The sequence below is a fragment of the Mangrovimonas spongiae genome, assembly GCF_003944795.1.
Classification (GTDB): domain Bacteria; phylum Bacteroidota; class Bacteroidia; order Flavobacteriales; family Flavobacteriaceae; genus Mangrovimonas; species Mangrovimonas spongiae.
The window spans coordinates 230,687-288,357 of record NZ_RWBG01000001.1 but is presented as its reverse complement, the minus strand read 5'-3'; the positions used below and the strand labels follow the sequence as shown (position 1 = coordinate 288,357).

54 protein-coding genes and 1 tRNA gene (2 of these 55 running past the window's edge) are annotated in these 57,671 nt (G+C 33.1%); 47 read left to right on the top strand and 8 right to left on the bottom strand.

Translation table 11 applies throughout. The features are described 5' to 3' along the window. The 3 genes in view from rnr to EJA19_RS01360 are tightly spaced (at most 44 nt apart) and all read left to right on the top strand, a layout consistent with a single transcriptional unit that may run on beyond the window. Positions 1–853: the final stretch of a ribonuclease R gene (gene rnr, locus EJA19_RS01370; RefSeq protein WP_125466548.1), read on the top strand. The gene continues 1,340 nt to the left of window position 1, outside the view; 853 of the gene's 2,193 nt are visible here — the last part of the coding sequence; its start codon lies off the left edge, out of view; the stop codon is at positions 851–853. Between the two features lie 31 nt (positions 854–884). Beyond that, complete coding sequence (locus EJA19_RS01365; protein ID WP_125466547.1) at positions 885–1,559, top strand: head GIN domain-containing protein; 675 nt, start codon at positions 885–887, stop codon at positions 1,557–1,559. Between the two features lie 44 nt (positions 1,560–1,603). Beyond that, positions 1,604–2,299 (top strand): LysE family translocator, encoded by a 696-nt coding sequence (locus tag EJA19_RS01360; RefSeq protein ID WP_125466546.1) that lies wholly within the window; start codon positions 1,604–1,606, stop codon positions 2,297–2,299. Positions 2,300–2,316: 17 nt separating this feature from the next. Here the strand turns inward: EJA19_RS01360 and EJA19_RS01355 are convergent. Both EJA19_RS01355 and folB read right to left on the bottom strand, forming a co-directional pair. Next, positions 2,317–2,387, bottom strand: a tRNA-Cys gene (locus EJA19_RS01355). A 50-nt stretch (positions 2,388–2,437) separates the two neighbouring features. After that, positions 2,438–2,800, bottom strand: a complete 363-nt coding sequence (folB, locus tag EJA19_RS01350) for a dihydroneopterin aldolase (RefSeq protein ID WP_125466545.1) — start codon at positions 2,798–2,800, stop codon at positions 2,438–2,440. A gap of 86 nt (positions 2,801–2,886) precedes the next feature. On the opposite strand from folB, the gene EJA19_RS01345 reads away from it, so the two are divergent. From EJA19_RS01345 to EJA19_RS01330, 4 genes are all read left to right on the top strand, one after another. Further along, a complete protein-coding gene (locus EJA19_RS01345) occupies positions 2,887–4,878 on the top strand; it encodes a glutamine--tRNA ligase/YqeY domain fusion protein (RefSeq protein ID WP_125466544.1) in 1,992 nt (663 codons plus the stop codon). 124 nt (positions 4,879–5,002) lie between these two features. After that, positions 5,003–5,485 carry a DUF1761 domain-containing protein gene (locus tag EJA19_RS01340; protein ID WP_125466543.1) on the top strand — a complete coding sequence of 161 codons (483 nt, stop codon included), beginning with the start codon at positions 5,003–5,005 and terminating at the stop codon, positions 5,483–5,485. 60 nt (positions 5,486–5,545) lie between these two features. Further along, entirely contained in the window at positions 5,546–6,703 is a 1,158-nt protein-coding gene (locus tag EJA19_RS01335) for a GNAT family N-acetyltransferase (protein WP_125466542.1), read from the top strand. A gap of 76 nt (positions 6,704–6,779) precedes the next feature. Further along, entirely contained in the window at positions 6,780–6,983 is a 204-nt protein-coding gene (locus tag EJA19_RS01330) for a hypothetical protein (RefSeq protein WP_125466541.1), read from the top strand. Here the strand turns inward: EJA19_RS01330 and EJA19_RS01325 are convergent. Continuing rightward, on the bottom strand, positions 6,980–7,378 hold the full coding sequence (locus EJA19_RS01325) for a hypothetical protein (RefSeq protein WP_125466540.1): 399 nt from the start codon (positions 7,376–7,378) through the stop codon (positions 6,980–6,982). The two genes, EJA19_RS01330 and EJA19_RS01325, sit on opposite strands and share 4 nt — an antisense overlap. 3 nt (positions 7,379–7,381) lie before the next feature. Then, the gene (locus tag EJA19_RS01320; RefSeq protein ID WP_125466539.1) at positions 7,382–8,314 is read right to left on the bottom strand and encodes an SPFH domain-containing protein; all 933 of its coding nucleotides are present in this window, start codon (positions 8,312–8,314) and stop codon (positions 7,382–7,384) included. A gap of 69 nt (positions 8,315–8,383) precedes the next feature. On the opposite strand from EJA19_RS01320, the gene EJA19_RS01315 reads away from it, so the two are divergent. Beyond that, entirely contained in the window at positions 8,384–9,073 is a 690-nt protein-coding gene (locus EJA19_RS01315; RefSeq protein WP_125466538.1) for an outer membrane beta-barrel protein, read from the top strand. A gap of 52 nt (positions 9,074–9,125) precedes the next feature. Here the strand turns inward: EJA19_RS01315 and gltX are convergent, their stop codons facing one another. After that, the gene (gltX, locus tag EJA19_RS01310) at positions 9,126–10,637 is read right to left on the bottom strand and encodes a glutamate--tRNA ligase (RefSeq protein WP_125466537.1); all 1,512 of its coding nucleotides are present in this window, start codon (positions 10,635–10,637) and stop codon (positions 9,126–9,128) included. Between the two features lie 103 nt (positions 10,638–10,740). Here gltX and EJA19_RS01305 point away from each other — a divergent pair, with 103 nt between their 5' ends. From EJA19_RS01305 to EJA19_RS01275, 7 genes are all read left to right on the top strand, one after another. Continuing rightward, positions 10,741–14,112 (top strand): DUF4175 family protein, encoded by a 3,372-nt coding sequence (locus EJA19_RS01305; RefSeq protein WP_125466536.1) that lies wholly within the window; start codon positions 10,741–10,743, stop codon positions 14,110–14,112. After that, positions 14,105–14,524, top strand: coding sequence for an rRNA maturation RNase YbeY (gene ybeY / locus EJA19_RS01300; RefSeq protein ID WP_125466535.1), 420 nt, complete (start codon positions 14,105–14,107; stop codon positions 14,522–14,524). Before EJA19_RS01305 ends, ybeY begins: the two co-directional genes overlap by 8 nt. Positions 14,525–14,592: 68 nt before the next feature. Beyond that, positions 14,593–16,464, top strand: coding sequence for a tRNA uridine-5-carboxymethylaminomethyl(34) synthesis enzyme MnmG (gene mnmG, locus EJA19_RS01295; RefSeq protein ID WP_125467119.1), 1,872 nt, complete (start codon positions 14,593–14,595; stop codon positions 16,462–16,464). An 80-nt stretch (positions 16,465–16,544) separates the two neighbouring features. Then, positions 16,545–17,396 (top strand): class I SAM-dependent methyltransferase, encoded by an 852-nt coding sequence (locus tag EJA19_RS01290; RefSeq protein ID WP_125466534.1) that lies wholly within the window; start codon positions 16,545–16,547, stop codon positions 17,394–17,396. 216 nt (positions 17,397–17,612) lie between these two features. Further along, complete coding sequence (locus EJA19_RS01285; RefSeq protein ID WP_125466533.1) at positions 17,613–18,122, top strand: OmpH family outer membrane protein; 510 nt, start codon at positions 17,613–17,615, stop codon at positions 18,120–18,122. A 255-nt stretch (positions 18,123–18,377) separates the two neighbouring features. Continuing rightward, positions 18,378–20,753, top strand: a complete 2,376-nt coding sequence (locus EJA19_RS01280) for a TonB-dependent receptor (protein ID WP_125466532.1) — start codon at positions 18,378–18,380, stop codon at positions 20,751–20,753. 6 nt (positions 20,754–20,759) lie between these two features. Continuing rightward, positions 20,760–21,602 carry a DUF4249 domain-containing protein gene (locus EJA19_RS01275; RefSeq protein ID WP_125466531.1) on the top strand — a complete coding sequence of 281 codons (843 nt, stop codon included), beginning with the start codon at positions 20,760–20,762 and terminating at the stop codon, positions 21,600–21,602. A gap of 15 nt (positions 21,603–21,617) precedes the next feature. Here the strand turns inward: EJA19_RS01275 and EJA19_RS01270 are convergent, their stop codons facing one another. Continuing rightward, complete coding sequence (locus tag EJA19_RS01270; protein ID WP_125466530.1) at positions 21,618–22,772, bottom strand: DNA polymerase III subunit; 1,155 nt, start codon at positions 22,770–22,772, stop codon at positions 21,618–21,620. A gap of 122 nt (positions 22,773–22,894) precedes the next feature. Here EJA19_RS01270 and EJA19_RS01265 point away from each other — a divergent pair, with 122 nt between their 5' ends. The 3 genes from EJA19_RS01265 to EJA19_RS01255 are packed head-to-tail and all read left to right on the top strand — an operon-like array spanning position 22,895 to position 26,708. Continuing rightward, complete coding sequence (locus tag EJA19_RS01265; protein WP_125466529.1) at positions 22,895–24,082, top strand: phosphoglycerate kinase; 1,188 nt, start codon at positions 22,895–22,897, stop codon at positions 24,080–24,082. Between the two features lie 59 nt (positions 24,083–24,141). Then, entirely contained in the window at positions 24,142–25,710 is a 1,569-nt protein-coding gene (locus EJA19_RS01260; RefSeq protein WP_125466528.1) for a LysM peptidoglycan-binding domain-containing protein, read from the top strand. A gap of 17 nt (positions 25,711–25,727) precedes the next feature. Continuing rightward, entirely contained in the window at positions 25,728–26,708 is a 981-nt protein-coding gene (locus EJA19_RS01255) for a DUF4837 family protein (protein ID WP_125466527.1), read from the top strand. Positions 26,709–26,780: 72 nt separating this feature from the next. Here EJA19_RS01255 and tatA read toward each other — a convergent pair whose 3' ends face one another. Next, entirely contained in the window at positions 26,781–26,960 is a 180-nt protein-coding gene (tatA, locus tag EJA19_RS01250) for a twin-arginine translocase TatA/TatE family subunit (protein ID WP_125466526.1), read from the bottom strand. 117 nt (positions 26,961–27,077) lie between these two features. Between tatA and EJA19_RS01245 the strand changes: the two genes are divergently transcribed. The 29 genes from EJA19_RS01245 to EJA19_RS01105 all read left to right on the top strand — a co-directional run bounded on the left by EJA19_RS01245 (position 27,078) and on the right by EJA19_RS01105 (position 56,804). Next, complete coding sequence (locus tag EJA19_RS01245) at positions 27,078–27,944, top strand: M23 family metallopeptidase (RefSeq protein ID WP_125466525.1); 867 nt, start codon at positions 27,078–27,080, stop codon at positions 27,942–27,944. Further along, on the top strand, positions 27,945–29,447 hold the full coding sequence (locus EJA19_RS01240) for a GH3 auxin-responsive promoter family protein (RefSeq protein ID WP_125466524.1): 1,503 nt from the start codon (positions 27,945–27,947) through the stop codon (positions 29,445–29,447). A 26-nt stretch (positions 29,448–29,473) separates the two neighbouring features. Continuing rightward, positions 29,474–31,162 carry a DUF6909 family protein gene (locus tag EJA19_RS01235; RefSeq protein WP_125466523.1) on the top strand — a complete coding sequence of 563 codons (1,689 nt, stop codon included), beginning with the start codon at positions 29,474–29,476 and terminating at the stop codon, positions 31,160–31,162. Positions 31,163–31,166: 4 nt separating this feature from the next. After that, positions 31,167–32,222 carry a YveK family protein gene (locus EJA19_RS01230; protein WP_125466522.1) on the top strand — a complete coding sequence of 352 codons (1,056 nt, stop codon included), beginning with the start codon at positions 31,167–31,169 and terminating at the stop codon, positions 32,220–32,222. Continuing rightward, entirely contained in the window at positions 32,215–33,231 is a 1,017-nt protein-coding gene (rfbB, locus tag EJA19_RS01225; RefSeq protein WP_125466521.1) for a dTDP-glucose 4,6-dehydratase, read from the top strand. The genes EJA19_RS01230 and rfbB overlap by 8 nt, the downstream gene beginning before the upstream one ends. After that, positions 33,228–34,085: a glucose-1-phosphate thymidylyltransferase RfbA gene (gene rfbA / locus EJA19_RS01220; protein WP_125466520.1), complete on the top strand. Its 858-nt coding sequence runs from the start codon at positions 33,228–33,230 to the stop codon at positions 34,083–34,085. Before rfbB ends, rfbA begins: the two co-directional genes overlap by 4 nt. Positions 34,086–34,087: 2 nt before the next feature. After that, positions 34,088–34,633 carry a dTDP-4-dehydrorhamnose 3,5-epimerase gene (rfbC, locus tag EJA19_RS01215; RefSeq protein ID WP_125466519.1) on the top strand — a complete coding sequence of 182 codons (546 nt, stop codon included), beginning with the start codon at positions 34,088–34,090 and terminating at the stop codon, positions 34,631–34,633. Then, positions 34,630–35,481 carry a dTDP-4-dehydrorhamnose reductase gene (gene rfbD / locus EJA19_RS01210; RefSeq protein ID WP_125466518.1) on the top strand — a complete coding sequence of 284 codons (852 nt, stop codon included), beginning with the start codon at positions 34,630–34,632 and terminating at the stop codon, positions 35,479–35,481. Before rfbC ends, rfbD begins: the two co-directional genes overlap by 4 nt. Positions 35,482–35,634: 153 nt before the next feature. After that, on the top strand, positions 35,635–36,492 hold the full coding sequence (locus EJA19_RS01205) for a sulfotransferase (protein ID WP_125466517.1): 858 nt from the start codon (positions 35,635–35,637) through the stop codon (positions 36,490–36,492). Further along, on the top strand, positions 36,492–37,802 hold the full coding sequence (locus EJA19_RS01200; protein ID WP_125466516.1) for a nucleotide sugar dehydrogenase: 1,311 nt from the start codon (positions 36,492–36,494) through the stop codon (positions 37,800–37,802). Before EJA19_RS01205 ends, EJA19_RS01200 begins: the two co-directional genes overlap by 1 nt. After that, positions 37,786–38,967, top strand: a complete 1,182-nt coding sequence (locus EJA19_RS01195) for a glycosyltransferase family 4 protein (RefSeq protein ID WP_125466515.1) — start codon at positions 37,786–37,788, stop codon at positions 38,965–38,967. Before EJA19_RS01200 ends, EJA19_RS01195 begins: the two co-directional genes overlap by 17 nt. 7 nt (positions 38,968–38,974) lie before the next feature. Continuing rightward, positions 38,975–39,769 carry a 3'(2'),5'-bisphosphate nucleotidase CysQ gene (gene cysQ / locus EJA19_RS01190; RefSeq protein ID WP_125466514.1) on the top strand — a complete coding sequence of 265 codons (795 nt, stop codon included), beginning with the start codon at positions 38,975–38,977 and terminating at the stop codon, positions 39,767–39,769. 1 nt (position 39,770) lies between these two features. Then, entirely contained in the window at positions 39,771–40,205 is a 435-nt protein-coding gene (locus tag EJA19_RS01185; protein WP_125466513.1) for a DUF2061 domain-containing protein, read from the top strand. Then, complete coding sequence (gene cysC, locus EJA19_RS01180; protein WP_125466512.1) at positions 40,202–40,804, top strand: adenylyl-sulfate kinase; 603 nt, start codon at positions 40,202–40,204, stop codon at positions 40,802–40,804. The genes EJA19_RS01185 and cysC overlap by 4 nt, the downstream gene beginning before the upstream one ends. Next, positions 40,797–41,702: a sulfate adenylyltransferase subunit CysD gene (cysD, locus tag EJA19_RS01175; RefSeq protein WP_125466511.1), complete on the top strand. Its 906-nt coding sequence runs from the start codon at positions 40,797–40,799 to the stop codon at positions 41,700–41,702. The genes cysC and cysD overlap by 8 nt, the downstream gene beginning before the upstream one ends. Before the next feature lie 78 nt (positions 41,703–41,780). Beyond that, complete coding sequence (locus EJA19_RS01170; RefSeq protein WP_125466510.1) at positions 41,781–42,128, top strand: four helix bundle protein; 348 nt, start codon at positions 41,781–41,783, stop codon at positions 42,126–42,128. A 192-nt stretch (positions 42,129–42,320) separates the two neighbouring features. Beyond that, positions 42,321–43,577: a sulfate adenylyltransferase subunit CysN gene (gene cysN, locus EJA19_RS01165; protein ID WP_240640206.1), complete on the top strand. Its 1,257-nt coding sequence runs from the start codon at positions 42,321–42,323 to the stop codon at positions 43,575–43,577. Between the two features lie 24 nt (positions 43,578–43,601). Next, positions 43,602–44,114: a hypothetical protein gene (locus tag EJA19_RS01160; protein ID WP_125466508.1), complete on the top strand. Its 513-nt coding sequence runs from the start codon at positions 43,602–43,604 to the stop codon at positions 44,112–44,114. Positions 44,115–44,118: 4 nt separating this feature from the next. Beyond that, positions 44,119–45,423 carry an oligosaccharide flippase family protein gene (locus tag EJA19_RS01155; protein ID WP_125466507.1) on the top strand — a complete coding sequence of 435 codons (1,305 nt, stop codon included), beginning with the start codon at positions 44,119–44,121 and terminating at the stop codon, positions 45,421–45,423. After that, on the top strand, positions 45,423–46,328 hold the full coding sequence (locus tag EJA19_RS01150) for a sulfotransferase family protein (protein WP_125466506.1): 906 nt from the start codon (positions 45,423–45,425) through the stop codon (positions 46,326–46,328). Before EJA19_RS01155 ends, EJA19_RS01150 begins: the two co-directional genes overlap by 1 nt. Next, the gene (locus tag EJA19_RS01145; protein ID WP_125466505.1) at positions 46,316–47,563 is read left to right on the top strand and encodes an O-antigen ligase family protein; all 1,248 of its coding nucleotides are present in this window, start codon (positions 46,316–46,318) and stop codon (positions 47,561–47,563) included. The genes EJA19_RS01150 and EJA19_RS01145 overlap by 13 nt, the downstream gene beginning before the upstream one ends. A 2-nt stretch (positions 47,564–47,565) precedes the next feature. Beyond that, positions 47,566–48,612 (top strand): glycosyltransferase family 4 protein, encoded by a 1,047-nt coding sequence (locus EJA19_RS01140; RefSeq protein WP_125466504.1) that lies wholly within the window; start codon positions 47,566–47,568, stop codon positions 48,610–48,612. A gap of 88 nt (positions 48,613–48,700) precedes the next feature. After that, positions 48,701–49,117, top strand: a complete 417-nt coding sequence (locus EJA19_RS01135; protein ID WP_240640185.1) for an acyltransferase — start codon at positions 48,701–48,703, stop codon at positions 49,115–49,117. A gap of 3 nt (positions 49,118–49,120) precedes the next feature. Then, positions 49,121–50,965 carry an asparagine synthase (glutamine-hydrolyzing) gene (asnB, locus tag EJA19_RS01130; RefSeq protein ID WP_125466502.1) on the top strand — a complete coding sequence of 615 codons (1,845 nt, stop codon included), beginning with the start codon at positions 49,121–49,123 and terminating at the stop codon, positions 50,963–50,965. Continuing rightward, positions 50,966–51,859, top strand: a complete 894-nt coding sequence (locus tag EJA19_RS01125) for a heparin lyase I family protein (protein ID WP_125466501.1) — start codon at positions 50,966–50,968, stop codon at positions 51,857–51,859. Between the two features lie 32 nt (positions 51,860–51,891). Then, complete coding sequence (locus EJA19_RS01120; protein ID WP_125466500.1) at positions 51,892–53,085, top strand: O-antigen ligase family protein; 1,194 nt, start codon at positions 51,892–51,894, stop codon at positions 53,083–53,085. A gap of 58 nt (positions 53,086–53,143) precedes the next feature. Next, a complete protein-coding gene (locus EJA19_RS01115; RefSeq protein WP_125466499.1) occupies positions 53,144–54,454 on the top strand; it encodes a UDP-glucose dehydrogenase family protein in 1,311 nt (436 codons plus the stop codon). Then, a complete protein-coding gene (locus EJA19_RS01110; protein ID WP_125466498.1) occupies positions 54,454–55,440 on the top strand; it encodes a UDP-glucuronic acid decarboxylase family protein in 987 nt (328 codons plus the stop codon). Before EJA19_RS01115 ends, EJA19_RS01110 begins: the two co-directional genes overlap by 1 nt. Positions 55,441–55,445: 5 nt before the next feature. Then, complete coding sequence (locus tag EJA19_RS01105; protein ID WP_125466497.1) at positions 55,446–56,804, top strand: undecaprenyl-phosphate glucose phosphotransferase; 1,359 nt, start codon at positions 55,446–55,448, stop codon at positions 56,802–56,804. Here EJA19_RS01105 and EJA19_RS01100 read toward each other — a convergent pair. After that, on the bottom strand, positions 56,801–57,671 hold the 3' portion of the coding sequence (locus tag EJA19_RS01100) for a glycosyltransferase family 4 protein (protein WP_125466496.1). 293 nt of this gene lie beyond the right edge of the window; only the last 871 of its 1,164 coding nucleotides appear in the window; its start codon lies beyond the right edge, outside the window; the stop codon is at positions 56,801–56,803. The two genes, EJA19_RS01105 and EJA19_RS01100, sit on opposite strands and share 4 nt — an antisense overlap.

The window sequence follows — 57,671 nt, the reverse complement described above, 5'->3', positions numbered from 1 at the left end:
AGATGAAGACAACAATCCAATAGGTGTATTCTTTAAAACAAGTAAAGATGCCAATAAATTAATTGAAGAATTTATGCTTTTGGCTAATAAAAAAGTAGCCGAATTTGTTGGGAAACAAAAACCTGAAAAAACCTTTATATATCGCGTTCATGACGAACCAGACGACAGTAAATTAGCCGCCTTACAAAATGTGGTTGGTCGTTTTGGGTATAAACTTAATTTTAAAGATAGAAAAAGTGTCACCTCATCGTTAAACAATTTATTAAAAGATGTCGTGGGAAAAAAGGAGCAAAACCTTGTCGATACGCTAACTATACGTAGTATGAGTAAAGCCGAATACACTACACATAATATTGGTCATTACGGTTTAGCATTTGGTTATTATAGTCATTTTACATCGCCTATCCGTCGTTATCCAGACGTTATGGCACATCGCTTATTACAACATTACTTAGATGGTGGAAAATCTGCCAACGAAGCCATTTACGAAGAAAAATGTCAACATTCTAGTAATATGGAATATTTAGCTACAAAAGCCGAGAGAGATTCCATTAAGTACATGCAAATTAGGTTTATGCAAGATCATGAAAATGAAGAATTTGTAGGCGTAATTTCTGGTGTAACCGATTGGGGGATTTACGTAGAAATTATCGATAATAAATGTGAAGGTATGGTACGAATACGTGACATAAAAGATGATTATTACGAGTTCGACGAGTCACAATTTGCTATCATTGGTCGCGAAACAAAACATATGTATCAATTAGGAGATGAGGTTGTTGTAAAGGTAAAAGATACCGATTTGGTTAAAAAACATTTAGATTTTTATCTTTTAGGAAAGCATAAGGAATAGTTTTTGTTAAGAAAGAAGGAAAAGAAAAACAATGAAAAAATTACTATTTATTTTAGCTGTAACCGTATCGTTAGTTGCAAATTCTCAAAATACCATAACCAAATCAGTAGGCGAATTTACTAAGCTAAAAGCTTTCGATTTAATAGATGTAGAACTTATTAAAAGCGATGTAAATAAAGTTGAAATCTCTGGTAAAAATAAAGAAGATGTTACTATTATTAATAAAAATGATGTTTTAAAAATCCGTATGGATTTAAGCGAAACCTTTAATGGGCATAATACTTATGTAAAAGTGTATTTTACCAATTTAGAAATTATCGATGCTAACGAAGGTGCTTTTATAAGTTCAGAAGATGTGTTTAAACAAATAGACCTTACACTAAAAACTCAAGAAGGTGCACAAATTAAATTACAAACAAACGTTACCATTTTAGATATTAAAGCCATTACTGGTGGCGAAATAAAAACTTTTGGTACAGCTAAAAAACAACTTATAGACTTAAGTACAGGTGGTATTTATAATGGAAAAGAATTAGAGTCTCAAGATACCGAAGTAACCATAAAAGCTGGAGGTGAAGCTAGGGTTAAAGCTCAAGAAAACCTCGATATTAAAATACGAGCTGGTGGCGAAGTTATTGTTTACGGAAAGCCAAAAAATGTAAATGAAAGCAAAGCTTTAGGTGGAAGTATAGAATACCGAAATTAAACCCACTATTTTTTCTACCTTTGTAAGACAATTACTAAGGTTTTATGATAAATGATATTTTAGCGGCCATTCCATTTGGTATTATATTAGCTTTTACCATAGGACCTGTATTTTTTGTACTTCTAGAAACTAGTGCAACCAAAGGATTTAAAAGTGCTTTAATTTTCGATTTAGGTGTTATTTTTGCCGATATTTTATTCATTTTAGTCGCTTTTTACAGTGCTAACAGTTTACTTCAAAAAATAAAAGACGATCCTAATTTTCTCATATTTGGTGGGGTGTTACTTGTAGCCTATGGCATTATTTCTTTTACCAAAACATCAAAATCTTTTCGTTCTATTGTAAAAGAATATCACCGTGTTCAAATCAAGAAAAACTACGGTATGTTGTTTGTAAAAGGTTTTCTTTTAAACTTTATAAACATTGGTGTTTTAGCAGGATGGCTTGGGTTTATAGTTATTGCTAATTCTATAACAACAAGTAAAAATGGTGTTGAAGTTTTTATAGTTACCATGCTAGTAACCTACCTTTTAGTAGATTTATTTAAAATAGCAGTAGCAAAACGTATTAGGCGAAAATTAACACCGCGACGCATTTTTAAAACCAAGAAAATTATAGCTTTAGTTATTTTAGGATTTGGCGTATTACTTCTAGTTCAAGGATTTTTTCCAAACGAAAAAAAGCTACTAAAAGAAAAAATAGAACAAATAAATCCTATAAAAGAAAAGCTTCCAGAATAAACCAGAAGCTTTTGTTGAGGCGTCGAGCGGATTCGAACCGCTGTACAAGGTTTTGCAGACCTCTGCCTAGCCACTCGGCCACGACGCCATTATTAGACCGCAAATGTAACAAAAAATCCCTTGTTATACCACCAAGTCTTAGTTTTTTCGCTTTTTTGTCATTTTTATAGTGACCATTTCAACATCACCACCAATAGGAGGGTTTAATTTACTAACAGCAATACTTACTTTTTTTATCTTTTTATCTTCTTTTAAAATTCTAGTAATAATACGTTTAGCAACCGTTTCTAATAAATGCGATGGTTGTTGCATTTCTTCACGTACAATACGATTTAAAAATACATAATCTACCGTATCATGTAAAAGATCTGTTTTAGCCGATTTTTGTAAATCGGCTTTAATTTTTAAATCTACACGGTAATCACTTCCTATTTTAGTTTCTTCTTTAAGACAACCATGATGGGCAAAAACCCTAATATTTTCAACTTTTATAATTCCCAAAATACTATTTTTTTACAAAGATATATTATTCACTTATTTTAGAGTTATTTCCTTTAAATTTGTAGCCTATTTTTTAGATAAGAATTATGAGTGAAAAGTCACTAAATTTTATAGAACATATTATTGAAGAGGATTTAGCCAATGGCTTAGAAAAAGATAAACTCCGTTTTCGTTTTCCGCCAGAACCTAACGGTTATCTTCATATTGGGCATACTAAAGCTATAGGAATTAGTTTTGGACTAGGATTAAAATATAACGCGCCTGTTAATTTAAGGTTCGATGATACAAACCCTGCAAAAGAAGAACAAGAATATGTCGATGCTATTAAGCGCGATATAGCATGGTTAGGTTATACATGGGCAGATGAATTGTATTCGTCCGATTATTTTCAGCAATTATACGATTGGGCAGTGTTATTAATAAAAGAAGATAAAGCTTATGTCGATTCGCAATCTAGCGAAGCCATGGCCGAACAAAAAGGCACACCAACGCAACCAGGTATTGATGGTCCTTACAGAAATCGTTCAGTTGAAGAAAATTTGGATTTATTCAACAGAATGAAAAACGGAGAGTTTGAGGAAGGCGAACACGTTTTACGAGCTAAAATAGACATGAAGCATACCAATATGTTGATGCGCGATCCTATTATGTATCGTATTCTTAAAAAAGCACATCATAGAACCGGAAACGATTGGTGTATTTATCCTATGTACGATTGGACACATGGTGAAAGCGATTATATCGAGCAAATTTCACATTCCTTATGCTCTTTGGAATTTAAGCCGCATAGAGAACTTTATAACTGGTTTAAGGAGCAAGTATACGATTATTCTAAAAACACGTATCCTATGCTACCTAAACAGCGTGAGTTTGCACGTTTGAATCTTAGTTATACCATTATGAGTAAGCGTAAACTACTTAAATTAGTAGAAGATGGTATTGTAAATGGTTGGGACGATCCTAGAATGCCTACTATTTCAGGATTGAGACGTCGTGGTTACACACCAGAATCTATAAGAACATTTATTGACAAAGTAGGCGTTGCCAAACGTGAAAATGTGATTGATGTGTCATTGTTGGAATTTTGTGTTCGTGATCACCTTAATAAAACAGCACCTCGTGTGATGGCAGTTTTAGATCCAATTAAGGTGGTTATTACCAATTATCCAGAAGACAAAGAAGAATGGTTGGAAGCAGAAAACAATCCAGAAGATGCTAGTGCTGGTTCTAGAGAAGTACCATTTTCCAGAGAAATTTATATTGAAAAAGCCGATTTTAAAGAAGAAGCGAGTAATAAGTTTTTCAGATTAAAACTTGGTGGAGAAGTACGCCTTAAAAATGCATATATAATTAAGGCAGAAAGTGTTGTAAAAAATGATACAGGCGAGATAAAAGAAATTCATTGTACGTATTCTGAAGATACCTCTAAAAAAGTAAAAGGAACATTGCATTGGGTGTCTATAAAACATGCGGTAAAAGCCGAAGTTAGAGAATACGATAGGTTGTTTATGGATGAAGCTCCAGACAGTCATCAAGACAAGGACTTTATGGATTTTTTAAACCCAAATTCTTTAAATATTGTTGAAGCTTTTGTTGAACCAAGTTTACAAGAGGCTAAAATAGGAGAACGATTTCAATTTCAGCGTTTAGGGTATTTTAATGTTGATAATGATTCTACTTCAGAAAAATTAGTATTTAATAAAACAGTTGGTTTACGTGATACTTGGGCAAAACAAAAACCACAATCTAAACAACAAAATCAATCTAAACCACAACAGCAACGTCCTGCTATTGAAGATATCAAGAAAATAGGGAAGAAGCTAGACCGTTTACCAGACGATAAATTTGCTGCAGCCAAAGAAAACATTAAACAATTAGCAAATAAGGTGTCTTACAACGATTTACAACCCTTGTTTAACACATCGGTAAAAAAGGCTGGAACACGTATTGCAACTGCTATTGCATTAGGTATTTTATTAGAAAAAGGCTTGGAAAAAAATGAGGAGATTATAGAATTTATTACAAAAGCCAAAGCCGATAAAAACCAAAAGTTAGTTGACGAGGTTTCTAATTTGTAAAAGCATATTTTAAAAGATATAAATCCCAAGTTTTATGCTTGGGATTTTTTATTTCATTTACTTTAAAAAGCTTTTGTATTCCAATAATCATTATATTTAGTTTACTAACTAATTATATCATATTATGGAAATTAACTTTTTAGCACTTTTAGCAGCAGCGGCTTCGGCACTTATTGTTGGGGCCATTTGGTACAACCCAAAAGTTTTTGGCAACGCTTGGGCTCGAGCAGCAGAAATGACCGAGGACAAAATGAAAGGAGGCAATATGGCTAAGATTTTTATCCTAGCATTTATTTTTGCTTTTTTGTTGGCTTTTGCTTTACAATTTATAACCATTCATCAAACAGGAGCTTTGGGTATGGTTGGTGGCGATCCTAGTATGGCAGAACCCTCTTTTCAAGCCTTTATGGACGATTATGGAAATGCTTTTAGAACCTTTAAACACGGTGCTTTACACGGTACAATAGCTGGTATTTTTATTGCGTTACCAATTTTAGGAACTAATGCCTTATTTGAAAGAAAAGGCGCTAAATACATTTTAATAAATGCTGGATATTGGATTGTAACCTTAGCTATTATGGGTGGCATTGTTTGTGGATGGCAATAATTTTGTAATGAATAACTAAAATAAAAGACTGATTAAACTTAATCAGTCTTTTTTTGTGATTTGATACACTATAAGATTTACACAACATATCAACAATTACCAAATTCGTGGGATACTTTGGTGTCGCACGATATCTTTTTGCATTCCCAATATTTAAAAGCTATTGAAAGTGTTTCACCTAGTAATATTTCAATGTATTATGTAGGGATTTTTAAAGATGATGGTTTGGTGGCGGTTGCCGTTTTACAACGCGTGCAGTTGTATGTAAAAGATATGTTTAGAAACAATAACGACTCTTGTTTTAGAGAACGTTTTAAAAGCTTGGTATCACTTATTTTAAAAGGAAATATTCTTGTTTTAGGTAATTTAACACATACTGGACAACATGGTTATTTTATATCTAATGCCATTTCTATTTCTGCGTTTTCAGAAACACTTTTTAAAGTGTTCGATGATCTTAAGCAACATATTAAAACACACGATAAAAAACGTATAAGATTATTTCTACTAAAAGATTTCTTTAATACCGATGTTCTTCATCAAGAACGGGATAACTTCTCTAAAAAAGGCTTTTATAACGTAAAAGTACAACCCAATATGTTGTTTCAAGTTCCAGAATCTTGGCGTAGCTTTGATGATTATTTAAAAGCGTTAAACAAAAAATACCGTCGTCGTTATAAACGTGCCAGAAAAAAGTACAATGGCATTGTTTGTAAAGAATTGGATTTACAAACCATAAAAAAGGATTCTAAAAGACTTTATCAGCTTTATAAAACGGTATCGGATAATGCCAAATTCAACACCTTTGTCTTACCAGAAAACCATTTTTTTATATATAAACAAGAACTTCACAATAACTTTAAGGTTTTTGGCTACTATTTAAATGAGGAGTTAGTTGGGTTTTATACGCTTATTTTGAATAATAATAACGATTTAGAAACCTATTTTTTAGGTTATGATGAACGCTACCAATACAACATGCAACTGTATTTAAACATGTTGTACGATATGATTGCTTTTGGAGTAAATAACGGTTTTAAAACCATTGTATATGCTAGAACAGCAATGGCAATAAAAAGTTCGGTAGGAGCAAAAGATTATCCTATGACGATGTATATGAAACATACCAATGGTATTATAAATGCCTTGTTCAAACAAATTTTTAAATTAATGAACCCTAAAAAGGATTGGGAGGAACGTCATCCGTTTTCTAAATAAAAGTTTAACAGCCTTTTAAGCTTTAATAATTTAAATACTCTGGTGTTTTTTGTATTTTATGTTAAAGGCTATATTTATGAAAACCACACAAGATTTATTACAGGATATTTCAACCTTAACAAGGGATATTGAAACTAATTATCCAGAATTGTATAAATATTTAGATGAAAACCCTATTACTATTCCTAATATGGAACATCCTAATATTGATAATAAAGCGTTAGAAGATTATTTAAGTAGTTTAAAGGCATTAGTTAAAAAGTATAAAGAAGAACATTAGTTTAGCAACAATTCAATCTTTAAATTTTCTATTTCACGTTTTATATTACTAAAAACATCACTTTCAAAAGATTGTTTGTGTATGGTAAGTTCTTTTGAAGCTGTTTTTAAAATAATATCGCCAGCAAATTCAGAAATATTATTGATGTTTTTAATGTTAATTGACTTTCCGAAGAGAAAATCTTCTTTTATCACATCTTTTGTAATAATTAAATGATGTGTTTGTGTATCCAAAAAAGAGGATACTAGATAGAACAACCCTATGATTAAAAAAATATAATCGGTCCATCTAGTATCGTCCATAAAAACGCCTATCGACCCAACAATAATCCAAAGAATACCAAGTGATAGATTAAAGTAGAAGCGTTTTTTACTTTTTTTGAAAGGAAAGGTCATATGTTATTCCTCATCGCTCTTTTTGTTTCTAGCTTCTTTCATTGCTTCGCCAATTTGGTTACTAGCTGTAAAACTCGCCACCATATTGTTAAGCATATCACTACCAGCTTGTGGCGAATTAGGTAATAAAATTAGGTTACTGTTAGTTTCTTCACCAATAGATTGCAGCGTATCGTAATGTTGCGTAACCACAATTAAAGCAGAAGCTTCTTGCGAGTTGATACCAACACGATTTAATACTTCAACCGATTCTTCTAAACCACGTGCAATTTCACGACGTTGATCGGCAATACCTTGTCCTTGTAAACGTTTGCTTTCGGCTTCGGCTTTAGCTTTTTCAACAATTAAAATACGTTGTGCATCTCCTTCAAACTGTGCGGCTATTTTTTCACGTTCAGAGGCATTAATACGGTTCATGGCAGCTTTTACTTGAGCATCTGGATCGATATCGGTAACAAGGGTTTTTATGATGTCAAAACCATAATCCAACATGGCATCATTAAGCTCGGCTTTTACAGCTAAGGCAATATCATCTTTTTTAACAAATACATCGTCTAATTTCATTTTTGGAACCTCGGCACGAACCACATCAAAGACATAACTGGTAATTTGGTCATGAGGATAATCTAACTTATAAAAGGCATCATACACTTTTTCGGTGAGAACACGATACTGTACAGAAACTTTTAAGCGTACAAATACATCATCTAGTGTTTTTGTTTCAATAATAACGTCCAACTGCTGGATTTTTAAACTTAATCGTCCTGCAACACGATCAATTAATGGAATTTTCATTTGAAGACCAGAATGGCGAATACTTTGAAAACGCCCAAAACGTTCTATAATGGCTGCAGACTGTTGTTTAACAATAAAAAAGGAAGAGATTAAAATAAGTAATCCGAAGAAAATAATAGGAATAAAAATAAATTGGCCCATAAGTGATGGTTTTAAGGTTTTAACTAATGTTTACTAATTTAAGCTATATTTGTTTCAATCACATATACAATGAAACAAAACAAGCATTTTATTTTATTAGTAGCCTTTTGCATAGGATTTGTTACAATATTACATGCACAACATAGGCGATATGCCATTAAAAATGGCTTTGGAATTTACGGCGGAATAACACAATACGATATTTTAACCGATAATTTTGAAACCAAACCTGGAAATGGTTGGATGGTTGGTGCATCGGCTACTGTCGATCTTCCACATAAATGGTACAACATAAGTTATACTATACAATTAGCCGAAAATGAAGTAGGTATTGCCACACGACCAGTTGCGTTACCTAGCCAATCTCAGTTTTTAGATTATAAAATATTTACAGCCCAAATAGCTTTATTAATGCATGTAAAACTTATTAAAAGTTTTTTAACCATTGATATTGGCCCAATGCTACAATACAATGGTGAATTAAAATTGCAAGACGATCAATACGAGAATTTTATTGTTGCTAATTATGATAATTTATTAGCTAAAGATATTTCGGATGTGAATAAATTTAATATTGATGGAACTGTTGGAGTATCTGCAGGATTTAGTCATTTTAGAGTAAAGGCACAGTATATTTATGGCTTTACCAATATGTTAGGAAAGTTAGATAAAGATGATAATTTAGATCTAACAGGAAATGATAAAAAGATTAAAGGCAACCAATCTATATTTGCTTTTACAGCTATGATAACCTTTTAAAGCTATTATTAAGCATAAAAAAAGCGCGTTGAAAAACGCGCTTTTTTATTTTTTATAAAGTATTAATAATATTTTCTAATCGGTTAACGGTTTCGTTTTTACCAATTAAAAACATAATCTCGAAAACATCTGGTCCTTGTAAAGCACCAACTAGCGCTAATCGTAGAGGCATCATAACTTTACCAAAACCAATGTTGTTATTAGTTATCCAGCCTTTAATAACAGTTTGCATATTTTCAACCGTAAAATCATCAATCGATTCAACAACAAGAATAAGATCTTTTATAAGTTCTGGCGTACCTTCTTTCCATGCTTTTTTAACCGCTTTTTCATCTAATTCGGTTGGTGTTTCAAAGAAAAAGTGTCCTAAATTCCAAAAGTCGTAAACAAAAGTAGCACGTTCTTTAATTAAACTAATAACAAGCTCTATGTAGGCCTCATCAATATCTTTTAGTTTATCGTTATAGGCAATTTTAAATTGTTGTGCTAAAACGGTGTTAGATTGCTCTTGCATGTAATGGTGGTTAAACCATTTTGTTTTATCTGGATCGAATCGTGCACCAGCTTTATTGACTTTAGACAAGTCGAAAGCCTCTATTAACTCTTTTAAAGAGAAAATTTCTTGTTCTGTTCCTGGGTTCCAACCTAAAAAGGCTAAAAAGTTTACCACAGCTTCTGGAAAATAACCATCTTCACGATATCCTCTAGAAATGTCGCCTGTCTTTTCATCTTTCCATGCTAATGGAAATACAGGAAAACCTAATTTATCGCCATCGCGTTTGCTTAATTTTCCTTTACCAGTAGGTTTTAAAATTAGTGGTAAATGCGCAAATTGTGGTGCTTCCCAGCCAAAAGCTTCGTATAATTGGTAATGTAAAGCTAAAGACGGTAGCCATTCTTCGCCACGAATAACATGTGTAATTTTCATTAAATGATCATCAACAATATTTGCTAAATGATAGGTTGGCATACCATCGGCCTTAAATAATACTTTATCATCAAGCGTATTGGTATCTATTTTAATATCGCCACGAATAATATCTTTTAAATGAAGCGTTTCGTCTTGCGGACTTTTAAAACGAATCACATAGTCTTCGCCAGCATCTAATTTAGCTTGAACGTCTTCAGCTGATAAGGCTAAGGAGTTTTGTAGTTTTAATCTGTTGTGCCAGTTGTAAATAAAGGTTTTCCCCTTGGCTTCATGATCTTTTCTATGTGCGTCAAGTTCTTCAGCAGTATCAAACGCATAATAGGCTTTTCCTTCGGCAACGAGTTTATCGGCATATTCTTTATACAAATGCTTTCGCTCGCTTTGGCGATAAGGACCAAATTGTTCATTTTTTCCTGGACCTTCATCAAAGGGAATACCACACCATTTTAACGATTCTACAATGTAGTTTTCGGCGCCTTCTACATACCGGTTTTGATCGGTATCTTCTATTCGAAGCACGAAAGTTCCGTTATGTTTTTTAGCAAACAAATAGTTAAAAAGGGCAGTTCTAACACCACCTATATGTAGAGGTCCGGTTGGACTTGGTGCAAATCGCACACGAACGTTTTCCATGGTTTTTTAAATTTAATGCAAAGATACAATTAACACATTATTATAAAGACTTTGAAAAATAAAATTGTAGTTTAGTATGTTTACAGTATAATTAGGGATGCAAGTGAGTAATTTTGACAAAATACAAGCTAAATTAGAACAGTTTATTAAGCGGTTTTACTATAACGAATTGCTTAAAGGAGCTATTTTATTTTTTACTATTGGGTTTTTATATTTTTTATTTACGCTGTTTATAGAATATGTATTATGGTTAAACCCAACAGCAAGAACTATATTGTTTTGGGTATTTGTTGGTGTTGAATTAGCGCTATTTTTTAAGTTTATTTTACTTCCTATTGCTAAATTATTAAAGCTACAAAAAGGCATTGGCGCCATTGAAGCCTCCAACATAATAGGAAAACATTTTCCTGAAGTTAACGACAAGTTGCTTAATGTACTTCAGCTTAAACAAAGTACACAACAGTCGGAATTATTGTTGGCGAGTATCGAGCAAAAATCCGAAGCATTAACACCAATTCCTTTTAAATTAGCTATCGATTTTAGGAAAAACAGGAAATATTTAAAATATGCAGCTATTCCTGTTGTAATACTTTTAATTAGCTATTTTTCTGGAAAAATTAATTGGTTTAACGATAGTTATAAGCGTGTTGTAAACTATAAAACAGCTTACGAACCACCAGCACCGTTTCAGTTTTTTGTTATTAATGAGTCTCTAAATGTTATTGAAGGAAATGATTATACATTACGAGTTAAAACGGCAGGCGAGGTTATTCCAGAAAATGTGCAAATTTCTTTTAATAACGATGAAAGTTATTTTTTAAATAATAAGACACAAGGCAATTTTGAATTTACTATAAGCAAGCCATTAAACGATGTTTCTTTTAGTTTTCATTCTGGAAATGTTTATTCTAAAGCGTACACCTTACATGTTATAAAAGCTCCCGTAATTACCGATTTTGAAATGATGCTAGACTATCCATCGTATATTGGTAAACCCAACGAATCTATTAAGAGTACAGGAAATGCTACAATTCCTAGTGGTACCAAAATAACATGGAAACTTAATACTCAAGCTACAGAAGAGGTGTTTATGCTTGCTACCGATACTACAAGCTTTACGGCTAATAACAACTCGTTTAGTACTACAAAGCACATATTTAACAATTTAAATTATAGCATTACAACAAGTAACAGTAATCTAAAGGATTACGAAAACTTAAGTTTTTCTATTGATGTTATTAAAGATCAATATCCTGAAATTTCAGTTAAATCCGCCATAGATAGTTTAGACCAACAAACCTTGTATTTTTATGGTCAAGTAAGTGACGATTATGGTTTAGGAAACTTACAAATGATTTATTATTCAACGAATAATCCTACTGAAAAACAGGTTAAAGAGCTTCCTATTTCTAAAGGAAATGTTGCCGAATTCACACAAATTTTCCCTAATAACCTTAATTTAAATGAAGGTGAAAGCTATGAGGTGTATTTTCAAGTGTTTGATAATGACGTGTTTAATAAAGGTAAACGTTCTAAAAGTCAAGTGTTTACCTATAGAAAATTAACATTAAAAGAAGTAGAAAACCAACAACTCAATCAACAAAGCGAAACGATTAAACAATTAGATAAATCGCTAGAAAAATTTAATGAAAATGATAAGGAACTTGAAAAAATCTCCAAAACACAAAAGGAAAAATCGAAATTAAATTTTAATGATAAACGCCAACTTCAAAACTTTTTAAAGCGTCAAGAACAACAAGAAGAAATGATGAAAAACTTCAATAAGAAGTTACAAGATAACCTTGAGGAATTTCAGAACGAAGAACAAAAAGATGACTATAAAGAAGATTTAAAACAACGTCTTGAAGAAAATGAGAAGCAATTAGAACAAAACGAAGATTTGCTTAAAGAGCTGGAAAAACTTCAAGAGAAGATTAATAAAGAAGAACTATCAGAAAAGTTAGAACAATTAGCCAAACAAAATAAAAATCAAAAACGGAGTTTAGAACAACTTTTAGAACTCACAAAAAAGTATTACATCACAAAAAAAATGGAAAAACTTCAAAAGGAGTTAGACCAATTGGCTGATGAGCAATTAGAACTTTCTAATGAAGACAAAACAGAAAATTCTAAAGCAAAACAAGATAGTTTAAATAAGGCATTTAAAGACTTTCAAAAACAAATGAAGGATTTAAAAAAGGATAATGAAAGCTTAATAGATCCTATGAAAATGCCAAATACCGATAACACAGAGCAAGAAGTAAATGAGAATCAAAAACAAGCTTCAGAGCAATTAAATGAACAGCAGAAGAATACAGAACAAGGAAAGAAAGAAAAAGCTAAACAAAACGCTCAAAATGCCTCACAGCAACAAAAGCAAGCTGGTCAGAAAATGAAAAAAATGAGCCAGCAAATGCAACAATCTATGGCCATGATGTCTGGCGGAGGTGCACAAATGCAAGAAGATATGGACATGCTTCGTCAAATATTAGACAATTTAATTGTGTTTTCTTTTGACCAAGAGCATTTAATGAATCAGTTTAAACGTATTGATGTCAATAATAATAAGTATGCTAATTATTTAAAAAGCCAGCATAGCTTAAAAGAACACTTTTCGCATATAGATGATAGTTTATTTGCGTTGTCTTTAAGGCAACCCAAAATATCCGAACTGGTTAACAAAGAAATTTCCGATGCGTTTTTTAATATGGATAAAGCCCTCGATGTGTTTTCTGAAAATAGAATATTTCAAGGCGTTTCTTACCAACAATATACCATCACAGCTGCTAATAACTTAGCCGACTTTTTAAGTAATATTATGAACTCTATGCAAATGCAAATGAGTGGTCAAGGCCAAGGTAGCCAGAGTACCGATATGCAATTGCCAGATATTATCATGAGTCAAGAAGAGCTTAACAAGCAGATGCAAGAAGGTATGAAAAAAAGTGAGCAAGGTAAACCAAAACAAGAGGGCGAAGGAAAAGAACAGCAGGGTGAATCAGGGAAGCCAAAAAAGGGAGAAGGGCAGTCGAGCGACAATAAAGGAGAAGGCAGTGCTAGTGAAGATTCTTATGGAGAGGTCTTTAAAATTTATCAACAACAACAACAACTTCGTAAAGCCTTAGAAGAGAAGCTTGGTAAAAATGGAAATAACGGTCAAGCAAAAGAGCTGTTACAACAAATGGAAGATGTAGAATTAGATTTATTAAATAAAGGGTTTACCAATCAAACGCTACAAAAAATGATGCAATTAAAACACCAGTTATTAAAATTAGAAAACGCAACATTTAAACAAGGACAAGACAACAAAAGAGAATCTCATTCTAATATTCAAAACTTTAATAACAACTCCAGAAATAGTATTCCAGATATTAAAGAATATTTTAATACCAACGAAATTCTAAATAGACAAGCCTTACCTTTGCAGCCACAATACAATAAAAAAGTTAAAGAATATTTTAAAACTAATGATTAGCTTTAATTACGAAACAGACTTTCAATTGTCTAATGAACCTCTTTATCAAAACTGGATTTCAAATGTTATTGATTTAGAAAACTGCAAAGAAGGTGATATAAATTACATCTTCTGTGATGATGAATATTTGCATAAAATTAATGTAGAATTCTTAAATCATGATACCTTAACAGATATTATTAGCTTTGATTATTCGGTAGGAAAACAGCTACATGGAGATATTTATATTTCTATAGAGCGTGTTACTGAAAACGCCCAAGATTTTGATGTTGAGTTAAGCAACGAATTGTCTCGAGTCATGATACACGGTATTCTTCATTATTGTGGATATAAGGATAAAACAGAAAACCAAAAGACACTCATGCGTTCTAAAGAAGAGCACTATATGAAGCTATTACTTGATTCTCAATAAATCAACGTATATTTGCAGCCCAAAAATTTTAGTATAACCCTAATTGTTCCACGTGAAACACTATGAGTTTGTTTAGAGATACATATGATGTTATTGTTGTAGGTGCTGGTCATGCAGGTAGCGAAGCTGCTGCCGCATCTGCCAATATGGGAGCCAAAACGTTATTGGTAACAATGAATTTGCAAAATATTGCTCAAATGTCTTGCAACCCTGCTATGGGAGGTATTGCCAAAGGGCAAATTGTTCGTGAAATTGATGCCCTTGGTGGTTATAGTGGTATTGTAAGTGATCGTACCGCTATTCAATTTAAAATGCTTAACAAATCTAAAGGGCCGGCTATGTGGAGTCCGCGAGTGCAAAGTGACCGTATGCGATTTGCAGAAGAGTGGCGAAATATGTTAGAGCAAACACCTAACTTAGATTTTTATCAGGAAATGGTATCTGGTCTTTTAATTGAAGGCGATAAGGTTGTTGGGGTAAAAACATCTTTAGGATTAGAAATTAAATCAAAAACAGTTGTTCTTACAAATGGAACTTTCTTAAATGGTTTAATTCATATAGGTGATAAAAATTTTGGCGGCGGTAGAGCAGGAGAAAGAGCCGCAACTGGAATTACAGAGCAACTTGTCGATCTAGGTTTCGATTCTGGTAGAATGAAAACAGGGACGCCGCCAAGAGTTGATGGCCGTTCATTAGATTATTCTAAAATGATAGAACAGCCAGGAGATGATAATCCAGAAAAATTTTCTTATTTAAATATTACAAAACCATTAACCGAACAGCGATCTTGCTTTATGACTTATACGAGTCCAGAAGTTCACGATTTACTTCGTGATGGATTTGATAGATCGCCAATGTTTAATGGTAGAATTAAAAGTACCGGACCGCGTTATTGTCCTTCTATCGAGGATAAAATTAATCGCTTTGCCGATAAAGATAGACATCAATTATTTGTGGAGCCCGAAGGATGGAATACAGTAGAAGTTTATGTTAATGGGTTTTCTACATCGCTTCCAGAAGATGTGCAATTTAAAGCACTAAGTTCTGTTGCTGGTTTTGAAAACGTCAAGTTTTTCCGTCCTGGTTATGCGATAGAATACGATTATTTTCCGCCAACACAGCTTAAGCACACTTTAGAAACTAAGCTAGTAAATGGACTTTATTTTGCAGGACAGATTAATGGAACGACAGGATATGAAGAAGCCGGTTCGCAAGGATTAATGGCAGGTATAAATGCAGCTTTAAAAGTACAAGAAAAGGATGCTTTTACTTTAAGTAGAAGTGAAGCTTATATTGGTGTTTTAATAGACGATCTAATTACTAAAGGGACAGAAGAGCCTTATCGAATGTTTACTTCTCGTGCAGAATATAGAACATTGTTACGTCAAGATAATGCCGATTTTAGATTAACACCAAAGTCATTTAAAATAGGTTTAGCTAAAGAAAGTCGCATGAAACGTATGGAGGAGAAGAAAGAGCAATCGGATGCATTTGTGTCTTTTTTTAGAGAAACAAGTGTTAAGCCAGAAGAGGCAAATCCTGTTTTAGAGGCTAAAAAATCATCTCTAATGAAACAGTCTGACAAGATGTTTAAACTTTTTTCTAGACCAAAAATCACTATAGATGATATGCGTCAATTTAATGCGGTTGAAGACTATATCCAAACGCATAATTTAGATAATGAAGTTATCGAGCAAGCCGAAATTCAAGTAAAATATTCCGGGTATATTGAGAAAGAAAAAAATAACGCCGATAAGTTAAATAGGCTAGAAGGGATTAAAATCCCACCTAATTTTGATTACTCAAAACTTAAATCTATGAGTATGGAAGCGCGAGAAAAACTCAACAAAATTCAACCCGTTACTATCTCTCAAGCATCTCGAATTAGTGGCGTGTCTCCAAGTGATATTTCCGTGCTTTTAGTTTATATGGGAAGATAAATTTACAAGCGTTCCACGTGGAACGCTTCAAATTATAATATAAAAATTTATCATTCCTAACTTGTTTCCAGAATCTAAATATGAATAACAAATCAACTTATTTAACCGTAAAAGACCATTCAGTTTCTGGTGAAGAATTTCAGTTATTCTATAATTCGGAATACGATATGCTAGAAACATATCCACAACCAAAATCTGAAAAACTTTCCGAGTATTATAAAAGTGATAATTATATTTCGCACACAGATGCTAAACGGAATTTGTTTGAAAAAGTATATCATCTGGTCCGTTCTATTTCTTTAAAACGAAAATTAAAACTTATTAATTCATTTTCGAATTCAGAAAAAAATCTCTTAGATATTGGTTGCGGTACGGGAGATTTTTTACAAACGGCTATACAACATAAATGGAATGCTTTTGGTGTAGAACCAAATGTTCAAGCAAGAACAATTGCAAACGCCAAAACAAACAATCAAGTTTTCGATGTTGATAAATTACAAACGTTCAAAAATGAACGTTTTGATGTTATTACACTTTGGCATGTTTTAGAGCACTTGCCAAATTTACATTTCGAAATTAAAACCTTAAGCCGGTTATTAAAACCCGATGGTAGAATAGTAATTGCGGTTCCAAACTTTAAAAGTTACGATGCTAAGTATTATAAAAACTTTTGGGCAGCTTATGATGTACCAAGACACCTTTGGCATTTTTCCCAAACATCAATTTCAACATTATTTTCAAAAGAAAATATGTCTATCGAAAAAATATATCCCATGACATTTGATGCTTTTTATGTGAGCTTATTATCCGAACAATATAAAACTGGAAGTAAGAATCCACTAAAAGCTTTTTGGGTAGGATGGCAGTCAAATTTTAAAGCGAAACGATCTGGAGAGTACTCATCGTTAATTTATGTCCTAAAAAAGGGTTAAAACGTATTTTAAGGGTTTTTAAGGCGTTTTAGGGCGTTTGTGTTAAGATTTGTGTTAGCGTTTTTTTTGGAGCCCTATTTAAGCCTTTATTTAACCTTTTTTTAATAAATAATAATTATAATTATTTTTTGAAGTATAATTTTTACTAATACTTTGTTTTTTAAGTTTTTCACTCGCCAACTTTATTACATTTGCAGAAAATAAATACATAAAAAAATGAAATACACTTTAGCTTTATCTGTTTTGTTGTTTACATCTTGTGAGCAACAAAAAATTGGTTTTGTAGATAACAGTACTTTAATAAATGATTATCAAGAAAAAATTGATATTGAAAAAAAGTTTCAAACTAAGATTGACGCTTTTCAAAAGCGAACCGATAGTATTAGTAAGGCGTTTCAGTTAGAAGCTCAGGAATTTCAATTAAATGCTGGAAAATTATCTCAAAAGAAAGCACAAGAACAATACGAAGCTTTAGGAAAGAAACAGCAAATGCTTCAGCAAAAAATTCAATTTGAAGAACAACAAATTCAAGAACAAAGCCAGTCAGAGATCGATTCATTAATCAACAAGGTTAAAGACTACGTAAAGTCGTATGGCGAAACTCACGGGTACACCTATATTTTAGGAAGTAATGAAGGCGGAAGCGTGATGTTTGGAAAAGAAGAAAACGACTTAACCGACACGATTTTAAAAGAGCTTAACGATGCTTATAAAACAAAAAAATAAGTAACTAATTACTGTTGTTTTTAAAAAAAGCTAGATGATGTCATCTAGCTTTTTTTATGATTTAATATTAGTTAATATATTGATAATAAGTTATTTGCGTATTATTAAATTGTTGTTGTTGTAACAGTTTAATACGTTTATCGTTAATAATGTATACGCATTCAATATTTAAAAGAATTTGACGTTAACGATAATATAAACCAAAATAGACTTTTAAATACTTAATTTTAGCAACCAAAACTCATAACAGTATTAATGAAACACCTCTTTTTAATGCTCTTTTTGCTTTCGAGCATTTATAGCCAGTCTCAAGAAAAATTCACCCTCAGCGGAACAATCAAAGACAGCACCAATGGAGAAACCTTATTAGGCGCAACGGTATACTTAAAAGACACTAGTATTGGTAGTATTACCAACGAATACGGGTTTTTCTCGTTAACAGCGCTAAAAGGTAATTATACCTTAATTATTTCCTATGTGGGGTACGAGTCGTATTCGCAAGAATTAACCTTAAACAAAGACCAAAAACTAAATATAGAATTAAAAGCATCATCAACAGCGCTGGACGAAGTCATTATCACGGCAGAAGAATCGGAGATGGTAAGCATTCGAAAACCGCAAATGAGTGTTTCTAAACTCAACTCCAAAACCATCAAGGAAATGCCAGCCGTTTTAGGAGAAGTGGATGTGGTAAAATCCATACAGTTACTTCCTGGTGTTACCAATAACGGCGAAGGTTCAGCTGGTTTTCACGTGCGTGGTGGAGCCGCCGATCAAAATCTAGTACTTTTGGATGAAGCCATCATTTATAACACCTCACATTTCTTTGGATTTTTCTCGGTTTTTAATGCTGATGCCATAAAAAATATAAAACTTTATAAAGGGGATATCCCTGCAAAATATGGTGGTCGTGTTTCTTCGGTTTTGGATGTGCGTCAAAAAGACGGTAACAGTAAGCAGTTTGAACTTAACGGTGGCATCGGGTTGATTTCTAGCCGATTGGCTGCAGAATCGCCACTGTTTAAGGATAAAGGCTCATTTTTAGTAGCTGGTAGAGCATCGTATGCCCATTTGTTTATGCCATTGATTGAAGAGGTTGAAGATGATAAAATATCGTTTTACGATTTAAACCTTAAAACTAATTACGAACTCAATAAAAACAACAGGCTATACCTTTCGGGTTACTTTGGTCGTGATGTGTTTAATCTTTCGAAAATTATAGAAAATAATTACGGAAACGCCACGGGAAATCTACGATGGAATCACGTGTTTAACGATAAATTGTTTTCAAACCTGTCGTTTATTTATAGCAAATACGACTATCAAATTCTATTGGATTTTATTGAACTAGATTGGACGGCAGATATTACCAATCTCAATCTTAAATACGATTTGGGTTACTACGTAAATAATAACCTCAAACTTGATTTTGGTATTAGTGGGTTGACCTATAACGTAAATCCAGGTGAAGTAAAACCAGCTTCAGAATCCTCGTCAATTAACTACTTAAAATTAGACGAAAAACGTGCTTTTGAAGGCGCAGCTTATATTAGTGCCGAGCATCAAATTACCGATAAATTAACCGTTAATTATGGGTTAAGATATAGTGCATTTTCTAGACTTGGTGGACAAAGTATAACCCATTATGTCAACAATCAACCAGTAATTTATAATAGCGATTTAGGTATTTACGAGCGGGGCGAAGAAGCTGGTGAAACCTATTATAGCAAGAGCAAAAGCATAAAGATCTTTGGTAATTTCGAGCCACGTTTAGGGTTATCCTATCAATTAAACGAACTGTCTTCTGTTAAAGCTAGTTATACCAAATCTACACAGTATTTACATTTATTGTCTAACACGTCTTCGGTGACGCCTTTAGATGTTTGGACACCAAGTGGCGAATACATAAAACCTCAAATATCCAATCAATTTGCATTGGGATATTACAAAACGTTTAAAGACAACACCTATGCATTGGAGCTGGAAACCTATTACAAACACGTTGACAATAGAATCGATTATATAGATGGCTCTAGTTTAATAGGAAATAACAATATTGAAACCGAAATTTTAAACGGCGAGGCCAGAGCTTATGGTTTGGAAGTCTTATTCAGAAAAAATAAAGGCAATTTTACGGGTTGGTTAGCGTATACATTATCAAAGTCAGAACAACGTGCTTTGGGCGGAAACGCTGGCGGACCAGGAATAAACAATGGCGATTGGTATAATACACCTTACGATCGTACGCACGATATTTCACTAACAGGTGTTTACAAATTAAACGACAAATGGCGTTTTAGCTCAAATTTTGTGTTTCAAACGGGACGTCCAGTAACGTATCCCAATGGACAATATACTTACGAAGGGCTTTCGGTAGCGACCTACTCCAATCGAAACGAAGACCGTTTACCAGCATATCACAGATTAGATATTTCGGCAACCTTTATCCCTAATAAAAACTCAGATAAACGCTGGAAATCGGAATGGGTGTTTGGTATTTACAATGTGTATAACCGAAAAAATGCAGCTTCCGTTAGTTTTAATCAAAATAGGGAAACCGGTTTAAACGAAGCCACAAGAATTTCAATTTTTGGCCTTATTCCATCGGTAACATATAACTTCAAATTTTAAAAAGAAATGACACGATATATCATAGCAATTTTAATACTTAGCCTATCATTAACATCTTGTGAAGATGTGATTGATGTCGATGTACCAACAGCGCAACCGCGTTTAGTAATTGAAGCGTCTTTAGACTGGGAAAAAGGGACAACAGGAAATGAGCAAACCATTATGTTAAGCATGTCTACACCTTATTTTGAAACCGACCAAAATACGAGTGTAACAAACGCTACGGTTACGGTTACCAACGACGATACAGGCGATGTATTTTCATTCACCAATCAAAATGATGGTACATATACCACCACTAGTTTTATGCCTATTTTAAATAATACATATAGTCTAGAAGTCTTCCATAATGGCGAAACTTATGAGGCTACGGAAACCCTAATGTCGGTTTCAGATATTAATGACGTCACACAAAGCACCGAAGGTGGTTTTGATGATGAACTATTAGAGCTTAATCTCTATTTTGATGATCCTGCCAATGTTGAAAACCATTATTTGATTAAGTATGATGTAGAAGGTGATATGTTTCCTTATTTAGAAGCCCGTTCAGATGAATTTGTAGATGGTAACGAGATACACGATTTCTTTGAAAAAGACGATGACGAAGACGGTGAGGAAACTCCTTTTGAAGCCGGCGATGTTGTAAACATTAGTTTGTATGGTATTTCGGAGCAATACTACAATTTTATGCGTTTGTTAATTGAGCAATACGATAGTCAAGGCGATCCGTTTAGTTCCAATGCGGCGCAAGTACGAGGAAACTGCATTAATCCAACACACCCAGAAAACTATGCTTTTGGGTATTTTAGAGTCACCCAAGTAGATAAACAAACATATACGTTTCAATAAAAATTAAGCCGGCAATTAGCTGGCTTTTTTATGCAATAAACGGGTCAATTTTATGGATAAATCGGTAAGCACGATTTTTGCATTGGCATTACGTTCAATGTGATAAATGGCATCCTGCAATTCATTACTAATATCCATAATATTATTGCCGTGAACAAAAGGCGCAAATTTTTCCAGTTTAAATCCTTCTGTTTTGGGTTCTACAAACACGAGGTTGGGAGCGTTGTAGTTTAATAACATCGCTTGCCTAAAGTAATCCAAACAAAAATGTAAAAACTGTTTTTGGGTTTCGCGACCTGTTTTGGCGATAGTTTCACTCCAAGAAATCAAATCGTGAATGGCACTTTTATTGCCTTTAGCTTTAAAAGCGGAGCGTACCCAAAACACAAACCATTCTTCAAATTGAATATCTTCAGAATCGTGATATACCAAATCGCAAGCTTTATTAAAATTACCATTGGCTTGATGTGCAATTTTTGTCGCATCAGCTTCGGCTATATCAAACTTTTTAACTAGCGTGTTTTTAATGTCTTCCTCGGCCAATGGCGGGAAATGCAAGACTTGGCAACGCGATAAAATGGTGTTTATAATTTGCTCTTCGTCTTCGGCAATAAGAATAAAAATGGTCTTTTCTGGCGGTTCTTCAATCAGTTTTAAAAGCTTGTTGGCAGCGGCAGTATTCATTTTTTCGGCCATCCAAATAATCATCACTTTATAACCACCTTCATACGATTTTAAGGCTAACGATTTTACAATATCTTGCGCTTCATCAACACCCATTTGGCCTTGTTTGTTTTCAATGCCCAACTTTTTATACCAATCAAACAAATTACCATAAGGTTGTTCTTTTAGCAACTCACGCCATTCTTCTAAAAAATTAGACGAAACAGGGTGTTTTTTCACCTTATCATTGGCCGCAACAGGAAAGGCAAAATGCAAATCAGGATGCGAGAGATTGTTAAACTTGAGGTTACAAGCATCATTTCCTCCGGTGTTTTCACCTTCAGTATTTTTGCATAAAATGTATTGCGCATACGCAATAGCCATAGGTAAAGTGCCGCAGCCTTCTGGGCCAACAAACAGTTGCGCGTGCGAAATACGCCCATTGTTAGCACTTGTAGTTAAGTGATTTTTTATATGTTCTTGCCCTAAAACTTCTGAAAACAACATAAAGCAAAGATATGTTTTTTAATGGTTCTAAAAAGATGAAAACGTTTTCGATAAAAAACAGATTTTTTGACGTGATTTAATTGGTTACATTTGTGCTTTAAGACCATAAAACAATCAACCAGATGAAAACAATAAACGACTTCAATTTTAACAATAAAACAGCCTTAATTCGTGTAGATTTTAATGTACCATTAAATGATGCTTTTGAAGTAACCGATGCCACAAGAATAATTTCGGCAAAGCCAACTATTATTAAAGTTTTAGAAGATGGCGGAAGTTGTGTGCTAATGTCGCATTTAGGACGACCAAAAGGCGTACAAGACGAATTTTCTTTAAAGCACATTGTGCCTAAAGTTTCTGAAATTATTGGCGTTGAGGTGAAATTTGTTTCCGATTGTGTTGGTGAAGCAGCCGAAGAAGCGGTTAAAAACCTACAGCCAGGAGAAATTTTGTTATTGGAGAATTTGCGTTTTCACGACGAAGAAAAATCTGGCGATAAAGCCTTTGCCGAGCAATTATCGAAATTAGGTGATATTTATGTAAACGATGCTTTTGGAACTGCGCACAGAGCGCACGCATCAACTACTGTTGTGGCCGAGTTTTTTCCTGAAAACAAATGTTTTGGAAGCTTGTTGGCCAAAGAAATTGAAAGTATAGACAAAGTAATGACGTCTGGTGAAAAACCGGTTCTTGCTGTACTTGGTGGTGCAAAAGTGTCTTCAAAAATCACAATTATAGAGAATATTCTAGATAAAGTAGACCACTTGATCATTGGTGGCGGAATGACTTTTACCTTTGTTAAAGCACAAGGCGGTAGTGTGGGCGATTCTATTTGCGAAGACGATAAAATGGAACTGGCCTTAGATATTTTAAAACAAGCCAAAGAAAAAGGCGTGCAAATACACCTACCTGTTGATGTTGTGGCTGCTAATGCTTTTAGTAATGATGCCGACACACAAATTGTAGATGTTACCAAAATCCCTGATGGTTGGCAAGGGTTGGATGCCGGTCCAAAATCGTTAGAACTTTTTAAAGAAGTCGTCTTACAATGTAAAACCATTTTATGGAATGGACCATTAGGCGTTTTTGAAATGGAAACCTTCTCTAAAGGTACCATTGCTCTTGGAGATTATATTACTGAGGCTACTAAAAACGGTGCGTTCTCACTTGTTGGTGGTGGCGATTCGGTGGCAGCTGTTAAGCAATTTGGTTTCGAAGACAAGGTAAGCTACGTAAGTACAGGTGGTGGCGCTATGCTAGAAAGCCTAGAAGGAAAAACATTACCAGGTATTGCAGCCATCCAGCAATAAAAAAAACAGCTTTATACGAATTTTACGTATCTTTCGTTACGTACATAAATGAACTTTAAATGCGCTTATTTAGCATCACTTTTTTATGTCTTATATTTTGTAGTACAATCTATGCTCAAGAGCCTAATATTGCTCAAAAAAAGGTTGATTCTACAAATGTTTCAAACACCATTCGTGTTAACGATACCATTTCGGATGGCAAGACAATTCCCGTTACTAAAATTTCAGCAGAACAAGATTCGTTAACCTTTAAAACGCTAAAAGCAGATCACGATTTAGCGATGAAGCTAGACGAAAAATGGTTGGACGAACTGTACAGCAATACGCTTTTTGATACCATTTACAAAACAGTTGCGGAGTTAGATTATAAAACGATTGACTATCCTGAATTATCAACCGATACACTTAAAGCTAGACTAGAAAGACTTAATGCGAGAACACCATTTAATGTGGAGTATAATCCGTCTTTGGAAAGTGTAATTAAAAACTTCTTGAAAAACAGAAGGCGCTCCATGGAAACATTAATGGGATTGAGTCATTTTTATTTCCCAATGTTTGAAAAGGAGTTTGATAATTACAACATTCCGTTGGAGATGAAATACCTCGCTATCGTAGAATCGGCGTTAAAACCTAGAGCGCGATCTCGTGTTGGCGCTACCGGATTGTGGCAGTTTATGTTTGCTACGGGCAAGCAATATGGTTTGGATGTAAGTAGTTATGTTGATGAGCGTAGCGACCCTATAAAATCAACCAAAACAGCAGCCGTATATTTATCTAAATTGTACGAGATTTTTGGCGATTGGGATTTAGCATTGGCAGCCTATAACTCTGGTCCTGGAAATGTATCAAAAGCGATTAGGCGTTCTGGAGGCTACCAGAATTATTGGAATATTCGCCATAATTTACCACGAGAAACAGCAGGTTATGTGCCTGCATTTTTGGCAACGATGTATATTTTTGAATATGCCGAAGAACACGGCTTTAAGCCCGAAAAACCCTTGTTTCATCATTTGGAAACCGATACTATTCGCGTAAAGCAAATGATTACCTTAGACCAAGTTTCAGAAGCCACAGAGGTTCCCGTAGAAGAACTTCAGTTTTTAAATCCATCATACAAACTGGATATTATTCCACTTATCGAAGGAAAGAATTATTATTTACGTTTACCTAGATATGCCGTTGGTAAATTTGTAACCAACGAAACCGATATTTATGCTTTGGCAAAAGCCGAATTTGATAAACGCGAAAAACCCTTACCACAATTTTTTAACTCTGATACCAAAATAAGATATCGTGTAAAAAGCGGTGATTATTTAGGAAAAATAGCCAGAAAGTATGGCGTTCGTGTAAGCCAAATAAAGCGTTGGAACGGTTTGCGAAGCAATAATTTAAGAATAGGACAACGACTAACCATTTATCCTAGAAACCCTGTTGCAACTAATGTAGCTAAGCCTAAAACAACAGTTAATGACAAAGGTAAAACAACGTATAAAGTGCAAAAAGGTGACTCGCTTTGGAGTATATCGCAAAAATTTCCAGGAATTTCTGTTCAAAATATTCGAGATTGGAACGATATTAGTGGGAATAATTTAAAACCAGGAATGGTATTAAAAGTTTCAAAAGGATAACAGAAAAACCAACTATTATGCAAAAACTATTTACACTACTAATGTGTTGCACATTAATTTTATCATGTAACGATAATAAAAAAGGTGAAAAAAGGAAGATATTACCAGAATCTTCAGGAAAGATAAATAATTTATCGGTGGTTATAGAAAACGATTTATGGGAAGGCCAAATTGGAGAAGCTATTAGAGAAACTTTAGCAAGCCCAGTAGATGGATTACCTCAAGACGAACCTTTGTTTACTATGAGCCAAATCCCGCCATCCGTATTTTCTGGGTTTGTGGCACAAAACAGAACGGTTTTAAAAATAGAAACAGCTAAAAATTCCGAAGTAAAAATTGCATCGAATGTATTTGCTAGACCGCAAAGAGTTGTTCTTGTAAGTGGAAGTTCTAATGAAGAAATAGCAAAACTAATAAAAGCTAATAGCAAACGCATTATTAAAGCCTTAAAGGATACTGAAATAAAAGAAAAGCAGCGTAGAATGGCTTTGTCTTTGCATAAAACAAAGGCCATTGAGGAAAACTTAGGAATTTCAATAAAGTTTCCTTCAGCCTATAGAATTGGTGTTGAAGAAGATGGGTTTTTCTGGCTTAGAAAAGATATAACCACGGGAACAACCAATATCATGATTTACGAGCTTCCTTATGGAACTATAAAACGCAACGATAGTCTTGCAGGCGATATTATAAAATTAAGAGACTCTATTGGAAAGGCTCATATTCCTGGTCCTGTTGATGGCTCTTATATGATTACCGAACAAGCTTACGCGCCCTTTATTTTTGAAACAACTATAGATGGTAAGCCTGCCCTAGAAACTAAAGGCTTATGGGACGTTAAAAATGCTTTTATGTCCGGGCCGTTTATTAATTATGTTATAGATGATAAAGCCAATAACAGGCAACTTGTGTTAGAAGGATTTGCTTTTGCGCCATCGGTAGAAAAACGCGAATATATGTTTGAATTGGAAGCCATACTTAAATCGGTAAAATTTAAATAGACAAACAATCTTATAAAAAAAAAGCCTTGCAATTTGCAAGGCTTTTTTTACTTATAACATCAATTATATTGATTATTCTTTGTCTTTTGGAGCTTCTTCATCTTTACTCGCATCCTTAAACTCCTTAATACCACTACCTAAACCGCGCATTAATTCTGGAATTTTCTTGCCGCCAAACAATAATAAAACCACTACAACAATTAAGGCTATTTGCCATGGTCCTATTGCTAAAAATATACTTGCTGAAATCATAACATCTTAATTTGAAATACAAAGTTACTAATTAAACTTCAAATACAACATTTAAAAAATAAACTTTAGTAAAAGGCGTTATCATTTGCACTTATTTTAACTAATTTTGTTAGTAATATGTCGAAGAAGAAATCATCAAAAAAAATAAAAAAGAAACTATTTCATAAGTACCGTTTAGTCATTCTAAATGAAGATACGTTTGAAGAACGTTTATCCTTTAAACTTACACGGTTAAATGTTTTTGTACTTATGTCTATTTCGGTTATAGTTTTAATAGCAGCAACCACCATACTTATTGCATTTACGCCATTACGAGAATATATTCCTGGGTATTCGTCAACAGCTTTAAAAAAGAAAGCTGTGGCTTTAACTTATAAAGTCGATTCTCTAGAAAATGTTTTAACAATAAACGAACGCTATTACGAGTCGATTAAAAAAGTGCTTCACGGTGAAATAAGTACCGAAGAATTTAATAAAGACTCTATACAAGAAGAAATAAAGCTAGAGATTACTCAAGAGGACTTAGAACCTACAAGAGCCGATTCCTTATTGCGAGAAAAAGTTGAAAAAGAAGACAAATACAATTTGTTTGAAACCGCTACTTCCAAAATAAACTTTGTGTTGTTTCCGCCAGTAAATGGTGTTATTTCTGAGTCGTATGATGCCAAGAAAAAACACTATGCTGTAGACATTGTGGTGCCTAAAGATACCCCCGTTAAATCCACTGCCGATGGGACGGTTATTTTTGCAGAATGGACAGCCGAAACAGGCCATGTTGTTATTTTAGAACATAGTAATGGTCTTATTTCGGTTTACAAGCACAACAGTTCGTTAACCAAGCAACAAGGCGATTTGGTAAAAACAGGAGAAGTTATTGCTATGGCGGGTAACTCTGGCGAGTATTCTACAGGAACACACCTTCATTTTGAACTCTGGAAAGATGGGTATCCTATTAATCCAACAAACTTTATAGACTTTAATTAAATGCCATCAATAAAATCTGTATTAGCAAAACCTTTTGCAAAACTTGTAGCAAAGTCCATAAATAAATGGGCCAATAATCCTATTGAAACACAAGAAAAAGTCTTTCAAAACTTAATTAGCGAAGCAGCTTCTACCGTGTTTGGACAAGATCATGATTTTATAAGTATAAATACCTATCAAGATTTTAAAAAGCGTGTTCCTATAAGAGATTATGAAGATTTAAAACCCTATGTTGAGCGTGTTGTTGATGGAGAAGCCAATATTCTTTGGAAAGGAAAACCCATTTATTTTGCTAAAACCTCTGGAACAACATCGGGAGCAAAATATATTCCTATTACCAAAGAAAGTATGCCAACACATATTAAAGCAGCAAGAAACGCTATTTTGATGTATGTTGCCGAAACAGGAAACACAAGGTTTATTGATGGCAAAATGATTTTCCTTCAAGGAAGCCCAATATTAGAGAAAAAAAACGGTATCGAATTAGGACGACTATCGGGAATTGTGGCGCATTATGTACCAAACTATCTTCAAAAAAACCGTATGCCATCATGGGAAACGAATTGTATTGAAGATTGGGAAACCAAAGTAGATGCCATAGTAAAAGAAACTTTGCCAGAGAACATGACAGTTATTTCTGGAATACCATCTTGGGTACAAATGTATTTTGAAAGAATTGTGGCCAAAACAGGTAAAAAGGTTGGTGAGGTTTTTAAAAACTTTGACCTATTTATTTTTGGAGGCGTAAATTACGAACCCTATAAATCTAAATTCGAAAATTTAATAGGAAGACAAGTCGATAGTATTGAGTTGTACCCAGCTAGCGAAGGTTTTTTTGCTTTTCAAGATAAGCAAAACGAAAAAGGTATGTTGCTTCAGTTAGATTCAGGGATTTTTTATGAGTTTGTAAAAGCCGATGAGTTTTTTAATGAAACCCCAACTAGAATACCTCTAAAAGATGTTGAGGTTGGTGTAAACTATGTCATGATTATTTCAACTACAGCTGGTTTATGGGGTTACAATATTGGCGATACGGTTCAATTTACATCTATTAAACCATATCACGTGATTGTTTCAGGAAGAATAAAACATTTTATTTCGGCCTTTGGGGAGCATGTTATTGGTAAAGAGGTGGAACAAGCCTTAAAAGATGGCCTTGAAGGCACACAAGTAGCCGTAAATGAGTTTACAGTAGCGCCGCAAATAACGCCAGAAGAAGGGTTGCCTTATCACGAATGGTTTATAGAATTTGAAAAAGAGCCTGAGGATATGCAGGAGTTTATTAAGAAAATAGATAGATCGCTTCAGCAACAAAACAGTTATTATTTAGATTTAATTGAAGGGAAAATTCTACAACCATTAAAAATCACCATGGTTAAGAAAAATGGCTTTCAAGAACATATGAAAAGTCTCGGTAAATTAGGGGGGCAAAATAAATTACCTAGATTATCAAATGACAGGTCTATTGCTAATAATTTAATTACATTAGCTTTAACTAAATAATAGTATATTTGACGGCAACAAGTTATATGAATAAAGGAAAACATCAAGGAAGAACACGAGCTCAAGAAAGTTCAAATGCCATAGAGCGCATGTATATTACTATGCGCCATTTGTTTAATAGAGGCTTTTATAAACCTATGGGCGTTTCTGGCGAAACGTTACGTGAAGCATTACTACTACTACGTCCAGAAATTTATGGTTCTGTAGCCGAAGAAAAAGCCGAATTAGAAGGTCTTTTATACGTTATAGATAGATTACCACAAGGTATTGAAGAATGTACCTACATTAACCTTACTAGTGACGAAGGTTACGGAAGTTCCCATTTTAAACCCATTATTCCCCCTAAAAGAAGACGTAATTGTTACCGTATTGATGAAGAACAAATGAATATTGAGGTAACAAGAGGACGATCTGAAATTTACGATATTTTAACGCATCTTACGTTTTTGTTTGTAGAGTCTCATAAAATAAGTAACCGTGTTTTAATAGATGAACAAGGTACAACAACCAGAGATTGGATTAAGCTAGAGAAGGCGGTTTTATCCACAAAAAAGCTCACTCAAAAAGAACGTGAAATAGCGATAACACACACGGCCAATATTTTAGGAAGGACCTTTAGTGAACTTACCCAAGTTTATAGTGACTTTGCTACGCCAACACAACCAGAGCGGTTACTTCATATTGTTTATTGGTTAGGTAAACTAGCCATAGAAGAACAGGTGAACAGTAATAAAAGAACGGTAACCTTTAGTCCCGTATTAAGAGAGCGTTTAGGACATCATATTCATGGCGAAATTTGGGCAGATAACATTAAGCAAGTATTAGAAAAGCATGGTTTACTAGAAAAACCTATTCATATAATAAGTGCTAATATGCACAGTGTTATGAATTCGCTTTTTGCACCAATAGCTTTGAAATCTGAACTTAGCAAAAAATCTATTTTTGAAGTTTATGAAGACTTAAGCCAAGGTAAAAATAAAGCTTTACGCAATAAAGTAGAAAAACTAGCGTTGCAGAATGGTATGATATACATACCAGATCACTCAGGAACTAATATTGACGTACAAATTTTTGATACGTCTAAGATAGATTTAGCAAAAACCGATTTAGAAGTCACATCTAATTCAAAATCAAAAGAACAGCCTGTGATTTTTGTTATGGATTATGCGTTTGGTGAGCAAGCTTACGAAACTATGGATGAATTGCTAAAGCCTATTAAAATTAATGGAAATAACGCTCATTTAAATGTAGAGTCTATCTCTATTATGGGCAAAGCAGGAATTTTAGAAGGCGGTAAAGGTGATATTATGATTCCATCGGCACACATTTTTGAAGGTACTGCAGATAATTATCCCTTTAAAAATGAGTTATCTAAAACCGATTTAGAAAACCAAGGTATTGCTGTGTACGAAGGCGCTATGATAACCGTTTTAGGGACCTCATTACAAAATAAAGAGATTTTAAAATTCTTTTACAATTCCACGTGGAATGTTATAGGTTTGGAAATGGAAGGTGCACATTACCAAAAAGCCATACAAGCGGCCTCGCGCGTTAGAGGGAATATCAAAGACGATGTAAAAGTAAGATATGCTTATTATGCTAGTGATAACCCCTTAGAGACAGGAAGCACATTAGCCTCTGGTGGTTTAGGCACCTCTGGTGTAAAACCAACCTATCTAATTACAAGACAAATTTTAAAACAGATATTTAATTAAAAATATGAGTGATAAATTACCACAACAACAGCAAAACTCTGAGGAGGTAGATTTAGGCCAATTATTTAATATGATTGGTAATTTATTTACTAGGCTGTTTAATTTTATTGGATCTATTTTCAAGGCTATTTTTTCGGTATTTATTTATGCTTTACAAGCTGTATTTAAAAACTTCAAGCTTATTGCAATAGTCATGATATTAGCTGCAATTATAGGGTTTGTTTTACAAAGAACTCAGAAAGATGTTTACGAGTCTCAAATGCTAGTTAAACCTTATTTTGATTCTAAGTTCCAGTTGGTTACAAATATTAATTATTATAATGCCTTAATTGGTGAAAGAGACTATAACCAACTCACAGCTCTTTTTGATATAAATGAAGATGAAGCAAAACAAATTATTGGTTTTGAAATTCATCCTGGTCCAGAAAATGAAAATGATCAATTAGTCCAATATGATAAGTTTTTAAAAGGCTTGGATAGTATTCTTGCTCAAGAGGTTGATTTTGAGGAGTTTTTAGAAAATCGAAGTATATATTCAGGTGATATTTTTGAAATAAATGTTAAGTCTTTTAAAAAAGATATCTTTAGATCTTTAGAGGAAGGTTTAAATTCAACGTTTACAAATACATACTCTGTAAAGAAAATGCAGAAACGCGATTCTTTAATAGCTATAGATAGAAGGCAAATACTTGCATCGTTGAAGGACGTAGACTCTTTACAAAAAGTTTATTTAAGCGTTATGGAGGAGGAGTCCAAAAGTAAACAAGGGTCTTATACTACTAAAGATGGGATGTCGTTTATTCAAGAAAAAACTAAAACCCGTGAGTATGAACTTTTAGAGGAAGAAAATAAGCTTAGAAAAGCTTTAGCAAAGTTAGATGCTCAAAAAGTCGAGGAAGATGTTTTCTTTGACACACTGTCTAGCTTTCAAGATGTAGGGGCTAAATATACAAGTATATGGAATAGGTATGTATTAATATTCCCTGCCTTAGCATTCGTTTTATTGTGTTTGGTTTATTTAATTAGAAGACTAACCAAATACGTTTTATCATATGAATAAAACTATTTTAATAACAGGAGGCGCTGGGTTTATTGGTTCTAACTTTATAAGTTATTATTTAGATACTTATCCCGAAATTAAAATTATAAATTTAGACAAGCTCACCTATGCAGGTGAGCTTGCTAATTTAGAAGAGGTAAAAAATAAATCAAATTATACTTTTATAAAAGGAGATATATGTGATAAATCCCTTGTAACATCTCTTTTTAAAGACTATAATATAACCGATGTTATTCATTTTGCTGCAGAATCGCATGTAGATAATTCTATAGAAAAACCAACTGAGTTTATTACAACAAATGTTTTAGGAACATTTAATTTACTAGAGGCCGCTAAAAACCATTGGTTAAATGATCCAAATCAAGTAAAGCAAGCATATAAGAATAGCCGTTTTCATCATATTTCAACAGATGAGGTTTATGGCACATTAGGAAAAACAGGGCTTTTTACCGAAACTACAGCCTATGCTCCTAATAGTCCATATAGCGCTTCAAAAGCATCGTCAGACTTTTTAGTACGTAGCTATTTTCACACTTATGGTTTAAATGTTGTGACGACAAATTGCTCTAATAACTATGGGCCAAAGCAACATGACGAAAAGTTTATTCCAACCATTATTAGAAAGGCGATTAATAACGAACCAATACCTATTTATGGCGATGGTAAAAATATTAGAGATTGGTTATATGTTTTAGATCATTGTAAAGGAATTGATTTAGCTTTTCAAAAAGGGAAAGCGGGAGAGACATACAATATTGGCGGCAATAATGAGCGTGATAATTTATATATCGCCAATACAATATGTGAGATTTTAGACGACATTCTTCCTAGGACAACATCTTATAAAGCACTGATTACGTTTGTAAAGGATAGACCTGGCCATGATTTTCGGTATGCTATTGACGCTTCAAAAATCGAGCAAGAATTAGGATGGAAAGCCGATGAAAATTTTGAATCAGGTATTAAAAAAACCGTAACTTGGTATCTTGAAAAATATCAGGTTATATGAAAGGAATTATATTAGCTGGAGGTTCGGGAACACGATTACATCCGCTTACCAAAGTAGTTAGTAAGCAACTTATGCCAGTGTACGATAAACCTATGATTTATTACCCGCTAACAACCCTGCTTTCTTCTGGGATAAACGAAATTCTTATTATTTCAACCTCTAAAGACACTCCAAGATTTAAAGCGCTTTTAGGTGATGGAAGCGATTACGGTTGCCGTTTTGAATATGCTGTGCAAGAACAACCAAATGGGTTGGCAGAAGCGTTTATTATTGGTGAAGATTTTATCGGCGATGATTCTGTAGCTTTAATTTTAGGCGATAATATTTTTTATGGTTCGGGTTTACAACAAACTTTGCATGCCAACATAAACCCCAAAGGAGGTGTTATATTTGCGTATCATGTTCAAGACCCGAAGCGCTATGGCGTTGTAGTGTTTGACGAAACGAATAAAGCCATTTCTATAGAGGAAAAGCCAGAACACCCAAAATCCAATTACGCCGTTCCAGGTATTTATTTTTACGATAATAGTGTGGTAAATATAGCTAAGAAAATTACTCCAAGTGCAAGAGGAGAGTTGGAAATAACCGATGTGAATAAAGCCTATTTAGAACAAGGCAAACTAAATGTTCAAATATTAGATAAAGGAACCGCTTGGTTAGACACAGGAACGTTTAATTCTTTAATGCAAGCTTCGCAATTTGTTCAGGTTATTGAAGAGCGTCAAGGACAAAAAATAGGTTGTATAGAAGAAGTTGCTTATACCATGAATTATATTGATAAAGCTCAATTATTAAAACTAGCTCAGCCATTGTTAAAAAGTGGTTATGGTAATTACTTACTTAACTTGAAATAAGCATGACTGCAAAAGAAACTTACTTAAAAGGATGCTTTGTCTTAACACCTCAAGTCTTTGAAGATGAGAGAGGTTATTTTTTTGAAAGTTTTAATAAGGAAACATTTAAAAGACTAACAAGTTTAAATATGTCGTTTGTTCAAGATAATCAATCTAAATCCAACAAAGGTGTTTTAAGAGGTTTACATTTTCAAATTGGAGATCATGCTCAAGCTAAGCTAGTTCGTGTTCTTCAGGGACGTGTTTTAGATGTTTGTGTTGATTTACGTCCAGACTCGCCAACTTTTAAGCAGCATTTTTCAATAGAACTATCGGCCAAAAATAGAAAGCAACTTTTTGTCCCAAGAGGTTTTGCTCATGGTTTTGTGGTTTTAGAAGACGCTACTATTTTTAGTTATAAATGCGATAATTATTATAATAAGACTTCAGAAAGGGGTATAAAATACGACGATAAGAGCTTAAATATAGATTGGCGACTCTCAAGTGAAGATATTGTGCTTTCAGACAAAGATACTCATTTACCAACTTTGGAATCTTATTTACAATGAATGTTTTAGTAACAGGTAGTCACGGTCAGTTAGGCCAATGTTTACAAGATGTTGTGACTCAAGAAAAACCATCTTCAATAACGTTTGTGTTTTTAGGTTCTTCAGATTTAGATATTACCAATACAGATCAACTTAAAAATGTATTTCAAACTGGAAACTTTGAATTTTGCGTTAATTGTGCCGCTTATACCGCTGTAGATGCAGCCGAAGAGCATCAAGAATTAGCGTTTAAAGTCAATGCTGAAGGTGTAAAAAATATCGCAGAGGTTTGTAAAGCCCATAACACTACACTTATTCATATTTCTACCGATTTTGTGTTTGATGGTAAAAAAAGAACACCATATAAAGAAATAGATACACCAAACCCTATTAATGTATACGGCGAATCAAAATTAGCTGGTGAAACATTTTTACAAGATATTCTAGACCGTTATTTTATAATACGAACTTCATGGTTGTACTCGGGATATGGCCATAATTTTGTAAAAACCATGTTGCGTTTATTTAAAGAAAAGGACGCTTTAAATGTTGTTGATGATCAAGGAGGCTCTCCAACTTATGCAGGCGATTTAGCTAAGTTTATTTATAATATTATTTCAAGTCAACCTACCAATTATGGTGTTTATCACTTTAGTAACCTAGGAGAAACAACTTGGTTTAGATTTGCCAAACAGATTAAAGAATTATCTCAATCGCATGTAAAAATTACTCCAATAACATCCTCAGAATTTCCCACAAAAGCCGTCAGACCTAAATATAGTGTGCTAAGTACTAAAAAAGTCGAGGAGACTTTTAGGTATAAATTATCTCATTGGAAAGATAGTCTTCAAAAAATGCTTATGATATAAGCTGTAATTTTGTAGGAAAAATCGCTTACTTATACGGACTATCTACGGGGAATCTACGGCGTATCCATAACGTATATACAATTAAGACGTTTTTTATTCAATCTTCTTGATTAAGCGAATATTAATGGTAATTTTGTGCTCCATTAATGCATAATGAAAAAAACTTTAATCTACATAGTAGGAGCAGGAAGAAGCGGTACTACTTTAGTTGATATTATGCTTGGAAACCTAGAAAATTCAATTAGTTTAGGCGAAGTTAATAGGTTTTTTAAGCGTAACGGCTACCCTCCAAAGAGGAAAAAAAATTCTGCAGTTTATGAATTTTGGTCTAACCTAAGGTGTAAATTAATAAATAAAGGATTTACAGATTTGAGAGAATTAGACCAATTATTTCAAAACAATGAATATCATACAGCCTTTTTTAAGAGTTTTTTTAAAAAAAGTGATAGTTATTATGTACAGTTACTAAACAAACAATATGAGGTTTTAGATGAGATTGTTAATCATAAAACTTTAATTGAGTCATCAAAATACCCTTCAAGGGCGCTAAATATTTCTAACTATTTAGAAGAAAAATCTTATATAGTTAAGTATATATATTTAAAGAAAGACCCTGTTAAAGTTGTAAGATCATTTCAAAAAAAGGATTTAGAACAACCATCAAAAGGGTTTTTTATGGCTAATTTGTATTATTTTATTGTTAATATCTTATGTGGAATTACCATTAATATTCTTAAAAAAAGAGGGCATAAGGTTTGCACCATAAAATATAAAGATTTGATAAACTCACCTGAGAAAACCTTAAATAGGTTAGGAGACGATTTAAACATTGATTGTTCTGAATTAGTCAAAAAAATTGCTAACAAAGAACCGCTAAAGACAGGTTATTTATTTGATGGAAATAGAATTAGATTAAAAGAAACCTTAACTTTACAAACTTCAGATAAAAAAATAAAAAAATCGATTAAGGATTATTTCACAAGAATATTTAATTATATAGTATATAGATAATGAACATTAGCGTATTTGGATTAGGATATGTAGGTGTGGTATGTAGCGCCTGTTTTTCAAGAGATGGACACAAGGTTATTGGCGTAGATGTAGAAAGCACCAAAGTTGATTTGGTTAATAATGGTAAGTCAACAATTATAGAGGAAGGCCTCGAGGAGCAGATAACCAAATCAGTTAATAATGGTTTGTTATATGCAACAAAAGATTATAAACAAGCCGTATTAGATTCAGATATTTCCTTTGTTTGCGTTGGGACACCCAGTTTATCGAATGGTGCAATAAACCTAGCTTACATTTATGAAGTTGCAAAACAAATCGCAGAAGTGATAAAAGAAAAAAAATCTTTTCACACGATAGTAATAAGAAGCACTGTTAAAGTAGGAACTCTTAAAACCTGTAAGGAGATCATAGAGGATATATCTGGGAAAAAACACAATGAAGATTTTGGAGTTGTGTCTAATCCTGAATTTTTAAGAGAGGGAACAGCAATGTATGACTTTGTAAATCCACCATATACAATAATAGGAACTTACAGTGACAAAAGTAGAGTAGTAATGACGGATTTATACAGTTCAATTGAAGCGCCTGTCTATCAAATAAGACCTGAGGAAGCTGAAATGATAAAGTATGCAAATAACAACTTCCACGCTATGAAAATAGCATTTGCCAACGAAATTGGTAATATTTGTAAAGAAAATGAGGTTGATGGTCACGTAGTTATGGATATTGTTGCCAAAGACACAAAGCTTAATTTATCCTCCTATTATTTGAAGCCTGGATTTGCTTTTGGTGGATCTTGTTTACCAAAAGACGTAAGAGGGTTAACACAAATTGCAAAATCCCACGATTTAAAAACACCATTGTTATCTAGTTTAATGAAAAGCAATTTTTATCAAATAGACAGAGGCTTAAAGCTGATTTATAACACTGGGAAAAGGAAAATTGGCTTTTTAGGATTTGCTTTCAAGTCTGGCACAGATGATTTGAGAGAGAGTCCAATAGTAACGGTTATAGAAACCCTAATTGGAAAAGGATATGACTTAAGCGTTTATGATAGCAATGTACACCTATCCTCATTACTTGGTAAGAATAAGGAATATATAAACAACCATATACCACACATTTATAAACTATTAAAAGAAGATGTAAATAATGTTATTGAGGCTTCAGATGTATTGGTTATTGGTAATGGTGCCAAGGAGTTTGGCAAGTTATTACCAAAAATCCCTTCAGAAAAAATAATAATAGATTTGGTAAGAGTAGATAAAGAAAAAACCTCAAAAGATAATTATATTGGAATTTGTTGGTAAACACATACTTGTAGTCATAGAAAACCTTCCTGCTCCATTTGATAGACGTGTATGGCAAGAAGCAACAACACTTAAAGATCATGGAGCTAAAGTTTCTATTATCTGTCCTAAAATGAAAGGTTACGAAAAAACCTATGAAGTAATAGAAGATATAGAGATTTACAGGCACCCCTTAAAAGAGGGTAAGGGTGCATTAGGCTACTTAGTAGAGTATTCTCAAGCTATTTTCTGGGAGTTTGTATTGAGTTGGAAAATTTTTTTCAAAAAAAAGTTCCATGTTATTCATGGTTGCAATCCACCAGATTTAATATTCCTAACAGCTTTGTTTTTTAAACCTTTTGGTGTTAAATATGTTTTTGATCATCATGACATTAATCCTGAACTATATATTTCAAAATTTGAGAAAAAGGGATTTTTCTATAATTTGATGATATTATTTGAAAAATTAACGTTCAAAACCGCTAACTATTCAATAGCCACTAACGAGTCCTACAAAAAAATAGCCATAGAACGAGGCGGTATGCGTCCAGACAAGGTACAGGTTGTAAGAAGCGGGCCTAAGTTAGAACGCCTGAAACTAATAGATCCAGTAAATAAATTAAAGAAAGGAAAAAAATATTTAATTGGTTATATAGGAGTTATAGGTGAACAAGAAGGACTCGACTTATTGCTGGAATCTGCAAAACATATTTTAACTAAAAGAGACGATGTTCACTTTGGTATTGTTGGTGGAGGAACACATTTGGAAGAAATAAAAGAACTCTGTAACCAAATGAATTTATCAGACCATTTTGATTTTTACGGTCGTGTAGATGATAAAACAATGTTACAGGTCTTAAACACTGCTGATGTTTGTGTAAACCCAGACAAACCAACTGCGATGAATGATTTGTCAACTATGAACAAAATTATGGAATATATGGCTTTAAAGAAGCCAATTGTTCAATACACATTAAAAGAAGGAAAGTTTTCTGCCAAAGAAGCATCTCTTTATGCAAAAAATACTGACCCCATAGATTTTGCGGAAAAGATAATAGAACTTCTAGATAATCAAGAGCAAAGAGAAAAAATGGGAACTTATGGCTATAATAGAGTTTTAAATGAGCTTTCTTGGGAGCACGAAAACAAAAACCTTATAAATATTTACAAAAAAGTATTTAGCTGATAAAAAGATGAATAGATTTTTAGAAACAGCAATAAAAGCCTCATTGCAAGCAGGACAAGTCATCATGAAAGTGTATGACACCGCTTTTGATGTAGAACTGAAAGACGATAAATCGCCCTTAACAGAAGCCGATAAACGTGCAAACGATGTTATTAATTCGTTTTTAATACCAACTGAAATTCCTATTATTTCAGAGGAAAATAAACAAACAGATTACGCTGTTAGAAAAACTTGGGATACGTGTTGGGTTGTAGATCCTGTAGATGGTACCAAAGAATTTATAAAGCGAAATGGCGAGTTCACGGTGAACATTGCACTAGTAACAAATGGAAAACCTGTTTTAGGCGTTATTTACGTGCCAGCAGTAAAAACCATCTACTTTGCTGATGTAGAAAAAAACCAAGCGTTCAAGGCAAATTTAGAGTCACATGATGTTACTGTTGAAACCATATTGGATTTAGCCGAACCCTTACAACCTAAACAAAACAACACCAATAACGTTCAGGTTGTTGGTAGTCGTTCGCATATGAATCAAGATACTTTAGATTTTGTAGAAAGCTTAAAAGCTAATGGTAAAGATGTTGAAATAGTATCTAAAGGAAGCTCCTTAAAGTTTTGTTTGATAGCTGAAGGCAATGCCGATGTTTACCCGCGTTATGCACCAACAATGGAATGGGATACAGCCGCCGGACAAGCCATTTGTAATGCTGTAGGCTTACAGGTCATTTCAAAAGAAACCAACCTACCTCTTCAATACAACAAAGAGAATTTACTAAACAGTTACTTTTTGGTAAGTCAATAATATGGCAGATGTTTCCTATAAACGACATATTGCAAAAACCATTACCTGGCGGATTGTTGGTACTTTAGATACCATTATTCTATCATGGATAATTACTGGAAATCCACTTGCTGGCTTAAAAATAGGCCTAGCTGAAGTTACCACAAAAACAGTTTTATATTATCTTCATGAGCGTGTTTGGTATAAAATAAACCTATCTAAAGATGGTGTTTTACTAGAAAGTAGAAAGCGTCATATAGCTAAAACCATCACATGGCGATTGGTAGGCACTTTAGATACGATGACACTAGCTTGGATTATTTCTGGAGACCCTTTGTCAGCATTAAAAATAGGATTTGCAGAGGTTATTACAAAAATGGTGTTATATTACCTACATGAGCGTGTTTGGTATAAAATAGACTTTGGACTGTCAGAAAGAAAAAACGAAGACGTATGAAAAAAAACATCATTCCGCATAGTTATCAAATATCTGTTACTGATCGCCAAGATTTAAATGGACATAACTCTTTTTTATTATGGTTTACAGGGCTTTCAGGTTCTGGGAAATCCACAATTGCTAATGTTGTTGAACAAAAATTGCATCAAAAAGGCATAAAAACCTATACCCTTGATGGTGATAACATTAGAAAAGGAATTAATAAAGACTTAACCTTTGCTCCAGAAGATAGAACCGAAAATATACGTAGAATTGCTGAAATAGCTCATTTAATGGTTGATGCCGGTTTAGTGACACTTGCAGCTTTTGTGTCGCCTTATAAAAAAGACCGCGAGAACATTAGAAGTATTGTTAAAGATGTTAACTTTGTTGAAGTTTATATAAACACTAGTGTTGAAGAATGTGAACGTCGTGATGTAAAAGGCCTTTACAAAAAAGCACGAGCAGGAGAAATTAAAAACATGACAGGAATTTCGGCGCCTTATGAAGCGCCAGAAACCCCTGATATAGAAATAAAAACAGAACACGAATCGGTAGAAGCAGCAGCGCAACGAATCGTAGAATATATAACACCAAAATTGTCGAGTAACGATGAGTAAGTATTATTTAAATTATTTAGATGAATTAGAGAGTGAAGCCATTTTTGTTTTACGTGAAGTTTGGGCACAATTTGAAAACCCAGTGATTTTATTTTCAGGAGGAAAAGACTCCATTTTGGTAACACATTTAGCTAAAAAAGCTTTTTATCCAGCTAAAATACCATTTCCATTAATGCACGTGGATACAGGTCATAATTTTCCTGAAACCATCGAATTTAGAGATAACATCATTAAAGAATTAGGCGCACAGCTTATTGTAGGTTCGGTACAAGAATCTATAGACGAAGGTCGAGTTGCCGAAGAGAAAGGGAAAAACGCTACGCGTAATGCACTTCAGATTACAACCTTATTAGACGCTATCGAAGCCAATAAAATAGATTGTGCTATTGGTGGTGGACGTCGTGACGAGGAAAAAGCTAGAGCTAAAGAGCGTTTCTTTTCTCATAGAGACGATTTTGGACAATGGGATCCTAAAAATCAACGTCCAGAGTTATGGAACATTTTTAACGGAAAACATTTTGAAGGCGAACACTTTAGAGCTTTTCCAATAAGTAACTGGACCGAAATGGATGTGTGGAACTACATTAAACGTGAGAATATCGCTATTCCATCATTATACTTTGCTCACGAACGTGAAGTAGTTTGGAGGCAAGAGTCATGGATTCCAAATTCTGAATTTTTGGTATTGGAAGACCATGAAGAAATCGTTACAAAAAAGATACGCTTTAGAACGTTAGGAGATATTACTATTACAGGAGGCGTAGAGTCTGATGCGGATACATTAGAGAAGATTGCTGCCGAAGTTGCAGGAATGCGTAATACCGAACGTGGTAATAGAAGCGACGATAAGCGTTCAGAATCAGCCATGGAAGACCGTAAGCGTCAAGGGTATTTTTAGTTTCAAGCAGTAAGCCTTAGGCTATAAGCAATAGACCATATGCTATAGGCGGTAGGCGATTTGTAAATTGATATTAAATTGAGAGATTTCAGAAAATATGAAGTTTGGGAGTTAGGTCATAAATTGACCTTAGAGGTTTATGCTTTGACGCAGACTTATCTCAATCAAGAAAAGTATCAAGTGATTTCTCAAATGCAAAGAGCAGCGTATAGTATTCCTTCTAATTTTAGTGAAGGTTGTGGCAGAAAAACCGATAAGGAATTTCATAGGTTTATCCAAATTTGTTTGGGTTCTGCTCACGAATTGGAGTATTTTTTTATCCTTTCAAAGGATTTGGATTATGTTTCTGATGAGACATTTAAGGTGTTATCAGAAAAAATAAATGTTATAAAAAGAAAGTTATATACGTTAAGTAAGAGGCTGTAGGTGTTCAGCCTTAGGCAATAGGCTATATGCACTAGGTTCTAATTAATCCGATTTTTTAGTTGATAAAAATAAAAAGATTAAGTTAAATGATATTTTGTAAAAATTAATTTTGCATAAAGCATAAAGCATAAAGCATAAAGCATAAAGCATAAAGCATAAAGCATAAAGCATAAAGCATAAAGCATAAAGCATATTATGATAGACAACAATCAACTTTTAAGATTTACAACAGCAGGAAGTGTCGATGATGGAAAAAGTACCTTAATAGGGCGTTTGCTATACGATTCGAAATCTATTTTTGAAGATCAATTAGCATCCATAGAAAACACTAGTAAAAAGAAAGGTCATGATGGCGTAGATTTAGCCCTATTCACAGACGGTTTAAGAGACGAAAGAGAGCAAGGGATTACCATAGATGTGGCTTATAGATATTTCACCACGCCAAAGCGTAAATTTATTATTGCTGATACACCAGGACATATTCAGTATACGCGAAATATGGTCACAGGAGCATCAACAGCCAATGTAGCAACCATATTAATTGATGCGCGTCATGGTGTTATTGAGCAAACCAAAAGACACGCCTTTATTGCATCGTTATTACAAATTCCACACATTATTGTTTGTGTAAACAAAATGGATTTGGTGGATTTTTCAGAAGACGTTTTCAATAATATTGTTTCAGAGTTTGAAGAAATTTCATCAAAGTTATTGGTGAAAGATGTACGATTTATACCGATGTCTGCGTTATTAGGAGATAATGTTGTAAATAAATCGGAAAACATGCCTTGGTATCAAGGTGCGCCAATGCTACATACTTTAGAAACGATGCATATTAGCAGCGATATTAACAAAGTAGACGCTCGTTTTCCTGTACAAACAGTAATAAGACCACAACGCGACGGTTTTATAGATTATAGAGGTTATGCAGGTCGTGTGGCTAGCGGTATTTTAAGAACAGGTGATGAGGTTACGGTTATGCCATCAGGGTTTACATCAAAAATAAAAAGTATTAACCTTCACGACAAAGAATTGGATGAAGCTTACGCACCAATGTCGGTTTCCATTACGTTAGAAGATGATATAGATATTAGCCGTGGCGATATGATTGTACGTTCCAACAACAAACCAGAGCCTTCTCAAGATGTTGAGGTGATGTTGTGTTGGTTAAATAACAGCCCAGCTAAGCCAAGAGCAAAATATACGATTAAACACACGTCTAACGACCAAAAAGCGATGATTAAGGAAGTGGTTTATAAATATGATATCAATACCTTAGATCGAAACAATGAAGATAGTAATTTGGCCATGAACGACATTGCTAAAGTTAAAATACGTACTACAAAGCCTTTGATGATAGATGCTTATCGTGAAAACCGTACAACAGGAAGCATTATTTTAGTGGATGATACTACCAATGAGACCGTTGCTGCGGGGATGATTGTTTAAAATTTAAATCTAAAAAATAATAAAATGAAAAAAATAGTTTTAGCATTGTTTTTAATAATATTTTTTTCTTGTAAAAATGAAAAAGCACAGCCTAAAACTAATATTAAACCAATACAAAACAAAGAACTTATTGTAAGGCTAGGCTTTAAAACTAACGTTAAAGATGAATTTAAAATCCTACTTAACAACATTAAAGTAGACGAATTTCAGAAGAAAAATATTCAAGTAAGAGAAACAGTTCCTCCTTCGTCAGGGTTTGAAAGCATAGTTGCCAACTTAGGCAGCGACGTTAATACAAGAAATTTACTCATTCATTTAGGGAAAAAAGAGAAAACAGTAGTGTTTAATGGGATAGAGTTCTCTTACGGTAATAAAAACATACTAGTTACCAAAGCAAATTTTAATAAGTTTTTAAACACGAATAAGTTTTTAACTTTAGAGGACAATGGATTTGTGTTTTCAACAAAAAGAATTAATGGAAAACATAATCCTGCAATAATAGCAAAAAAAAAGCTGCTGGATTCATTGTTTAAATAACCTTATGGAACTAAAGCAAAAAGTAAGAAAATTGTTTAGAAATAATGACAATAAAGAAATCCTTAATAAAGGATTTTCTTTTTTTGTCCTTAGAGTAGGTGGCTTATTTGCAGGATATCTTTTTACTTATTTTATTGCTAAAGAGTATGGCGCAAGTGAAGTGGGTTTGGTGTCTTTGTGTTTTACGTTAATTATGTGTATTAGTATATTTGGCAGGTTAGGTATAGATGTTAATTTAATACCATACTTTTCCAATACTCAAAACCAAGATGACTCGGGCTTGTTTTTAAAAGTGCTTGGTAAAGCATTTATTTTGTCGTCTATTTTGGCTTTAATTATTTTTCTTTTAAAAAGTACTATATCGGTTAAATTGTTTAACAAACCTCAATTAGAGCCCTATATTTTCTGGACAGCATTAACCATTCCTTTATGGACAGTAATATTAGTTTGTGCAGGTTTGTTTAGATCGTTTAAAAAAAACACGCTTTTTGCCTTTTTTAACAACCCTGGACGTTTTTTAGCTACGTTATTAGCGCTATTATTGTTTTTCTTATACTGTAAAGACGAAGAATTAATTGCGATTAAAGCACATTTTTATGGTGTTTTAGCGTTAGCGATAGTAAGTATGGTATTAGCCATTAAACAATTTAAGTGTCTGGAGCTATCTTCAAAAGCTAATTCTTGGAAGTTTATAAAAGAAGCCTTCCCCATGATGTTATCGGGTGTTATTATTGTGTTTTTAGGTTGGGCTGATACCTTTGTTTTAGGGATTTACGAAACCGATGATACCATAGGAGTATATAATGTTGCTTTAAAAATAGCTGCGTTAACAAGTTTTTCGTTACAAGCTATTAACTCTATATTAGCACCAAAAATTGCAAAATCTTATCAAGAAGGTGACGTTAAACAACTCAAGGAGATGATTAAATTTGCCACTAATACAAACTTTATTATTACAGTTATAGTAGTGACTTTAATTTTTTTAACACATTCTTTTTTATTAGGTCTTTTTGGTCCTGAATTTATATCAGGAGCAACACTACTTTTTTTACTTTGCATTGGGCAGTTGGTTAATTCGTTATCAGGCTCTGTAGGGTTAATCATGCAAATGACAGGTTTGCAAAAAGTGTATCAAAACATTGTTTTAATAGCTCTTTTAATAAATATAATACTTAATTTTATATTAACACCTAAGTATGGAGCTATTGGTGCGGCCATTGCTACAATTATAAGTATGGCATTTTGGAATATTTATAGTGCAATATATTTAAAAAGAAAAAAGAACATAATAAGTTATTTTAAACTTTAATGAATTTAATTAAACCAAATACCTTTATTATAGGGGCTCAAAAGTCTGCAACAACATCAGTTTATAATTGGATTTCTCAACACCCCAGTGTGTGTGGCCCTAGCGCATTAAAGGATTATCCTTTTTTTCTTAAAGAAGAGTTTTTTGATAAAGGAATAGAATCTTTGCAAGAGGAGTATAACACACAAGGGTTTAATAATCAAAAAATAGTCTTGCAAGGTAATGTGCAATATATTTTTGATGTTAAGGCTATTAAAAAAATTTATGATTTCAATCCTAAGGCAAAACTAATTTGTGTATTACGAGAACCATCTGAAAGGGCTTTATCTGCATATAAATATTTTAAAAAATTAAATATTGAAAAACTTACATTTAAAGAAGCATTAAATAGAGAAGAAGAAAGGAGTCGTAATTCCCTTCAAGCGTATTTTGATTTTACTTATAAGGCACACGGTATGTATGCGCAGCAATTAAAGGCTATTTTTAATATTTTTCCAAAAAATCAACTTCTGGTTTTATTATATGATGATGTTAAGTCAAGTCCTGAATCTGTTATGGATGAGATTTTTGATTTTTTAGAGCTTAGTGACAAACACCCAATTACTTATACAACTTTAAATGCTACAGGGGAAGTTAGGTATAAGTTTTTTCAAAATCTTTTTTTTAACAAAAGTAAAGCACGAAAATTTATAGTAGATAATTTGATTGATCCATTTTTCCCCCTACATAAGCGTACAAAAATAAGATGGGCTTTTAATGAATGGAATACAAAGAAAGTTAATTCAAAAGATGTTCATGCTGCTGACTATACAGAAGAAATAATGAAGTTAAAAGTATATTTTAAAAATGAGGTTATTGAATTAGAGAATCTTTTAAATAGGGATTTAGCAGCTTGGAAACAATAAAAATTAACAAAACAATCTATGGTCTTATAAGACCAATATTTTTAACACTTTGTTTTTTCAGCGTGTTTAAAGGGATTTTTGGTTGGTTGTTTAAAACGACTCTTTTTGAATATTTAGATGAGATTATTTTTTTAATGGCTTTTATAATTCTAATGCCAAAGTTTTTATTTAAAACTAAATATAAGCCTATATTTTTCTTTATTTTGTTATTTACGATTTACTCGATTATTGTAAGCTTGGTATTTGGTGTTAGTGGTAATTTTTTATCAATAAGTTTACAAACTTTAATCACGATTAAATTTTTTATCATATTATTAGCGTTAATTGAGCTATTTAAAAGCAACTTTGATACGTTGAATAGTTTTTTTTTACTTATTGTCGGTTTTGCAGCATTTGGCTTTTTAGTACACTTAGTTTTAGGAGGTAAATTTAACCAATTAATAGGAGTTTCAACTTTCGCAAGACCTAATATACGGTATGTAGGATTCTTTACTCACCCAAACCATTTGGCATATCTCATGGTGCTTTATATAGGCTATATACTTAACAGGAACTATTGCTATGGTATACATTTAAGACTTAAAGATTGGGCTAAAGTTTTGTTGGGAATTATCATTATTGTGTTAACTGATTCTCGGACAGCATTGTTAGTTGTGGGAATACTATTGTTTGTTTTTTATTGGGAGTTTGTTAAAAGTAATTATAAAATAGTTTTAGGCGGAGTTTTAACAGGAGTTCTTGGATTAATCTATGTATATTTTTATACAAATTTAATTGATTCAATAGTAGAGAACATTCACCAAACAATAGATATAAACAGCCACTATATTAGAGGGAATATGGTATACCTTTCTGGGATGATTTTTATAGACTATTTCCCCGTTGGTACAGGAGCGGCAACATTTGGCTCTTTATTGTCTGATGATACTGTATATGGTTTGTATGGGCAGGCTAATAGGTATTATTTTAAAAATGAAATAGGAATTTATGATAGTAATATTGCATCTATTGTTGGGGAATATGGCTTTATGGGAATTTTAATCTTTATAGCACTGTTTGTTTATTCGTTTAAATACCTTAAAAGCTTTGGTTCTGGAAGCACCTTATTAGGCGCGCTTTTTTTTATATTCATAATGTATTGTATAACAAACCCAATGCTTACCAATAATGTGTATACTATTTTAAGTAGTATCGTAATGTTTCTTTTTGTATCTCAATCAAAATTAAAGTTGTAGACATGAAGATATTGATCGTAACAAACATGTATCCTAGCAAGCAAAAAGCATACGCTGGAATATTTGTTAAAAACCAATACAATGAAATAAAAAGAATATTACCAATAGAGGATACTGTTGATATATTCTTTATGAAGCGTCAGTTTACATCAAAATTGGGGTCAATTTTGAAGTATTTTAAAGCGTTTGCCAATTTTGTTCCATATTTGTTTAGAAGATATGATATAGTACATTTACACTTTTTTCACCCTCTAATATATTTAGTTTGGTTGTATAAAAAAATTCATCCAAATTGTAAAGTGGTTGTTACATTTCACGGTATTGACATCACCGATAAGGTTCATGCCAATAATAAAAAGCATTTTCAAAAATTAGCTAAAGCTGTTGATTATACAATACCTGTAGGTATAACACTCGCCAAAATGGTTAGTGAAAAACTCAAACTATCCATTGGTTCAATACTACCTGTTGGTGTAAACAACGATGTTTTTTTTAAAGAACAAAGCATCAAAAAAAGTTACGATTTTATTTTTATAGGGTCATTCACAGAACGGAAAGGAATAGACACGGTTATTGAAGCCATACAGTTGTTGAACCAAAGAGATATTTCATTTTGTTTCTGTGGTTCAGGAAAATATAAAGAGCAGTTAGAGGATTTGCAGAAAAGTAAATTTAATATCACAATAAAGCAAAACCAAACCCAGCCAGAGCTAAGAAAATTATTAAACCAGTCTCGGGTTTTCATCCTTATGTCCAGAAACGAAGGGTTTCCAACAGCTACCATAGAATCTATGTATTGTGGAGTACCAGTAATAACATCAGACATACCACAATTTAGGGAACAGATATCCGAAGGAACAAACGGGTTTATAGTACCTCTTGGTGATGCTGTAGAGCTTTCAAAAACAATAAAAAACATTCACGAAATAAAAGCAACTGAATATCATAAACTCTCAGAAGGAGCCTTAAATTCATTTAAAGAATTATCTTTACAGAATGTGTGTAAACAAATTTATAATATCTATAAAGACCTATTAAAAAGTGCATAAGCTAAAGCTAATAGTATATTATTTTATTATTCAGTACTTGCCTAATTCAAGAATTTTAAAATTGGGTAATAAAATTCGTGTTTGGTATATGTCAAGAGTGTTGAAAATACTTAAGCCCTCTAAAGAGACGTTTGTTGAAAACAAAGTATATATTGGAAATGCCAAGCAAGTAAATATTGGAGAAGGTGTTCAAATAAACGAAAACGTGTTTATTCAAGGAGCAACTATAGGTAATTATGTTATGATTGCTCCCAATGTAAGTCTCTTGGCCAATATGCACAAACATGACAGAATAGATATCCCTATAGCAAAACAAGGAAAGACAAGGGGAAAACCTGTAATCATTGAAGATGATGTGTGGTTAGGTAGAAATGTTATCGTCATGCCAGGTGTTAAAATAGAAAAAGGGAGTATAATAGCAGCTGGGGCAATTGTAACAAAGGATGTGCCGTCATATACGGTTTATGGAGGTATTCCAGCAAAATTTATTAAAAACAGAACATAGTTTATGTGTGGTATTATTGGGACATTAAACAGAGAGGTTAACAAAGAGGTATTAAATGCCATACACCATAGAGGACCAGATTATCAAAGTAGTTATCATTGGCATAATGTAAGCCTAGGACATACAAGATTGTCTATAGTCGATTTATCTTCTGCAGGCAATCAACCTATGCAAACAGATTGTGGAAATTACACTATTGTTTTTAATGGCGAGGTATATAATCATCAAGAGTTGCGAAAGGAACTATCAGGGATACAATTTAAAGGGCATTCCGATACTGAAACAATATTATATTACCTAAGAGAAAAAGGTATTGAGGCGGTAAAAAAATTTAATGGTATTTTTGCTTTTGCTTTTTTAGATAAATTACAGAACAAACTCTTTATTGCTAGAGACCCTTTTGGGGTCAAACCAGTTTATTATCATTCTTTAGAGGGTAAGCTCTTGGCTTTTTGTTCAGAGATAAAAGGGCTGTTTGCCTTGGGAGCCTCAAAAGAGCTAGATTGCAGTTTGTTAACTTCTTTTTTAAAGCTAAAATATTCACCTTCACCCTATACTTTGTATAAAAATATCAAGAAGGTTAAACCAGGCAGTGTAATAGAGGTAAATGTTTCTGATAAAAAAATAACCTCTTATTCTTACTTTGGGCGTGTCCCTGAAATAAACAACAACATTTCAGTTAAGGAGGCCTTAGAACAGTATGATTTATTGTTGAGGAAAGCAGTTAAAAGGCAGTTAATGTCAGATGTGCCAATTTCACTACTATTAAGTGGAGGTGTGGATTCAGCACTATTAGCCTTATTGGCAAAAGAGGAGTCTAATAGCGAAATACAAACCTATACTGCAGGTTATGTAAATGCGAACAATGATGTAAATGAGTTGGAAGATGCGGAGTTTTCAGCTAAACACATAGGTGTTAAAAACACAAAAGTAATATTAGATGAGAAAGTGTTTTTAAAAGAGCTTCCAAAATTAATAGACTTTGTCGAAGAACCGTTGGGAACCCAATCCATTTTTCCTATTCACTTTTTGTCTAAACAAATTAATGAAGATGGATACAAGGTCACGTTAACTGGTCAAGGTGTAGATGAACCTTGGGGAGGATACAATAGATACAACCCACAAGAGCTTATAGAGTCCTTTAGGGAAGCACCACAAATTTTTAAAGGGGCGTTAAAAAGCATTAAAAAGGATAATGTTCGAAGAGCCATAAAAGCTATAAATGCCAATGATACCATATCTGGGTTTACAGAGTCCTACTCTCTTTTTGATGAAACTATGTTAAAAAAACTACTCAACTATGATATGTTTGAGTTTAAAGACAAAACCTTTACTGATCAATTGATAAAAAATAATTACGATTTATACAACCTAGAGAGTAGATCAGCCACTTCAGCGATGATGGCTTTGGATGCCAGAATGAATTTGGCCGATGACTTGCTCATCTATACAGACAAGATTTCAATGAGACACTCCATTGAAACCAGAGTGCCTTTTTTGGATATAGAGCTAATGGAGTTTGCCGAAAGCTTGCCAAATAGTATGAAAGTCACCCTGTTTAAAAACAAAATTCTTCATAAAAAATTAGCCGAGAGATATTTGCCCAAAGAGATAATTTACCGAAAAAAAAGAGGATTTAAAACCCCAAGAAAACAATGGTTCAAGGGAGATGTTGGGGAAATGTTGGAAGCAAGTATTTTACATTCTAAAGGTACATTTGGCGAAGTTTTCAACAAAGAGCAGATCTCAAACTACTTTGCATTACATAGAGGAGGAAAGGTGAATTACGAAAAACAACTATTTTCTCTTATAGTTATGTTTTATTGGATGGAAAATAATTTTAAATAAATGAATAATATAAAATTGTTTTGGATGCTTTTTGTAAGCATACATTTATTGTATTCGCAGGAAAAGAATAGTTTTAAGTTTCACGATGATTTTGAGTTAGGAGACTTTAACGACGGATGGAGAGTCAAGGAGATAACTAAAAATAATGGTTATAAAATTGATACTATTAGTAAGTCTGGAAGGTATGAGGATAATTTCTTAAAAACAATAACGAGACAAACAGGAGAGTATGGGGTTGCTAAAAGATCCGAATTTAGTGTTAAATTATATGATTCAATAAACGATATTAAATTTCTTTCCTTTAGTTTTAAAATACCAAATAGCCTAAAATACAATGATATAAATTTAGGGCGAGAAACCATGATATGCCAATGGCATAGCAAACCTGCCCCAGGAAAAGACTGGAAACATTATAAAAAATATATTAAGTATAATAGACCTAACGTTGCATTGTATTTAACTACAAATAACAATCAAGATTATTACTTAGTTTTGAGGTATGGAAATAATGGTAAGCCTCAATTTGAATATAAAGATTATAGATGGTCAACTATTGCTACTAAAAAAATAGAAAAAGATAAGTGGTATGATATGGTGTTTGAAATTAAATGGAGTTTTACAAATTCGGGTTATATAGCAGCTTGGGTTAATAATGAGCCATTTACACCATTCAATGGTTTACACAATAAAGTTTATGGGCCAAATATGCACAATAAGTCTCCTGCGTATTTTAAGTTTGGACAATATCGATATTGGGATGATTCTAACGAACATGAAATCTATTTTGATGAATTAAGAATAGGCGATTCTTTTGAAGAAGTTTCAATATATAAGAACCTACCAAAAATGTTTCAGGAAATGGAAAAACTAAATTTTATAAAAAATCATAAATAGCAACTGTTTTGAAAAACAAAATCATAGTTTAAATGTTAAGGAACATTGAGGTTTTTAACTTAAGTAATCTACTTTTTTTAACAACATTTACATTACCTATGTATATGTTGTTGAACAATTTAGTTTTAGGTGTATTTTTATTCTTTAGCCTAGTTGTAAGTATTTTAAATAAAGCAAAGCCTCAAGGAGGTTTTATTAAACAATATTTACCATTACTTCTTTTTTTTGTTTTGGCTGTAATAGCATCCCTTAATAATTCAGAAACATTTTTCATCAAGCATTTAGAAAAATATTTTTCCTTTTTACTGATACCCTTGGCATTTTGGTTATTAGGTAAAAACAAAAACTTAGATAAGCTAATAAAAGTTGTTTTAAAAGGATTAACTTATGGTTGTGTGGCAACATTGGTAATTTGCTATGGCAATGTAATTTATGAGATGGTAACCTATGGCGAGCCAATAAGTTATTTTTTACGTTGGCGGCATCTAAACCACGACTTTACAAATATAGCCGATACTCATCCTGCTTATTTAGGTCTTTTTATTTGCACATCTACTTATTACTTATTATTTGAAGAACGTAAATTATCTAATAAAATAAAAACACTAATATGTGTATTCTTTACCCTAGGAATGTTTCAGTTGGCCAGTAGGTTAGCAATGGGTATATATTTATTAGTATATGTACTATATTTTTTTACTAGAGCAACTAAAACAAAAAGGCTAGCAATCTACTTTGTGTTGTTTTTAGGACTTATAATAGCAGGCATTCTATTTTTAGGCAGCGGTTACCTTAAAGAAAGGATGCTTACAACAACCTCAATCGAAAAGGATAGTCGCTTTGAACGATTAAATATTTCATATAATATTTTTAAAGAGCATCCTTTACTTGGAGTTGGTTTAGATAAGATAGAAGAAGAACGAAATATTAGATATATTGATAAAGGATTTATCATTGCTGCTCACCATAATTATAATGCACATAATCAGTTTATGGAATATTTAAGTGTAAACGGGATTTTAGGAGCAGTTATTTATTTAGGAGGAATCATTTATTTAATTACAAGGGCAATACAATATAGACAGTATTTTTTCTTATTTGTTTTTATATCCTTTTTTTTAGCCAATCTAACAGAGTCTATGTTAGTTAGAATAAAAGGCATAGAGTATTTCACTTTATTTGTAACATTGTTTCTTGTACAAAAAAGAAAAATACCCATAGAATAGAAATAATAGCTTAAAACTAAAAATACTTCTTTACTTTTGTGTTTTATAATATAAAAGCATGAAAATATCAGTCATAGGTACAGGCTATGTGGGCTTGGTAACAGGAACCTGCTTAGCAGAAACAGGTAACGAAGTTCTTTGTATAGACATCAATGAAGAGAAAGTAAAACAAATGCAAGAAGGTATAGTTCCAATCTATGAACCGCATTTAGATGTGCTTTTTGAACGTAATATAAAAGCTGGCAGATTAACTTTTTCTACATCTTTAGAAGAGGGTGTTAATCACGGCGATATTATTTTCTTAGCCTTACCAACGCCAGAAGATGAAGACGGCTCTGCCGATTTATCGTATGTCTTAGGAGCAGCTAAAGACATCGGTCAATTAATAAAAGACTACAAAGTTATTGTCGACAAAAGTACAGTACCTGTTGGGACAGCCAATAAGGTAACCGAAGTCATCTCTAAAGAAACCAATGTAGATTTTGATGTGGTCTCCAACCCAGAATTTTTAAGAGAAGGCTTTGCCGTAGACGATTTTCTTAAGCCAGAACGTATTGTTATTGGATCAAGCTCAGATAAGGCAACCAACCTAATGGAGAAGTTATATAAGCCTTTTGTACGTTCAGGAAACCCCATTATTGTTATGGACGAAAAATCGGCTGAACTTACAAAGTATGCTGCTAACTCCTTCTTGGCAGCCAAAATTACTTTTATGAACGAAATTGCTAATTTCTGTGAAAAAGTTGGCGCCGATGTGGATATGGTAAGACGCGGTATGGGAACCGACTCTCGTATAGGTAAACGCTTTCTTTTTCCTGGTATAGGGTATGGTGGTTCATGCTTTCCTAAAGATGTGAAGGCGTTACATAAATCTGGAAAAGACAACAATTACAACTTTCAAATTCTGGATTCGGTAATTCAAATCAACAATAAGCAAAAAACCATTTTATTACCACGAATCGAATCTTATTTTGAGGGTGATTTAAAAGGAAAAACCTTTGCTATTTGGGGCTTGGCCTTTAAACCTGAAACCGATGATATTAGAGAAGCACCATCTATTTACATTATGGAACAACTGCTAGAAAAAGGTGCGAAATTGCAGGTGTTCGATCCTGAAGCGATGCCAAATATTAAAAAGCGATTTGGTGATACCTTACAATATGTAGACAATATGTACGCCGCTACTAAACAAGTAGATGCTTTGATTATCTGTACAGAATGGAGTATCTTTAGAACACCAGATTTTGATAAGTTGAAAGCAAACATGAATACACCTGTTATTTTTGACGGTAGAAATCTGTACGATTTAGAGGATGTTAAAAACCAAGGATTTTATTATAGCTCCATTGGTAGAAAGACTATAGGTTAATGAAAAGAGTGTTAATTACCGGAGCAGCCGGTTTTTTAGGATCGCATTTATGTGATCGTTTTATAAAAGAAGGTTTCCATGTTATTGGCATGGATAATTTAATTACAGGTGATTTAAAAAACATAGAACATTTATTCAAATTAGAACATTTTGAATTTTATCATCATGATGTTTCTAAGTTTGTACATGTCGCAGGGACGTTAGATTATATTTTGCATTTTGCATCGCCTGCTAGCCCAATAGATTATTTAAAAATTCCTATTCAAACGTTAAAAGTAGGGTCTTTGGGGACTCATAACCTTTTAGGTCTAGCCAAAGCTAAAAAAGCGCGAATACTTATTGCATCTACTTCCGAAGTTTATGGCGACCCATTAGTACACCCACAAACCGAAGATTATTATGGTAATGTTAATACCATAGGACCAAGAGGGGTTTATGATGAGGCTAAGCGTTTTCAAGAGTCTATTACCATGGCTTATCATAGATTTCATGGTTTGGAAACTAGAATTGTCCGTATTTTTAATACCTATGGTCCAAGAATGCGATTAAACGATGGTCGTGTTATACCAGCCTTTATGGGTCAAGCACTTCGTGGCGAGGATTTAACTGTTTTTGGCGATGGTTCTCAAACACGATCTTTTTGTTATGTCGATGATCAAGTAGAAGGGATTTACAGACTATTATTTAGCGATTATGCATCACCCGTTAATATTGGTAACCCTAACGAAATTTCAATTAAAGATTTTGCTGAGGAGATTATTAAATTAACCGGAACAGATCAGAAAATTATTTATAAAGAGTTACCTAAAGATGATCCCATGCAGCGCCAACCAAACATAGATTTAGCAAAAAAACTATTGGGTTGGGAACCACAAGTTCAACGTCAAGAAGGTATGAAAAAAACGTTTAACTATTTTAAAGGGCTTACCGAAGAAGAGTTGTTTAGAAGCGAGCATAAAGACTTTACCAAACATATTATCAAGTAATTTGTATGCCAGGATTAAAACACGGAAGATACTCCGGATACATAAGACCCATATCATATTTAATAGATTTAAGTATTATTAATGGCTTAGGTGTTTTTTACTTTTTTAAGTATATAGATCCTTTATTGTTTATAACATTTTTTACTTTAGCCTGGCTTGTACTTTCTTTTCCCTCTAAATTTTATGAGGTTTATCGTTACACAAGAGAAGTTACTATACTTTCATTAATTATTAGGCAGTTGGTGCTGTTTACGCTAATTGTGTTTGCTTTTTCTGGGTTATTTACCGATTTAGATATTAAACCCAATAGGGTTTTTAAATATGTTTTTACGGCGTTTTTTTTAATTGCTGGATTTAAGTTTGCATTATATTATCTACTTCAAAAATACCGAACAGCATTTGGCGGTAATTACAGGCGGACCGTAATTTTTGGTGAGAATAAAAAAACACGTGCTCTTGAAGATTTTTTTAATAAAAATCCAGAATATGGTTATATTTATAAAAAGACATTTAGCTTTAGTGATAAAAAACATGTCGATTTAGATGCTTATTTTAAGTATATTAAAGAGGAAGATATTGATGAAATTTACTGCGCTATTTCAGAATTATCAAACTCACAAATAAGCGACGTTGTTGACTTTGCAGATAACAATTTAAAAATACTTAAATTTTTACCTGATAATAAAGAGATTTACTCTAAAAAACTTAAGTATGAATATTACGATTATATTCCAATATTGTCTTTAAGGAATATACCACTAGAGGATTCTATTAATTTGGTTATTAAACGCAGCTTCGACATCCTGTTTTCTAGCATGGTCATTATTTTTATTTTATCCTGGTTAACACCCATAATTGCTATATTAATTAAGTTAGAATCTAAAGGCCCTGTATTTTTTAAGCAATCTCGTAATGGTTTTAATTATAAAGAGTTTGATTGTTATAAATTTCGCTCTATGATGCCTAATAAAGATGCACATCTTCAACAAGCTACAAAAGATGATATGCGGGTCACCAAGGTTGGTCGTTTTATTAGAAAAACGAGTATTGACGAACTACCACAATTTTTTAATGTATTGTTTGGCGACATGTCTGTTGTAGGACCTAGGCCTCATATGGTAAGTCATACAAATATGTATGCTAAGAAAATAGATAAATTTATGGTGCGTCATTTTGTTAAACCAGGTATTACAGGTTTAGCACAAACAAGTGGTTTTCGCGGTGAAGTAGAAACAGATAAGGACATTATTGGGCGTGTAAAGTTTGATATTTTCTACATAGAAAACTGGTCTATTTTCCTTGATTTAAAAATTATTTACAAAACCTTTATAAATGCCATTAAAGGTGAAGAAAAAGCGTATTAAAGGACTTTTGAAAGGCTTTTAAGCTGCTTTTCAAAGTCAAAATGTTTTAGAGCACGCTTCTGAATATCACTTTTCACATTTGCATCTAATTTTGATAAGGATATTGAATTAATAACATGATTCAAGTCGTTATAATTACCAGATGCTGCAATCCAGCCTAAAGCATATTTTTTAATAATAGTTTCGCCTTCACCACCCCCAAAATAAATGATAGGTAAACCAAGTCTCGCATACTCGAAAATTTTGGAGGGTACAGAACCATAAATTCTATTTAACAGTGGAATAATAGTGATGTCGTATGTTTTTAAAGCCACATGAAGCTCTTCACGAGAAACGCCGCCATGATAAAAAATAGGTAACTCTTTATGCTTTGAAATATAAGTTTTAATCTCATCTTGTTCGGCTCCCATACCGTAAATATGGAATTCAATGTTAGTATAATCTAGCTCCTTACAAAGCTTGTAAATACCTTGAGCGTGACCCAATAAGCCTGCATATACTATTCTTATTTTACCTCTCTCATTAAAAGTGGATTGTATAGGTAAAGGTTTAAAATCGGGGTAATTTCTATATAAAAAGGTTTCCTTTTTGGGGTGAATAGATGTTATATGCGATAAAATCTCATCGCTTTGACCTAAAACTAAATGAGCTTTTTTGTAATTATAGTGTTCAATTTTTTCTAAAACTTTGTAACTAAAATTCTTTTTAAAAGTTCCTAGTTCTAAGCCAGCTATAGGCCATAAATCACTCACATTTAATATAAGCTTATGGTTACTTTTTCTTAAAAACAACATACAAGTAAAAGCTACTAAAAGTGGTGGCGATTGGACAATAATTTTATACGGAAGTTTATTAAAAAGGAAAAAC

Coding starts and splice junctions, on each gene's coding strand:
- rfbC (WP_125466519.1), top strand. CDS start 34,088: ATGACTGCAAAAGAAACTTACTTAAAAGGATGCTTTGTCTTAACACCT.
- EJA19_RS01235 (WP_125466523.1), top strand. CDS start 29,474: ATGAATAAAGGAAAACATCAAGGAAGAACACGAGCTCAAGAAAGTTCA.
- EJA19_RS01160 (WP_125466508.1), top strand. CDS start 43,602: ATGAAAAAAATAGTTTTAGCATTGTTTTTAATAATATTTTTTTCTTGT.
- ybeY (WP_125466535.1), top strand. CDS start 14,105: ATGATTAGCTTTAATTACGAAACAGACTTTCAATTGTCTAATGAACCT.
- EJA19_RS01155 (WP_125466507.1), top strand. CDS start 44,119: ATGGAACTAAAGCAAAAAGTAAGAAAATTGTTTAGAAATAATGACAAT.
- EJA19_RS01345 (WP_125466544.1), top strand. CDS start 2,887: ATGAGTGAAAAGTCACTAAATTTTATAGAACATATTATTGAAGAGGAT.
- EJA19_RS01120 (WP_125466500.1), top strand. CDS start 51,892: ATGTTAAGGAACATTGAGGTTTTTAACTTAAGTAATCTACTTTTTTTA.
- asnB (WP_125466502.1), top strand. CDS start 49,121: ATGTGTGGTATTATTGGGACATTAAACAGAGAGGTTAACAAAGAGGTA.
- EJA19_RS01270 (WP_125466530.1), bottom strand. CDS start 22,772: ATGTTGTTTTCAGAAGTTTTAGGGCAAGAACATATAAAAAATCACTTA.
- EJA19_RS01320 (WP_125466539.1), bottom strand. CDS start 8,314: ATGGGCCAATTTATTTTTATTCCTATTATTTTCTTCGGATTACTTATT.
- EJA19_RS01280 (WP_125466532.1), top strand. CDS start 18,378: ATGAAACACCTCTTTTTAATGCTCTTTTTGCTTTCGAGCATTTATAGC.
- EJA19_RS01240 (WP_125466524.1), top strand. CDS start 27,945: ATGCCATCAATAAAATCTGTATTAGCAAAACCTTTTGCAAAACTTGTA.
- EJA19_RS01110 (WP_125466498.1), top strand. CDS start 54,454: ATGAAAAGAGTGTTAATTACCGGAGCAGCCGGTTTTTTAGGATCGCAT.
- rfbA (WP_125466520.1), top strand. CDS start 33,228: ATGAAAGGAATTATATTAGCTGGAGGTTCGGGAACACGATTACATCCG.
- EJA19_RS01245 (WP_125466525.1), top strand. CDS start 27,078: ATGTCGAAGAAGAAATCATCAAAAAAAATAAAAAAGAAACTATTTCAT.
- EJA19_RS01260 (WP_125466528.1), top strand. CDS start 24,142: ATGCGCTTATTTAGCATCACTTTTTTATGTCTTATATTTTGTAGTACA.
- EJA19_RS01290 (WP_125466534.1), top strand. CDS start 16,545: ATGAATAACAAATCAACTTATTTAACCGTAAAAGACCATTCAGTTTCT.
- EJA19_RS01360 (WP_125466546.1), top strand. CDS start 1,604: ATGATAAATGATATTTTAGCGGCCATTCCATTTGGTATTATATTAGCT.
- tatA (WP_125466526.1), bottom strand. CDS start 26,960: ATGATTTCAGCAAGTATATTTTTAGCAATAGGACCATGGCAAATAGCC.
- cysD (WP_125466511.1), top strand. CDS start 40,797: ATGAGTAAGTATTATTTAAATTATTTAGATGAATTAGAGAGTGAAGCC.
- EJA19_RS01200 (WP_125466516.1), top strand. CDS start 36,492: ATGAACATTAGCGTATTTGGATTAGGATATGTAGGTGTGGTATGTAGC.
- rfbB (WP_125466521.1), top strand. CDS start 32,215: ATGAATAAAACTATTTTAATAACAGGAGGCGCTGGGTTTATTGGTTCT.
- EJA19_RS01325 (WP_125466540.1), bottom strand. CDS start 7,378: ATGACCTTTCCTTTCAAAAAAAGTAAAAAACGCTTCTACTTTAATCTA.
- EJA19_RS01105 (WP_125466497.1), top strand. CDS start 55,446: ATGCCAGGATTAAAACACGGAAGATACTCCGGATACATAAGACCCATA.
- cysC (WP_125466512.1), top strand. CDS start 40,202: ATGAAAAAAAACATCATTCCGCATAGTTATCAAATATCTGTTACTGAT.
- EJA19_RS01205 (WP_125466517.1), top strand. CDS start 35,635: ATGAAAAAAACTTTAATCTACATAGTAGGAGCAGGAAGAAGCGGTACT.
- EJA19_RS01365 (WP_125466547.1), top strand. CDS start 885: ATGAAAAAATTACTATTTATTTTAGCTGTAACCGTATCGTTAGTTGCA.
- gltX (WP_125466537.1), bottom strand. CDS start 10,637: ATGGAAAACGTTCGTGTGCGATTTGCACCAAGTCCAACCGGACCTCTA.
- EJA19_RS01230 (WP_125466522.1), top strand. CDS start 31,167: ATGAGTGATAAATTACCACAACAACAGCAAAACTCTGAGGAGGTAGAT.
- EJA19_RS01330 (WP_125466541.1), top strand. CDS start 6,780: ATGAAAACCACACAAGATTTATTACAGGATATTTCAACCTTAACAAGG.
- EJA19_RS01185 (WP_125466513.1), top strand. CDS start 39,771: ATGGCAGATGTTTCCTATAAACGACATATTGCAAAAACCATTACCTGG.
- EJA19_RS01135 (WP_240640185.1), top strand. CDS start 48,701: ATGTCAAGAGTGTTGAAAATACTTAAGCCCTCTAAAGAGACGTTTGTT.
- EJA19_RS01315 (WP_125466538.1), top strand. CDS start 8,384: ATGAAACAAAACAAGCATTTTATTTTATTAGTAGCCTTTTGCATAGGA.
- EJA19_RS01150 (WP_125466506.1), top strand. CDS start 45,423: ATGAATTTAATTAAACCAAATACCTTTATTATAGGGGCTCAAAAGTCT.
- EJA19_RS01265 (WP_125466529.1), top strand. CDS start 22,895: ATGAAAACAATAAACGACTTCAATTTTAACAATAAAACAGCCTTAATT.
- EJA19_RS01115 (WP_125466499.1), top strand. CDS start 53,144: ATGAAAATATCAGTCATAGGTACAGGCTATGTGGGCTTGGTAACAGGA.
- EJA19_RS01140 (WP_125466504.1), top strand. CDS start 47,566: ATGAAGATATTGATCGTAACAAACATGTATCCTAGCAAGCAAAAAGCA.
- EJA19_RS01255 (WP_125466527.1), top strand. CDS start 25,728: ATGCAAAAACTATTTACACTACTAATGTGTTGCACATTAATTTTATCA.
- EJA19_RS01340 (WP_125466543.1), top strand. CDS start 5,003: ATGGAAATTAACTTTTTAGCACTTTTAGCAGCAGCGGCTTCGGCACTT.
- EJA19_RS01275 (WP_125466531.1), top strand. CDS start 20,760: ATGACACGATATATCATAGCAATTTTAATACTTAGCCTATCATTAACA.
- rfbD (WP_125466518.1), top strand. CDS start 34,630: ATGAATGTTTTAGTAACAGGTAGTCACGGTCAGTTAGGCCAATGTTTA.
- EJA19_RS01125 (WP_125466501.1), top strand. CDS start 50,966: ATGAATAATATAAAATTGTTTTGGATGCTTTTTGTAAGCATACATTTA.
- EJA19_RS01285 (WP_125466533.1), top strand. CDS start 17,613: ATGAAATACACTTTAGCTTTATCTGTTTTGTTGTTTACATCTTGTGAG.
- cysQ (WP_125466514.1), top strand. CDS start 38,975: ATGAATAGATTTTTAGAAACAGCAATAAAAGCCTCATTGCAAGCAGGA.